The following is a 57,671-nucleotide window of genomic DNA, read 5'->3' on the forward strand; positions in this document are numbered from 1 at the left end:
ATATCAAATAAAATTAGATTGATAATTGAGGCGCTGGGGACAAAAAGGTTTGAAGAGTTGTTTAAAAATAAAAAGGTACTTCTAAAACCTAATATGTGTATTGATCATATACCTGAAAAGGGTGCAACAACATATCCAACCATAATGGATGCACTAATAACTATTGTAAAAGAATTTGGCGGAGAAGTTATTGTTGGAGATGCTCCAGCAATTGGAGTTAAAGGGAATGTTTTTGAGAAAGCTGGCTTATATGAAGTGTGTAAAAAGCATGGCGTAAAATTAATTGACTTTAATCGTGATGTAGGAAAAGTTGTTGTGATAGAAAATGCTATTGCACTAAAGGAAGTATTAATAGCAAAAACCTATTTTGAAGTAGATACTATAGTAAATATTCCTGTCTTTAAATCTAATTCATTATATTGGATTTCAGGAGCTTTAAAAAACATGAAAGGTCTTATTGTTGGAATGGACAAGCATAAACCACATTACCTTGGTGTTCCAGAATGTGTAGCTGATCTTAATGGAGTATTGGAACAAGATTTTATATTAATGGATGGGTATATTGGAATGATGGGGGATGGTCCTACAGCTGGTAAACCTGCTAATGCAAGATTATTAATTGGTGGGTTTGACCCTGTGTCAATTGATAGTTTAGCTGCAAGATTAATGGGATTTCCAGTAGAAAAAATTCCTATGATCAAGTGGGCTGAAAATGCCGGTATAGGGAACAGTGATTATGAAATAATTGGGGATTCATTAAATTCATTTCATCTAAAATTTGATAAACCAGCAATAGCTAAAAATAGACTTAAAGCAGCACTTATAAATTATGGAGGAAAATATTTTTTTAGAGAGGCGCAGAATAAATCAAAAATGGATATTGATGAAAATAAATGTATAATGTGTGGAAGGTGTAGAGATATGTGTCCTTTTAATGCAATAAGCATAGAAGATAAAAAAATCACTATAGATCAATCAAAATGTGATTTTTGTTTATGTTGTACAGAAGTATGTAAGAGTGAAGCTATTAAACTAAAAGGCATGTTATCTCGAAAGGATGCATTTTTGCGATGATTAAATAAGAAGTTATAGAGATAGTTAATTGTAAAAATAATAAATACGTTTACAACTATATTATGAAATGAAATAAAATAACAAACAAAGGATTAGTAGAAACGTCACATAACAAAGAATTGCAATTTGTGCTGGCAGGGGTCGAGCTCTGGGGTAACCCAGCACACATTTCAAAAACTAAGCCAGGTTTGGCTAAGTTTTTGAAACGTCTGCAATTCGAAACGTTATCTGAAAAGCCATGTTTTATTAAGATATGTTTCCGTTACATAAATAGAAATATGGGTCGGATTGATGGAACAATGTTGCTTGTAAAAAATGAAATACAATCCAGTAGATAGTAGCTTGTAGAGGAGATATTATGGTTGAAATATTATTATCATATGCTATTTTGTTATATGTGGGATTGGTGTCAGATGCAGAATATAAAGAAAATCTCAATGCACATTTCTTAAAACATCCTGATAATGCTTTACTATTAGAGTTGGAGTGGAGAACTTTAGATATACAAGGTACAATTAAAATTATTTTTGACTACTCTTTAGAAAATAATGTTGATTATGATATGTTTGGCTGTTTCTTAATTAGTAAGTTAGAAGAAGTTTATTATAAAGATAATATGGATATACGGTTCTTTGGCTCAAAAATGTACTCAATATGGAGTGTGTTGCCATCTGAAATTCAAAATAAAGAGCCATTTTGGACTTTGTGTTATGGCGATGATCCTTTGTCGTGGGGAGATGAAAGGCAAACAAGAGAACTTTATCAAAAGATGTTTCAGTATTATAAATAATGACAAATTCCAATTTGTAGAGTTGGAATAATATAATTTAAGATTGAGTTATATCGGAACTTTCTTTTATTGAGTCGCAACAGTAAAATACAATGAATTAAAGCGTTAAAGTATTCAGTAGGAAGATGTTATGAAATTAGTATCTGAAAAATGTTGGTCAATAGTTTCTAAAGATGATAGTTTTCTGTATTATGAGATTACTGATAGAGGTGAAGAAATAGGTTATTTCAGTTATTCATTTGATAATATAAGGATACTTATTCTAAGGGGAAATTTGGTCTAGGGTACAGAAATATATTAAAATATTTTAATGATCATCCGGAACTAGGAAGTTATGCAACATTGGAGGATGGTTCAATGGGTAAGTATGACAGTATATACAGTATCGCATATGACAAGGATTTTCTTTGGTGTGTATATCCTGTTTCAAATATGATAAAAAAATTTTCGCTAAATAATTTTGGAGAGGAAATATCAATAGGTGAACGAATAAACGGAATTTTTAATTATCCTGTATCTGCAATAGTATATGATAATAAATTATATGTATGCGACATGGGGAATTATAGAATTTGTACTGTAGATTTAGCCATAAACGAGGTAAAAGAGTATCTTAAATTTAATGAGCCTACATGGAAATATTTTAAGATTAACGGAAAAGAAATTGTTAGGCTACAATCAGGAATTTATATTTTAGAATAAGTTATTTCTATTTTAACTATAATGCAATATTCTTATGTTGTGTCTTTATAGTATTTCATATGGCGAAATATTGAATGGGGGGATTTTATTGAAAAAAAAGCAAATAGCTATTATAACTCTTTTTACAATAATAATTACATATCTTGCTGTATATTTTCAGTGGGCAGAATTTTATGAAGGTTACGGTTATTCTGAAAGCAATTTTTCATTCTCAATTATATTTTTATTTGTGTGGGGAACATTTAGTTATTATTGGGGAAAAACTCAAGAAAAAAAGTATCTAAGATTTATTATTGTATATTGGGGAATTGGTATCATTGCTTCTATACTTATTTGGATTTTCGCTAATAATCAATTGATACAATCATTTTTATTTCCGTTTTATATATGGTACGGTATACCATTATACGGATTTAGATATATACCTTTTTTGTTATGCAGATTAAGTATAGATATACCAAGTTTAATATTAATAACTTCACCATTAGGAATATTGTGTTCTTTACTAGGATATTGGCTTGGATGTCAGCTATCAAAGTTGATAAAATCGTAATCTTCTTTTATTCTGTACAACAGTAATTACCGTTTAGCAACTATTAGAATATGGAAGATATTCAATGAATTCAAAACAGTAAACTATCACGATTCAACCATTAATAGAGAAAGGCGGATTTTTAATGAGATATAATTTTCTTACTAGTATTGTTACCCTTATAAATCTAATAATTATTTTAGCTTCAGTTAGTATTGCCATTTATGGTTTTGTGTTATTTGTAAAGCTAGCTAAAAGAGGAATTAAGGCTCTTGATATTTACATAAATGAAAAGACTAATAATAAATTGTAGGGAAACATTTTTCTTTTATTGTATATACAAGAAAAATAGGACAAATTACATTATTACAAATCATTTGTATAGGAAGTGATAATATGAGTCAATGTTCTTTTATAGCCACAGATTATGAACTCTCTGAAATAGATAATTTAAAATTAAATTCAAAAGTTATCACTGTTGGAGATGCAATAAAGTTAGGTATAAAACCACATGAATTAATGCCTTGGGAAAAAATGAACCCAAACGACGAAGTATTAATTGTTAATGATGAATTTGATATGGGAGAATTAGTTATCAAAAAGGATTCAAGTTTTGAAAGAAATGTAAGCTGGTATACAAGTAAACCTTTTATTTATTCAATAGAATTTGCTTACACAGAATCAAGAGCAGAGCAGCTATTAGAATACCTAAAAGAAAATCTTCTAATGGGACATATTTTAGAATTATGGACTGTATGGCTTGATGAAAAGCAAAACATTAAACCAGATTTTTATAAATATGATGAACTCTCCATAGATTTGATAAAGAAAATCTATGATACTCGTAAGGTACACCATACAATTCGCAGTTGTACCATAATTGAAAGATGAATCTAGTACCGAAAAAGCCTCAGAAGTTTTAGAGTTTAATATTAATCCTAAAGATTATATTGAGTATAAGGCAATGAGAAGACTTCTAATGGGAAATTATTATTTTGCTATTAATCCAACCTCAAACAAAACTGATGGAATTATAGAATATGCAGCATATATTACAATTTCAAAGGATTTTAATACTGCTTATGGTTATACGCAAAACTTGATAAAAAACTATGGACAAGGTGCATATTTTAAATCCAGTAAGGATTTAAAAACACCACAAAATAAGAATTCAGCTATGATAAAGCTGTAATTGAACCATTATTTAGATGATTGAAGGTGTAATCAACATGCAATTGTGGTTTATATTTTACTCTATTTTCGCAATTGTTATAATTTGTATAATTTTAATATTACTCGCTTTAAAAAAGTTTACAAAGGCTTTTAAAAAATTATTAATTATTCTTACACTGATAACCTTTCTTCTACTATGCTATTTCACAAATCATAACTTTAATATTTTTATAAAAAGTAAGCTTTCTTCACAAAAGTGCCAATTGCTATAAAAAATATGCTTAGGTCACCGATTGTAATGCTAATTTTAAGTTTTATAATACTCGTACCTATATTTTTTTAAATTATTAACACTAAAGTATATTATCCATATTTTTCAATATTAAGTTGATGACATTGGCCTAACGGCTCCAAATTTTTTTGAGCCTTTTGAGCTAAATAATAAAACAAATCTTCAAAAACTCTATAATCTCTTGTGGCATTTTTCCTTGAAAATTATGATACACTTGGAGCATTAATTAGTCTTTTTAATTTTAAATTAGACCAAGTCTCACTATCAAGCTCTCTAAGACTTTTACAACCTCGAATATTAAAGTATAACATTGAAAATAAATGTGATTTAGTATCGAAATGTTGAGTTCTATATTCTGTTGCATGCTTCTTAATGATATTATTAAGAAAGCTACCTTTAATTTCCTCTATTAATTTATGAAAAACTAGCTTATTATTTTTATTAAGAAACATTTAAAAACCTCCTTGTGAATGGTTGCTTGTCACTTCCATTTAAACACAAAGAGGTTTCCTTTTTCATTATTAAATTGCTACCAATTTTTTTGTGTCAACAAGAAAGTTTTACTTTGATTCAACGCTAGGGTGACTCTATTTTATATATGTTTATCTTGGATTTTTAATTTGTACTTACCCTGTATTCAGTAAACTGATGTAGTTAAGGCATAGTTGTAACTTAGAGAGGGCCATTAATTTATTTTGCCCAGATAAGCTAATCTCTTTAATATAAATCTTTATTATTTTATTATAGAATTCTGCAAGTCAATTTTACTTTATTCGTTCTAGAATTGACTCAACTAAACCCGAAGTTATTGGATAAATATTATTTGGAGCATTCCCAGCCTCTGTCGCTTTTTGAGCAACCTCAGCTATATCTAATTCTGGTATTCCGCACTCTGAAAGTGTTGCTCTTAATCCTATCGCCTTTTTTATTCTATTCAGCTCTTCACTTAGCCCTCTAGCATCATTAAGTCCCAATTGTTTTGCGAAATTATTTAACTCAGGTCGTACTTCTGCATTAATCATATACCATTCATCTGCGGTTAATGCACAAGCTTCGCCATGCGGTATGTTATATTTAGCAGTTATGTGATACGAGCATGCATGAGAACCTGTAGTTCCTGTTTGAGAAAAAGCCATTCCTGCCAAGAGACTGGCAACAGCCATTTTATTTCGTGCCTCCGTGTCATTTTCATTGTTTACTAAATGTTCAAGTGTTTCAAAAACAATCTTTGATGCATAAAGCGCTACCGCATCTGTAGATGGATTGGCCTTTTTACTTGACATTGCATCCAAGGCATGCATCAAAGCATCAATTCCACTTGAAGCTGTTACCTTTTTAGGGCAAGTGTATGTAAGCACTGGATCTACAATAGCAAGTTTTGGGAAAAATCCCGGATTCGCCAATGACTTTTTAACGCCGTTTTTCTTATCACTAACAATTGAAACTGCTGTAACTTCACTTCCTGTTCCTGCAGTTGTTGGTACTGCAATAATTGGAATAACATTCTCTATAGTTTTCCCTTCAAGAATTTCTCTTGTATTTTTTGCACATCCTACAACTACTGCTGCTAATTTTGCACAATCGATGGCACTTCCTCCGCCAACAGCTATAATACAATCTGCATTTTGTTCCTTAGCCTGTTCAGCTAAATTATCTACATTTTCTATACTTGGATTAGGTTCAACTTCTGAAACAATCCTTATTGTTTTAATTCCGATATCTTGTTGAATAGTTGTTGATATATCCATTATTGACTGAAAAGGATCAGAAAGAATAATTGGGTTGTGTAGATTTAAACGTTTAAGATGATTTTTAATTCTTCTAATCTCCCCTTCCCCAAAGATGATATCTGTCGGTTGATAAAAATTCCACATGATTATTTCCTCCAATATAGTTTTCAAACCTTTATTTATTTATTTGGAATAAGAAACCCCACTAAATACGAAAATGGGGTTTCTTAATAAAGTTGAATATTTCTAGCTCAGTTACTAATTTGGAATTCCAGGACATAAATGAAATAAACTCTTATATTTACTTCCCATCTGCAATATTTGTCTTGAAATGCTGAACTGCCTTTACAGCCTGATTTGCAAGTTCTGTAGCATCAGACATAAAATATATTACACTATACCCTTTTTCATAAAATTTCTTTGCTACTTCAACATTAGGTGCTATAGTTCCAAGAAATTTTCCTGAAGCTTTAGTAGCTGTCTCTATTTTTTTAATTGCTTCTTGAACCTCCGCTACTGCTGGATTAGCTAAATATCCCATTGCTGTAGAAAGATCTGATGGTCCTATAAATATACCATCCACTCCTGGTACAGAAACAATATCCTCAATATTTTCTACCCCTTCTGGAGTTTCAATTGCCACCATTACAATGGTATCTTGATTAGCTCTTGAATAATAATCCAGTTTATTCATACTAAAATTAACTGCTCTCTGGCTTCCTGCAATACCGCGAAAGCCTTCCGGAGCATATTTGCAAGATTTTACCGCATATTCAGCTTCCTCTTTTGTTGAAACATAAGGTACATGTACACCATAAGCTCCTGCATCTAAAACTTGTTTACTCCAAACCATATCATTCCATGGTAATCGTACAAAAGGCGCACAATCAGTACCTTTTGTAGCCTGTATAATAGAAACCAAAGAAGGAAGGTCTAATGGAGCATGTTCCATGTCAATAACCAAAATATCAAACCCAGCTTCTGCAAGTATTTCTGCACTTATATTACTTCCCATTTGCGCCCATGCAGCAGAAACAGGTTCTCTGCGACGTAATTTATTCATAATATTTGAATCAAAAAAAGATTTTGCCATATCAAAAACTCCCTTCAGTAAACAAAATTTAATATACCAACAACTTAGTTATTATTAAATATACTTGTGTGACACTACTGGATATTTCGGCTCACAATTATTAAGTACATTATCAATTGCCATTGATGCTTCTAGTCCCATTGAATCCATAGTTTCAAACGTAAGAGCGGCATTATGCGGAGAAACAATAATATTGTCTAATGAAAACAAAGGATTTTCCTTTGATGCCGGTTCTTTCTGGAACACATCACATGCAGCACCGGCAATTATCTTGTTGCTTAGTGCCCAATAAAGTGAACCTTCATCTACAATTGAACCTCTTGCACAATTTATGAAATATGCTGTATTTTTCATTTTTGAAAAGAATGCTTTGTTTACCATGTTTTTAGTCTCATTTGTTGCCGGCAAATGGGTAGAAATAAAATCAGCCTGAGATAAAATTTCATCCATACTTTTTACAGTAGAAACATATTCTGGAACTTTGTTTAAATCAAGATATGGATCATAAACAATAACTTTCATACTAAGTCCAAGTGCTGCTTTTTGTGCAACCAGTGAACCAATTCTTCCCATGCCTATAAGTCCAAGAACTTTTCCCGAAACATCTCTTCCTTTGTTTGCGTTTCTCGCTTCCCAATTACCCATACGTGTCAATTTATCCATTTGAACAAACTGACGAGCAGTTGCCATAATTAAACCAATGGTATGCTCCGCTACTGCATTCGAATTTGCCTCAGGTGCAATTGCTACCCATATGCCATTTTGCCTGCAATACTCTAAATCCAGATTATCTGTCCCAACACCAAAACGCCCAATAACTTTTAACTTTTTAGCAGCAGACAAAACTTCTTTGGGATAATCCGCCGTTCTAGCCAAAAGGCCATCTGCATTTGCAAGTAATTGTTTTAATGTATCATAATCTGTTAATCCAGTTCCTTCAATAATTTCATAACCTCTTTCACGCAAGTATTCCATACCTAGTTCGGTTATTGGCTGCGGAATTGCAATTTTATATGTCATAAAAATATATCCTCCTATTTTTACCAACCATATACAGCGGGTATAATTATTATAGCTGCGATTGTCATAATCAAAGTAATTGGTAAACCGACAATCACATAATGTTTATACTTGTATCCTCCTACTAAGGTTTGAGTTACACAAGGTGTTCCAACAGGTGTTGCCAATGCAAGCTGGCATGCAATAATAACAGCAATACCAAAAGTTGCAGGATTAGCATTAATTCCTGTAGCAATATTAATTGCAATAGGGATTAGCATAGAGGCGATCGCTGCATTAGACATAAAGTTAGTAAGAATTACTGTTATTACAATCAGCGCACTCAAAATAATAATAGGATTTGAATCTACGCCGAAGAAATTAATACATCCCTCTGCTATCATTTCTCCTGCTCCAGATGTAACCATGCCTTTTGCAAAAGCCTGTGATGCACCTAAAATGATAATTGTGTTCCAGTCTACACCTGCAAGTGCTTCTTTGAATCCGATACACCTTGTAACTATTAATGCTGTAGCTCCTAATAATGCAACTGTTGTTATATCCCATACGCCTGCAACAAAGCCAATAACGCATCCCAATGTTATAATAGTAGTTAGATAAGTTTTATATTTTGGAATTTCAGTATTATTTGACTTGTTTTCCTCTGAAGACACATCAATAACAGATACATCTTCAAAGTTAAGGCTTTTTTTCATGATTGAGTATCCAAAAGTAGCAAAATATATAATCATTATTAAACATAATGGTAAACCAGCTTTACCTAAATCAAAAAAGCCCATTGCCGGAATCCCAGCATTTTGAAATATACCTTGACCAATCATCTGAGGTGTGGAACCAGCAAGTGTACAAACACCACCTGCGGCAGCCGCCATACCTGCGGCCATAATTGTATTTTTGTTAGTAATAACTCCTTTAGATTTAATTGCTATAGCGCCAATAAGAGGAATTACCATAGCTACAACCGCTGAATTACTGCAAATTGCAGATAATATAAAAGCAAATGTTGTAACAATAACAATGAAAACTCTTTCATTTTGGGCTACCTTCGTTTTAAAAATCTTCTCACCCATAGCACTTGTAACTCCATTTTCAAATAAGGCATTACCAACTATCATCATCGCAGCAACAAATATCGTTGCTGAAGCTCCAAATGATGAGTAAATATCTTTAATAGGTATAACACCAGTTATTCCCATCGCTAAAGCTGCAAGCATCGCTGTCATAGACAAGGGGATTTTTTCAAGTGCAAAAGAGATAACAGACAGAAAAATAATAATAATTGTTAGAGTACTTTGCGCCATACTTGACCTCCTTTTTAATAAAAAATATAAATAAAACTTTCATATCTCTAAAAATGCGGCCGCATATTTTCAATTTTAATTTCATTTTTATATATTGGCAAAGATGAAATCAAATTAAAAACATAGTTTTAGGTATATTTTCAGTTTTATATTAAATACCTTAGCAAATTGTATGCCAACAATATAACTTTGGAATAGTATAAAATAGCAATAGCAAAAAACCTCTGGCAATTGTCTAAAATAAAAGATTTTTTTAGTAAAAAACAAAAAAGAACCTACCTTTTTTTGGTAAGTTCATTAGATTTAATCAGAGGTTGGTTTTATTTTTGTTTTAAATTTGTATCAAATTCGTTTCATCATTTCAATCCATATTGTTTTAACTTCCGCCATAATGTAGAGCGACTAATTCCTAATTCTTCTGCTACTTTATTTCTATTATCAGAATATTTTTGCATTGCCCTACGAATCAGTTTTGCCTCCTCCGACTCTATTTCGGTATTTTTAAGTGTTGTAAACACCTCTGAATTCAACTCTTCAGGATTTAGAATTTGCTTTATTTGAGAAATATCAATCTTACCTTTAAAATCATTTGCCACAATACGTAAACAAAGATTATTTAGCTGTCGTATGTTTCCATACCATTTAATTTTCTTAAGCAGTTCTTTCGCATCGTCGGTTAGTAACATAGGTGTTTCTTCAAGATGATATTTCTTTCTCAGCTTTTGAAGCAAATGTTCTGCCAGTATGCCAACATCATCTCCTCTTTCATTAATCGGAGGCAATGTCAAGCGAAGTCCATCCAAACGATAATATAAATCCAGCCGAAACCGATTCTCCATTGCTTGCTGAAATAAATTCTTATTTGTTGCAGCTATTATTCGAATATCAACTGGTAGTATTCTATTATCTCCTAATCGCATGATTTCACGTTCTTGTATTACTCTTAATAGTTTAGATTGCAGGCTTAATGATATTTCACCTATTTCATCTAGAAAAATTGTACCAGTATGTGCCTGTTCAAATAAACCTACTTTCCCATTTGCCTGAGCTCCTGTAAAAGCACCTTTAACATATCCAAACAGTTCGCTCTCTATTAAGCTTTCACTGATGGCTGCACAGTTTATTGCAACAAATGGCCCCTTACATCTTTTACTAGAATTGTGAATGCTTTGCGAAAACAATTCCTTACCTGTACCTGATTGTCCAATAATAAGAATATCCGAGTCAATTTTTGAATATTTTTTTGCTTGTTTTATTACACTTTTAATAGCTGTACTTTCACCAATTATATCTTTAAAAGTATATTTTGCTACCCAACCCATGTTTTTTAATCTTTCACGAATATTCTTTTCTGTATTTTGAACTTGAGTGATATCCTGAAATGATACAATATGATAAATAGAACTATTTTTGATTCTTACCGGAACTTTATTAACTATTAGTTTTTTTCCAGAATAAGTAATGATATCATAAAAATAACTATTTTCATCTGCACAAATTTCAGTCAATCGATTATTTCCAAGTACTTCATATACACCCTTGCCGACTATTTCCTCTTTAATATTCAAGATTTTTTTAGCTGTATGATTACATAATAATATTTTTTGTTCTACATCTATTTGTATTATTCCTTCTAAAGAATAATCAACAACTGTTTTTAATAATTCAGTTTTTTGTTGTTGCTGTAGATGTAATCGAACCATTTTTTTCATTTCGCTAAATGCATACCATAAAGCTGTATTTCCAGTTCGAATAATCAATGTTTTCATACCAAGGCTAGATGCATAACTACAAGTTTCAACTCCACCTATTAAGACTTTACATCCGTCATTATATGCCATATCGACAGTTTCTTTAACATCCATAAGTGAATATCTATAATAAAGGCGAACATTTATATTCATTATTTTTGCCAAACGGTCTGTTCCCATGATCATAGAATGATTACCTACAACAGCTGTTAGTTGATTTCCAAAATTGTTTAATGCGTCTTTCAAACAATATATGATATCGTTACCAGAAACCGGTATATCAATTACAGGAATATTAGTCAATGCTTTGCGTAATAGCTCACATGTAATTCCTCGTGATATAATAGCATCATAATAATCAAAATCATGAGCTTCAATAGTAGTAAACTGGCTACTTGGCACAGCCCGTTCCTCTAATATATATTGACAATTTATATCCTTACTAATTTCATCAAAAGTTCGACAATGCTCTAAAAACGATTCTTGGACATTATCAAAAAAGCCTATAGTCGGAAAAACCAATGCAACCCTTATTTTCATATATTCACACCCTTAAAATTCTTTTACCTAATTTAATTATTCATAGATTATTTAAAATAGATAATAAATTCTTATATAGAAATAAAAATATACTAAGTATAGTGTATATGTTGATAGTATTAGTGTAAATACTGCTTTTTAAATAATTAAATTGTAATGGGTAGAATTGAAATTGGCTATATCATAACTATAAAATAATATTTTAGAGCTATTCTCCACTTTTATGATTATATAGAAGATTGCGGGTGCATCCAATATGAGATTGAAGTTAATTATTCTTACACTGATAACCTTTCTTCTATTATTCTATTTCACAAATCATCACTTCAATATATTTATAAAGAGTAAGCTTTTTTCTCAGCATACTCATAATGTCATTTATTCAGATAGCAAAAGAATGGATATACCATTGCCTCCTAATTCTGTATGGCTATTTAAAACCCCAACTGATGTTTATTATAGTAAATATAATGTTAAAATAGATCTTATTGGTGATAGTGATTCTAGAAGATATGGAATTTCTGATCCTAAATATTAATTTTCTAGGTGGGAAACTCAATCAGAGTATCCTGCCTTTTATTTTTTGTTAAAAATTTTATAACTAGGAAATACTTATTAGATAGATATAACTGAAGTTTTTAATTAAAATAAACTTTTCAATATAGTTAATAATCAGGAGAATACATATGAAAACTAAAGTTGCTAACAAAATTATTACTCCAATTATATATTTTTTCAAAAGTGAATCTGCCAGTGGTTTAATACTTTTAATTTGTGCTATTACTGCAATAATAATTGAAAATTCTAGTTTTGCTGTAACCTATGAACATATACTTCATACCTATATAACCATTGGATATAAGGAATTTTCTATATCTATGTCAGTTCTTCATTGGATCAATGACGGATTAATGGCTATATTCTTCTTTGTAGTTGGTATGGAAATAAAGCGTGAATTGGTGATTGGTGAACTTAAGTCCGTAAAAAAAACTATTCTTCCTATATCTGCTGCTATAGGAGGAATGATTGTACCAGCAATTATTTATGCAATATTTAATTATAATAAAGCAACCATTACGGGTTGGGGAATTCCAATGGCAACGGATATTGCATTCGCTTTAGGAACACTTTCTTTAGTGTCTAAAAAAGCACCAAAAGGGATAGTAGTCTTTCTTACTGCCTTAGCTATAGTTGATGATTTGGGAGCTATCATCATAATTGCTATATTTTATACCAGTCAGATTTCCTGGAATGCTTTTATTATAGGTTTAATTATTTTTATCGCTCTTATATTAGCTAATAAATTTAGAGTACAGTATACGTCTGTTTTTATTATTGGTGGAATATTACTATGGATTAGCTTTTTAAAGTCTGGTATACATTCAACAGTTGCTGGTGTACTACTTGGAATGGTTTTGCCTGTTGGGGAAAATACTTATGAATTTAAAAGATCAATATTACATAGACTTGAACACATTTTAACACCTTGGTCTGCTTATGTAATTATGCCAATATTTGCTCTAGCAAATTCAGGGATATCTATGAATTTAAAAAGTTTCTCTGCACTTATATTTACACCAATCAGTTTAGGAATTATATTTGGTCTATTTGTAGGTAAGCAGTTAGGTATATTTGTAACTTCCTACATTTTAGTAAAATTAAAAATCGCTAAACTTCCATCTCAAGTAACAATTAAACACTTATATGGTGCAAGTGTTCTTGGTGGTATTGGATTTACTATGTCATTGTTTATTTCATCTTTATCATTTTCAAGTGACACTATGTTATCCTCAGCAAAAATAAGTATTATGATCGCCTCAATTTTGGCTGCAATATTTGGCACGCTAATTTTTAAACTTATAAAATCTCAATAAATGTTAAGTTATGTTGACAATCTACCGCTTTCAATTGAACTTTAATAATTTCTGATATGGAATCTCTATCTTTAAATAGTGTATACTGAAACACGAGGTGAATTTAATTGTTAAGCTTTGTTGTTGCCGTATCTGAAAACAATGTTATAGGTAAAGATAATTCTCTTCTTTGGCATTTGCCTTCTGATTTAAAAAGGTTTAAAGAAATAACCTTATCAGAAAGTAAAACTATGATAATGGGAAGAAAAACCTTTGAAGCACTGCCTTATGTACTTCCTGGAAGAAAGCATATAATACTTACAAGAAACAAAAATTATAAGGTAGAAGATGAAGCTGTAATAATAATCAATGATATAGCTTTCCTAAAACCTATGATAGAATCTAAAGAAGAATTCTTTGTAATTGGCGGAGGGGAAATATATAAACTATTAATGCCCTATGCTAAAAAACTCTATCTGACTATAGTACATGAAAATTTTTGTGGCGATACTTTTTTCCCAGAATATAAAAATTTCCAATGGACCATTATAAAAAAACAAGAAGGCGTATACGATGAAAATAATCAGTATAAAAACACCTTCTTAATTCTTGAAAGAAAATAAAAATATTAAATTTTCTATAGCTTAATCTCGAGAACTTCTTCAGTTTTTTCTACAATTAAATCTGGGTCAAAGGGCTTTGTTAGGTATAAATCTGCTCCAACTTCAAGCCCTTTTTTTCTATCGAATTCTTGTCCCTTTGCAGTTAACAAAACTATATACAAATCATTTATTTTTAATTCATTCTTTACTATATTACATACATCAAATCCATTTATATGAGGCATCATTACATCTAAATAAACTAAATTAGGTCTTTCCGCTTTGATATATTCTAAGGCTTCTTTTCCGTTTTCAGCCACTAGAATTTGTACACCTTCCTCTTCAAAATCTTCAAGAGTTTGTTCTAGTAACATTCTAATGTGAGGTTCGTCGTCAACAATTAATATTTTTTTACACATAAAAACTCCCCCTTAACACTTAATCAACTAATTCTGTTATCACACTTTTACTCGCTTTAGAAATGCTTCCACTACAACAGGATCAAATTGCGTATTGATATTTTTATAAATTTCATTTAATGCCTGTTCTTTTTCTTTATTAGAGATATAAGGTCTATGTGAGGTCATTGCATCAAATGCATCTGCTACAGCAATTATTCTTGCTATTAAAGGAATTTCGGTCCCTTTTTTCCCATCAGGATAACCTTTACCATCATATCTTTCGTGATGCCCCCTAACAGATGGTACTACATCTTTTAGTTGATCAATGTTTTCTAGTATTTCTGCCCCAAAAACCGGATGTTTTTTTATTACTTCGTATTCTTCTCCAGTAAGCCTGCTATTTTTCAATAAAATTTTATCCTGTATTCCTATCTTTCCAATATCATGAAGTAGTGCTGCAAGTCTTACCTGAGTAATTTCCGACCTATTTAGTCCAAGCTCTTCCCCAATGGATATACTGTAAACGGCTACTCTTCTTGCATGTCCAGCTGTATATGAATCTTTTTTTTCTATTGTTTCGATTAAGGCTTCAATGGTTTGCAAAAATGTATCTCTTATGGAATCATAGAGGTTGGTATTATCTAGAGCTATCGCAGCCTGAGTGGCAATAGCATTTAAAAGCTTTAGGTCCTCCGAATCATAAATTATATTATTTGAGTTACTTATACTGATTACACCTAGAGTTTTATCTTTAACCTTTAAGGGAGTACAAACCATTGATTCACTGCCATCATCTAAATAGTTAATTATCTGCCCTACTCCCTCATCTAAAACTGTGTTTACATAATTATTCAAGCCTACCTCATTAATAGTTGAATTATGTTTATTAAGTTCTACTACTTTTTCTAAACGTTTTCTATCCTTACTGAAAACCGCTATTTCAGCTTTTGTTGAATTTATAAGTCTCGTGGCTTCTTCTAGAGCAATTTTAGATATCTCTTTAGCTTCAATTGTGCTGGCCATTTTTTCTGATAAATTATATAGTAGATTTATTTCTCTATATTTATTTAAGGTTTCTTTAATAAGCATCTTCTTATTGAACTCACTATTGCCTATATAGCTTAAAAGCTTTGCAATGATAGCTGCCTTACTTTCTCCCATTACAAAGCCTGCTACTTTTTCATTTATATTTATAGGAAATTCTATATCTTCATCCTTCTTTGAAGTTCCTAGAATTATATTTCCCTGCAAATCAAGTACGGAAATCTCTATATTAATTTCTCTTAATATATTATATACAATTTCTTTTACATCACTTTTGCCAACAAGTTTTTTTAAATTTACCTCGTTCACCACATTATCCTCCAAATAGATAAAACAATTTTTAAATCATTATTGGTGATCTAATATACTTTTTTCATACATTTCCTTATTGAAGCCTATTGGTAGTGAAAAAGAAAATCTGCTTCCTACATTTAATTCGCTTTTTACCCATATATTTCCACCATGTCTTTCAATAATTTTCTTACAAATTGTTAATCCTAAGCCTGTTCCCTTTGGTTTATTTGTTAAAGTATCCCCTACCTGTTTAAATTTTTCGAATACCTTAATAATATCTTTTTCATCAATTCCTATCCCTGAATCAATTACGCTTATAATAATTTCATCACCATTTCTTTTTGCTTCACATCTTACGTACCCTTTATCTGTAAACTTAATTGCATTAGATATTAAATTAATCACTACTTGCATTAACCTTTCCATGTCTCCATAAATTAATGGTAGATTTTCTTCAATAGTCTTGATTAATTTAATATTTTTCCCTTCAAAAAGGGCTGAAGTGGCTACAAGTGATTTCTCTAATATATCTTTAATAGCAACCTCTCCCATGTTCCACTGTATTTTTCCCTCTTCCATCTTAGATATATCTAAAACTTCATTAATTAAATGTGTAAGTCTCTCTCCTTCTGATACTATAATGTCTATGTTTTCAACTATCTGCTTAGAAGTTTTAGATACTTTTTTATCTTCAAGATTTACATAGGGTAAAATAGCTTTTTCATATTTCTTTTTTATGATTTTTGCAAAACCTAAAATTGATGTGAGTGGAGTTCTAAGTTCATGAGAAACTGTAGATAAAAAATCTGTTTTCATCTTATCTAGTTCTTTTAGCTGTTCATTTGTTTTAAGTAGAGTTTCTTCAATATGAATTCTCTCAAGAATTTCTTGTTTTAATTGACCTATTAGCCTTAAATCCTGTGCTACGATTATAGAACCAATTAAATCTCCAGACTTGTCCCTTATAACTTCACTGGACATACATACAGGAATTATGTCTCCTTCTTTAGTTTTAAATTCAACCTCAGTACCCTTACTAAAATTTATTCCGTGTCTTATATTTAGCAATTCTTTTTTTGCAGTATCCCTATCTCTAAATAAAAGGCTGATAGATTTTCCCATCATATCTTCATATTCATATTTTAGAATATCAAGAGTAAACTCATTTACCTTTAGTATTTTACCTGATGGGCTAACTAGTATTAAGAAGTCTCTTATTTTTGAGATGATTTCATCAATTGCTATCTCTGGAGTTAATACTAAAAATCTATACTTATTTATAGAATATAATATACCTAGGAGCCATATTAATGAAAATATCTGAGCTATAGCTGGAAATTGTATACCAAATACAGGAAATAAATTGTTAGTAATAAATCCACCTGTCAATGGAACAATGGCAGAATAGAATATTAACTTAGCTTGTCTTTTTTCTCTTTTACTTAAAGCTTTTTTGCCCCAATTCCATACCATTAAAAATCCAGTCATAGTATAGCTAGTCCAAAATAAAATAAATATTCTTGACCAAGGACTATGTATATCTTGCAACTCAGCTGTTCCATAAGGAGTAAAAATAAAATCATTAGCCATAAGGTTTCCTGAAGAATAAAGTCTAATTAAAAAAACTATAGGAGGTAAATAAATTAATACATAATACCACCATTTTTTTAGGATATTATTTTTACCTGTAAGTAAAGTGAAAAAGTGTACAAGAGTGCTAGAGAAAGTAACCCATCCAATAGCACTGATTTTATATAAAATTGAAATTACTTCTTTATTTGTTTCGCTATAAATAAATGAATAAGAAAGAGACCAAATAGCTAGAGTAATGCACTGAAAAAAGAAAACTCGCGTTATACTAGCTCTTTGCTCTTTCTGAAATACATATATTCCTATAACAAGATATACAGCAAAAGCAAGAAAGGACAGATTAGACAATAATACTGGTATTTTAATCATAAGAAAGTTCATAAAATCACCTTTATTCATACTCGATTATTCTTCATCGTAAAAATCTAAAAAGGAGTACTTTTTACCCTTCTTTTCCCATCCAACAATTGAATCCATATTTACATTATGTGCAGATTGGAAAATAGACTTTTCCACATCACTAAAGTTTTTCTTTAATTCTTTAATTAATTCCTTAACTTCACGACGTTTACTAGAAGTCTTTTGGGCAGCTACAATGCAACCGCAGTTCATAGGCGCTATACCAGCATTATTAATGAATCTTTTAATATCATCTTCATTAATATAATATAATGGTCTTATAAGCTCTAAGCCCTCAAAGTTGGTAGACTTTAGCTTTGGTCTCATGGTTTTAAAGTTACCTGCATATAAAATATTCAATAATGTTGTTTCTATTACATCATTATTATGGTGACCTAAAGAAAGCTTATTGCATCCAAGCTCCTTCGCCTTAGAATACAAGAAACCTCTTCTCATTCTAGCACACATATAACATGGATAGTCCTTTGCAATTCTATCTACAACTTCAAATATTCCTGATTCGAAAAGCTTAACAGGAATATTTAAATATTCACAATTACTTAATAGCAATTCCCTATTAGTCTCATGAAAACCAGGATCCATTGAAATGAATTCAAGCTCAAACTTGAATTTTCCATGTCTTTGAAGTTCTTGGAATAGTTTTGCCATTAAAAGGCTGTCCTTTCCTCCAGAAATAGCTACTGCAATTCTGTCTCCCTCTTTAATCAGCTCATAATCATTTATTGCCCTAGTGAATTTTGTCCATATCTTTTTTCTGTAAGATTTTATTATACTTCTCTCAATATCCTTTAATGGTTTCCTCTCTGTTAAAGGTATTATTATCTCGCAACCGCTTCCTGAAACACTGCTCATAATTCTCTCCCTATTTTTTCAATAATATTACATGCTTTATTTACATAATAGCATTCTTTATATATTTTATTTTATTGCAAAGATAATTTCAATTATTATTATACTTTTTAGCACCTTGTTTAATAATCCCAACCACAGCTGGCAGCATTGCAAAAATTGATACAAGCATTATGGCAAAAACAAGATTTCTTCTTACAAATTGAAAGCTTCCAAAGTAATATCCACCAAACAAATATACACTTACTCTAAGAATTCCTCCTATTGCTGAATATAAAATCAATCTGTAAAAGCTCATGGAACCTATTCCTGCAACAAATGCAACAAAGCTTCGTACTACAGGAATAAACCTTCCCATGATAATAGCCACTTTTCCATGCTTTTCATAAAATTCATGAGCTTCTTTAATATACTCTTTTTTAAAGAAGCGATTTTTCTCTTTTTTCATTATTCTCTTTCCAAAATATTTTCCTATTGAATAGCACACAGAATCCCCAAGAACTACTGCTGAACATAACATAATAAAAACTAATGGTAAATTTAATAATCCTAGGTAAGTTAAAGCACCAGTAACGAATATCAAGGAATCCCCTGGTAAAAAGGTCATTATTATTAACCCTACTTCACTAAAAACTATTAAAAATACTATTAAATATGCTAAAAAGGTATTTTGATTTACAATTGTGTATAAATACTTATCCAAGTTAACCATAAAAGACATTAGATGACCAAAGTCTAATAACATTTTTATTCCCCTTATTAAAACCAATTTTCTAATATAATTTATTATAAGTATATCCCTTATTTGGCTTTAATAAATATCAATTTATAAATTTGTACTAAAATAAATGGTAATATTGATAAACCGTATATAATCTTTAGATTATGAATTGTAAGAGGTTCTACCTGGAATATTCCTCCTAATGGTTTAACAAGCAGTACTATATTTAATAATGCTAATCCAAGACCAAAAGCTAACCATAAATATTTATTGGTAAATAATCCAATTTTAAATACTGATTCCTTTCCTCTACAGTTAAAACCATGTACTAATCTTGATAAACATAAAGTTGCAAAGGCCATAGTACTTGCAACCTTGTTTCCATCATAAAATAATCCGATTCTAAAGGCTATCATAGTACAAACAGCAATTATAAAGCCCTCAATAAAGATTTCAGTTCCTAGGCTCTTGCTCAATATTGGACTATTTATATCTCTTGGCTTTTCCTTCATAACACTAGCTTTATGAGGTTCTAACCCTAAGGCTATTGCTGGTAAGCTATCTGTCAAAAGATTTATAAATAATAAATGTACTGGTGCAAAGGGAATCGGCAAGGCTGCAAGAGAAGCATATAAAACTGCTATTATACCTGCAGTATTCCCTGAAAGTAAAAACCTAATAGAGTTTTTAATATTTTCATAAATGTTTCTTCCGTTAGAAACCGCCTTTACAATAGTTGCAAAATTATCGTCAGTAAGCACCATGGCAGCAGCATCCTTTGCCACCTCTGTACCTGTAATGCCCATTGCTATGCCAATGTCAGATTGTTTTAAAGCAGGAGCATCATTTACTCCATCCCCAGTCATGGCTACAACGTTTCCTTTATCCTGCCATGCTCTAACTATTCTAATCTTATTTTCAGGAGATACTCTAGCGTAAACAGATATTTTTTCAACCTTCTCCTTTAGTTCTTCATCACTGAGCATATCTAATTCATAGCCTTCCATAGCCTCTGATTCATCCTTTAAAATTCCTATTTCCTTTGCTATGGCAGAAGCTGTAATTTTATGATCTCCAGTTATCATTACTGGCTTAATTCCTGCACTTATACATGCCTCAACAGCTTTAGCTGATTCTTCTCTTGGAGGATCCATCATAGAAATTAATCCTACAAATGTTAATTCTTTTTCATCTTCTAAGGTTATTACTGTATTTTCATCTACTTCTTTATAGGCAAAAGCTAAAACTCTGAGACCAACTTTAGAAAATTCTTCATTGACCTTTTCAATCTTCTCCCTATCTTCCTGTGTAAACTCACGTATTCCTTCAGTAGACTCTATGCTGGTACATCTATCTATCAATACATCTAAAGCACCTTTAGTAATCATAGAAGCTTTGTCCCCAATTTTATTTAAAGTACTCATTAGCTTCCTATCTGAATCAAAAGGGATTTCATTTAATCTTGAATATTTTTCTCTTATACTTAGTTCCTTTAGTTCATAAATCCTTCCTAAGTTTATTAGAGCTACTTCTGTAGGATCTCCAATTTCCTTCTCTTCATCTGAAATAGCATCACTGCACAATAATCCCATTAGTACTAGCTTTTCTTGAAGCTTATTATTTATTTCAAGCTTATTAGAATCTATAATTTCATCTTCTACATATATATTTTTTACAGTCATTTTATTCTGGGTTAAGGTTCCAGTCTTGTCAGAACAAATAACTGAAACACTTCCAAGGCTTTCAACAGCTTGAAGCTTTCTTATAATTGCATTTTGCTTGGACATCTTTTGTGTACCTAGTGCTAGTACAATTGTAACAATAGAACTTAAAGCTTCTGGTATAGCGGCTACAGCTAATGCTACTGCAAACATAAAGGAATCTATAAGCACATAGCCTCTATATATATTTAAACTAAAGACAAGTATACAAATGGCTAAGATTACCATTGCAAGCTTCTTTCCAAAATCATCTAAGCTCACTTGCAGCGGAGTTTTCTTCTCCTTAGTAGTTTCTAAAAGTGTGGCAACCTTTCCTAATTCAGTACTCATTCCTATATCTGTAACAATCATTTCTGCTCTTCCATAGGTCACAAGACTTCCTGCGAAAATCATGTTTTTTCTATCTCCTATAGGAACATTACTAGCTTCTATAGTATATAATTCCTTAACAACGCTTTCTGATTCCCCAGTGAGTGAACTTTCATTTACCTGTATACTATAATTTTCAATTATTCTTCCATCAGCACTTACGTAATCTCCTGCTTCTAAAAATAATATATCTCCAACTACAACCTCTCTAGAAGGAATTTCTATCTTACTTCCATTTCTAAAAACCCTAGCTACTGGTGATGACAGTGCTTTTAAACTGTTTAAAGATTGCTCTGCCTTAATATGCTGAACTGTACCTAAAATCGCATTTAAAATTATTACAGCAAATATAACAATAGCACTTTCTACATTTCCTAAAAACATAGAGATAACTGCTGCTCCAACTAATATAATCACAAGAAGGTCTTTAAATTGTTCCATAAAAACTTGTAATACAGTTTTCTTTCCACTTTCTCGAAGTTCATTATACCCGTATTCTTCTCTTCTCTTTTGTACTTCAGCATCACTCAAGCCATCAGAACCTACCCCAAGAATTTCTTTGATATCTTCCACTGACTTTTTGTAAACCTCTTTCATTATAGTTCCCCTTTCAAAAATAGATTAAATAAAAAAGACCTTTAATATAATCCTAGCAGTATTAGAATTATATTAAAAGTCTTGTAACCAATTTTATTGGCGTATAATACCAGATTAGATGTTCTAATCGTAATGTTGGCATTATATCTTTAACTACTCCCTTTTAATAAAAACCATATGTTTTTATCTTGGTTATATTATATGGTATTAATAACCTCTTGTCAAGGGCTTGTTTCCAAATTTTACGAAGAAATTTTCATATCCTCTTCATATCTTATATTAGCTATATTAGCATTATGCTTCGATAAAATACCCTTACGAACTAACCTTAGTCCTTTAGCCCTTCTAAAATCTCCAGGTATTACAAGTCCTGAAGGTTTTTTTATAATTTTTATATCACTTCTTTCTAGCACAGTAGCTACAAATTGAGAGCAGAAGTACGCATTTCTTCTACTAATAGGTCGTTTCATCAAAATTCCTAAAAGACCGAGAAAATTGTACCCATACTTGTCCTTCATTTTATATAAGCTCTGGATTTCTCTTTTTAATTTATCGTATTGATTAATAGATATACTTAAAGAATACAATTCATAAGTAGTATTCTTAAACTTTGCATAGGTTCCTCCACTTATATCTTCTTTTATTAACCCTGCAATTATAGGATTATTTACAAACCTTCTCCCAAAACTATAAGTTTCATTTAAGCCTAAGTCAAATGAAATAGAAACATGAGAATAGGGTTCTCTTGTGTAAAATCTTATTATTTTTGAAGGAATTGTTCCCGTATGAGTTAATAATATAAATACCTCTCTCTTTTCTGCCATGTTTATACCTCACTAAAACCTTAATTAGCCCCATAATAAAAGCATTTACTTATTAAAATTTATATTCATAATACTTTGTACATTATACTTTAAGCTAGTTAGCGCATTATGTCAAATTATGTTCTTAATAAAAAAGTAACATTTATATATTAAATGACTTTAAAAATATATCAGATTAAGTTATACTTAAATTTAAATTGTATTTATAAATTACAAGATAGTTTTGGGGTAAATTATCTTATTATTACTAAAAAAGGGGGCAATTTGTGATGGAAAATGTTCTTATTAGAAAACTTGAAAAAGAGCATCAGGACTATTTAAGAGATGAGTCTCGTAGAACTGGTACTGGTGAATCTATTTCTTTTCCTAAAACTGAAAAAGAAATTATTGAAATATTAGAATCTTTAAAGACTAAGGGAACTTTAATAACTACTCAAGGTACTCGTACTGGAATAACTGGTGGTGCTGTACCTGAAGGTGGTCACGTATTAAGTTTAAGCAGAATGAATAAAGTAATGGGTCTTCGCTATGATGAAAAAGCACAAACTTTTTTTGTAAAAGTTCAACCTGGAGTTGTTTTATCACAGCTTAGACTTGCTTTAAAGAAAAAAGAATTTGATGATACAGAAAATTGGGATAGTGAATCTCTAAAAGCACTAGAAAAGTTTAAAAACTCCGAAGAATACTTCTTTTCACCTGATCCAACTGAAACTTCTGCATCAATAGGCGGTATGATAGCTTGTAATGCATCTGGAGCTTGCTCTTTCAAGTATGGTCCTACAAGAAATTACATTGAAGCTATGCGCATAGTTCTAGTTGATGGAGATGTAATTTCCCTAAGCCGTGGAGAAAATAAAGCAGAAAATGGTTCCTTTACAATAAGTACGCTTTCTGAAAAACTTATTAAAGGTTCCGTTCCTGACTATCTTATGCCAAAGGTTAAAAATGCTTCAGGATATTTTACATTAAAAGATATGGACTTACTAGATTTATTTATAGGTTCTGAAGGTACTTTAGGTATAGTAAGCGAAATAGAGCTAAAGCTTTTAAAAGCTCCTAAGGTACATTATGCAGTAACTGCCTTCTTTGATCAGGAAGAAAAAGCTTTAAAGTTTGTTCAAAGCATAAGAAAAAATGTTTCTCCAGTAGCTGTAGAGTATTTTAACTCTAATGTATTAAATCTACTTAGAAAAGCTAAAATAGAAAACCCTGCCTTTAACAAATTATTAGATTTGCCTTCTCATTATAATTCAGCAGTTTATACTGAATATGCTGGAAATAGTGATGAAGAGGTTGAAGATATGGTAATAAAAGCAGGAGAAATTATAGAGTCCTGCGGTGGAAATGAAGGAGACACTTGGGTTGCAACAAGCCCTCAAGCTAACGAACAGCTCCATTTCTTCAGACATGCAGCTCCTGAGTCTGTAAATCTTCTAATTGATAATAGACGTAAGACTCATCCAGCTATCACAAAGCTTGGAACTGACATGGCAGTACCTGATTCATGCCTTGAAGATGTCATGAAGCTTTACAACAAGAGCTTAGAGGAAGCAGGTTTGGAATCTGTTATATTTGGCCACATTGGAAATAACCATTTGCATGTAAATATAATCCCAAGGGATATGGATGAATATCATAAAGGAAAAGAATTGTACAATAGTTGGGCTGAAAAAGTAATAGCTATGGGTGGTACAGTATCTGCTGAACATGGTATTGGTAAACTTAAAATTCATCTATTAGGAAAGATGATGGGAGAAAAGGGAATTAAGGAAATGAAAGCCTTGAAAAACTTATTTGACCCTGAAAATAGACTAAATAGAGGAAACCTTTTTGAGGAGTAGGTGAAAAGAATGAATATAATCGTATGTGTAAAGCAAGTTCCTGGAACTAATGAAGTTAAAATGAATAAAGAAACCAATACTATAATAAGAGAAGGAATTGAATCAATCATAAATCCTTTTGATACTTTTGCCATTGAAGAAGCTTTAAGATTAAAGGATGCCCATAAAGGCAAGGTAACTGCTTTAAGTATGGGAATCCCACAAACAGCTCAACTTTTAAAGCAAACCATGGCTCTTGGAGTAGACGAAGCTTTCCTTTTAAGTGACAGAGCCTTTGCAGGAGCAGATTCTCTTGCAACCTCCTATGCACTTTCCATGGGAGTAAAGAAAATTAAAGACTATGACCTTATAATATGCGGTAGACAAGCAACAGATGGCGACACTGCTCAAGTAGGCCCTAGCCTTGCTGAGAAGCTAGGTATACCTCATATTACTTATGTTAATAAAATCGAAGAAATTGGGGATGGATTTATTCGCTGCACTAGACTTACCTCTGAAGGATATGAAGTAATAGAGTCCTCACTTCCAGCTCTTATAACTGTTATGGAAGACTTAAATGTACCAAGACTTCCTTCTATTAAAAACCTAAGAGATGCTAAAAATAGGGAGGTTGCTATCTTAAACATTTCTGATATAAATGCCGATAGCAAATTCACCGGATTATCTGGTTCTCCAACTCAGGTTGTAAAGACCTTCATACCAGAATACAATATCAGCAGTGAAATGATAGAAGGAACACCAGAAGAGCAAGCTGAAAAACTAGTAGATAATTTATTATCACTTGGCTTGTCATTTCAATAGGGAGGTATATTATGAGCAGTATTAAAATATTAAAGGATAAGTGTGTGGGCTGCAAGCTGTGTGTGAACTCATGCCCTTTTGGAGCCATCAAAATTGAAGATAAAAAAGCTGTAATCTTAGATAATTGTACCTTATGCGGTTCTTGTGTAAGTACATGTAAATTTAAGGCTATAGATTTAATAAAAGATGAAGTTAAAGGAGTAGACACTTCTGAATATAAAGGTATATGGGTTTTTGCTGAACAAAAGGATGGAGTTTTAGAGTCTGTTTCTCTTGAACTTTTAGGCCAAGCTTCAAGACTTGCTAAAGACTTAGATACTGATGTATCTGCTGTATTACTTGGAAGTTCTTTAGAAAACACTGTAAAAGAACTTATTGCCTATGGTGCAGATAATGTTTATTGCATAGATGATCCGTCACTTTCAAGATATAACGATGAAAGTTATGCAAATATAATTTGCGATTTAATAAAACAATATAAGCCAGATATAGTCCTTTTAGGAGCAACAGCTTACGGTCGTTCATTAGCTCCTAGAATATCCTCAAGATTAAATACTGGTCTTACAGCTGATTGCACAATTCTAGAAATAGATAAAGAAAAGAAAATTTTGCTTCAAACAAGACCAGCTTTTGGTGGTAATTTAATGGCTACAATTGTGTGCCCTAACCACAGACCACAAATGTCAACAGTTCGTCCTAAAGTTATGAAAGCTATAGAGCCAGATTATAATAGAAAGGGTACCATAATTAACCCTGAAGTAATAATACCAGCTTCTACAAAAGTTAAAGTTTTAGATGTATGCACTTTCCCTAAGGAAGAATTAAACTTAGAAGATGCTGAAATAATAGTTGCAGCTGGAAGAGGTATTGGTGACTCTAAAAATCTGCAGCTAGTAGAAGAATTAGCAAAGGTGCTTAATGCTACAGTAGGGGCATCTCGTGCTGCAGTAGATGAAGGCTATATTGAGTATGCACACCAAATAGGTCAAACTGGTAAAACTGTATCTCCAAAATTATATATTGCCTGTGGAATATCAGGAGCAATACAACATTTAGCTGGAATATCTTCTTCAGAGATTATTGTGGCAATTAATAAAGATCCAGATGCTCCAATCTTTAAAGTTGCTCATTACGGAATTGTAGGAGATATAGAAAAAATTCTTCCACAATTAATTGAAAAATTCAAAAATAAATTAGTAAAATAAATTATTATTTATTATTAACCTAATTCAGCCATATTACATATCATGTATTGTAGTACTTAAAAGGAGTGTATTTTCTTGTATCCATACGACGAAACTTTTTACTATAGTGATGATATGTATCGCCAATTCCCACCAGGAGGCGGTCCTCCATTTGGACCACCTACAGGATTCCCAGGTGGAGGAATGGGTCCTTCTGGTGCTCAACCTATGGGTCCACCACCATCCTTTACGCCTTCTCAAACTCAGGCTCAAAGCTTTGGCGGCATCGGAGTACAGGCAGTAGATCCAGGTGCTATTAGAAGATGTCTTTATAGGTTTACCTATGTATGGCTGGATAATGGCAGAAGCTTTTGGATTTTCCCTGTTTTCGTAGGAAGAAGATCCCTTGCTGGTTATAGATGGAATGGCAGAAGATGGGTTTACTTCGGAATTGATTTAAGAAGAATAGACAGTTTTGTTTGTTACTAAACTAAGAAAGTTTCAATAGGAAGCTATTTTATTACTTTAAGTAATAAGGTAGCTTCCTTTTATTAGTAATATTTAACAACTCCTTAAACTATACATAAACTTCTCATAACTTACGTGTAATAGTATTATAAATAGAAATTGTTTATTCTATTTATAATTTAGGAGGAATTTTTTATGCTTAAAGCTAAGAAAAAGATTGCTGCTATAATTTGCTCTGCAATAGTGGCAGGACAATTATCAACAGGTTTAGTTCAACCTCTACTTGGAATTTCTAATACTGTTTATGCAGCAGAAACAAAAGTGATAAAGAAAGCTAAAAATGTTATTTTCTTAATTCCTGACGGAATGAGTGTAGAATCAGTTACTCTTGCTAGATTATATTACGATCTAAAAAAGGACGGTATTGGAGGAAATGATCAATTGACTATGGATTCCATATTGACAGGTTTAGTAAAAACCTATTGGCAAGATGGACCTATAACTGATTCTGCTCCAGGTGGTACAGCTTTTTCAACTGGTTTTAAGACAGAAGATAAACATATAGGAGTTTTAAGTAATAAAGATGGAAATATACCTAAGGCTACTTTAATTGAAGCTGCAAGACAAGCTGGAAAAGCTACAGGCCTTATAGCAACTTCTGAGGTTACTCATGCAACTCCTGCTGATTTTTCTGCTCATGCAGCCTCAAGAAGCCAATATAATTCAATTATGAAGCAAATGGTATATGGAGACTTCGACTTAGTTTTAGGCGGAGGAGATAGAATATTATCTTCTGAAGCAAAATCAGATAACGGAAAAACTCAATATAGAAAAGATGGAATAGATTTAAGAGAAGTATTAAAATCTATGGGATATACTTATTTAACTACTAAGGATGAGCTTAATTCCACAAAAGCTACTAAGATGTGGGGATTATTTGCACCTCAAGCCTTTGCAGCAGATATTGACAGAGAAAAGGTAGCTCCTACAGAACCCACTATAGAGGAAATGACAAATAAAGCATTAGAAATATTGTCTAAAGATAAAGAGGGTTTCTTCTTAATGGTTGAGGGAAGCCAAATTGACTGGGCAGGTCACGCTAATGATCCATCAAAAATTGCTTCTGAAATAGTTGCTTATGATAAGGCAGTAAAAGCTGCTCTTGATTTTGCTAAAAAGGATGGAAATACTGTTGTTATTTCTGTATCTGATCACAGTACAGGTGGCGGAACCTTGGGTATGGTTGATTTAGGTAAGGATATTGGAAAAGATTACGCTTCTGTTACTTTTGAAGATACCATAGTGAGGCTAACAAAGGCAAAGGCATCTACTGGATTAATTTCAGAACAGCTAAAGCAAAAAGATGTTGATACTATAAAATCAAGTGTTAAAGAAAATTTTGACTTTGATAATTTGACAGAAGAAGAAATAAAAACTATACAAGATGGAAATTTAACTAGCGTGGTTAATAAAAGAGTTGGTATAGCTTGGTCTAGTAACAACCACACAGCTGGTGATGTAGGTTTATACTGTTATTCTCCCGCTGGAGTAGAAAAATTATCTGGTTTAGTTGACAACACAGAAGTTGCAAAATACCTAGAAAGAGTTACAGGCTTAAACTTAGCTACTGCCACTAGCCAATTGTTCCAAAAGGCAAGTGTAGGCTTTGAAAAGCTAGGTGGAGAAATCTCTATAGATTCATCTGATATAGATAATCCAGTTATTATAGTAACTAAGGACAGTAACACCTTAAAACTATATGGTTTTACTAATCAAGGTGAATTTAATGGAACAAAGGTTAAATTTGATGGAGTAATTGTTCCTATTACAAAAGACGGAAAAACCTACAAAGTACAAGATGTTTATGTTCCTCAAGATGTTTTAACAAAATTTTATGCTTACACTACTGCTGGAAAGGTAGTAGAAATAAAGAAGCCTGAAGTTAAAGTAACTGAATCAAAAACTTCTAGCCTTATAACTGGTATTGTTAATGCCTCTGCTCTAAACGTAAGAGCTTCAGCAAGTTCTAAAGGTAAAAAAATTGGAGTATTAAAAAGTGGAACATCTGTTACAATAGTTGGTGAATCAGGCAACTGGTATAAAATAAACTACGGCACTTCCAATGGATATATTTATAAAACTTATATTACCCTAAAATAAATCGGTTTCCCTTAATATTTCATTATAAATAAATCCTGTACTCAATTGTTATGTTGGACTTTTGGGTACAGGATTTAATTTTTTATTGTGTTTTTAGTGCTCTCATGGAATTTAAAATAGCGATTACTGCCACACCTACATCTGCAAATACAGCCTCCCACATGTTTGCAAAGCCTAAAGCTCCAAGAAGTAATACAACTAGCTTAACCCCTAATGCAAAAATAATATTTTGAAGTACAATGCTTTTTGTTCTTTTAGATATTTTTACTGCCGTAGCTATTTTAGATGGTTCATCTGTCATGATTACTACGTCGGCAGCTTCAATTGCTGCATCAGAACCTACTCCTCCCATGGCAATGCCTATATCAGCTCTAGCCAGTACAGGTGCATCATTAATTCCATCTCCGACAAAAATTATCTTTCCTTTGTTATTCTTATCTGTATCCATCATTTCAAGTTTTTCAACTTTTTCTCCTGGTAATAACTCAGAGTATATTTTCTCTATTCCTAATCTTTTTCCTACTGCTTCTGCAGCTAGCTTTGAGTCTCCTGTAAGCATTATAATTTTCTTAATTCCCATTTCTTTAAGAATATCAATTGCAGCTTTTGAATCCTCCTTTATTTCGTCGGAAATCACTATATAACCACAATATACTTTATCTACAGCTACATAAACAATAGTACCTATTGCATCAACTTCATTAAAACTAATATTATCCTCTTTCATTAGCTTTGCATTACCTACTGCAACTTCATTTTCTTTTAGTTTTATCCTTATTCCTTTGCCTGGAATTTCATTATACCCTTTTATTTCGCTTCTATTAATGTCTTTTCCATAAGCCTCCAAAATAGATAACCCTATTGGGTGATTAGAGTAAGCCTCAGCAAAAGCAGCATATTCTAATAAATCATCCTTTGAGATTGCTCCTGTGGTTTTTATTTCTGTAACCTTAAATACACCTTTAGTTAGAGTTCCTGTCTTGTCAAATACAACTGTATCTACCTGGTTAAGAGCCTCTAGATAATTTCCTCCCTTTACAAGTATGCCATTTTTTGATGCTCCTCCTATACCACCAAAGAAACCTAAAGGAATTGATACTACTAAGGCACATGGGCAAGACACAACTAAAAATACCAGTGCCCTGTATATCCATTGTTGGAAAGTAGCTCCCTGAATTAATAGTGGAGGTATAATCGATAAAATTAAAGCCGTAATTACTACTGCTGGTGTATAATATCTTGCAAATTTAGTAATAAAGTTTTCAGTTGGTGCCTTTCTGCTGCTAGCATTCTCCACTAAATCTAATATCTTAGCTACAGTAGAATCTTTAAAGACTTTCTCAACTTGTATACTTAATACCCCATTTTTATTGATAAATCCACTTAATACCGAAGCTCCAGCTTCCACCTCTCTTGGCACAGACTCACCAGTTAAAGCTGATGTATCTAACATGGATTTACCTTCTAATACTCTTCCATCAAGAGGAATTTTTTCTCCTGGTTTTACAACTATTATATCTCCAACTTTTATTTCTTCTGGACTTACCCTTTTTATATCGTTATCTATTTTTAAATTAGCATAATCAGGTCTAATATCCATAAGCTCACTAATGGACTTTCTAGACTTTTTAACAGCCATGTCTTGAAATAGCTCCCCTATTTGGTAGAACAGCATAACTGCCACTCCCTCTGGAAATTCTCCAATTGCAAAAGCCCCCACAGTAGCAATACTCATTAAAAAGTTTTCATCAAATACTTGTCCTCTTAAAATGTTCTTAATAGCCCTAAGTAATATTTCTCCACCAACTATCAAATAGCTTACTAAAAATAGAGTAAATTCAATTTTTTCAGGAAACTTGAAATAAAGTGCACTGAAAAATAGTACTAAACCTACAGCTATTTTAAATATTTCTTCTTTATAACCTTCATCGCTGTCTTCATGAGAATGATGCTTTTCTGCTTTAGTATCTTCTCTATTTATAACCTTCACTTCGGGCTCTATCATTTTTACTATATTCGCAGCTTCATTTAATATTCTATTAAAATCACTATTGTGATCTAAATTTACTATAAGCTTTTTAGATACAAAATCTACAGTGGCCTTGTCTACTCCTGAAATTTTATTGGCTTCTCTTTCGATTTTAGCAGCACAATTTGCACAACATAAGCCTTCTAGAAATAGCTCTTTCTTGTTTTTATCACCCATTCTATGTCCCCCTTAGTTATTTTTCATTGACATGAGCGTAACCATAATCAAAAATCTTTTTTATATGATCATCATCTAATGAATAGTATACTACCTTTCCTTCTCTTCTATGCTTAACCAATCTAGTATGCTTTAGTACTTTAAGCTGATGTGATATAGCTGATTGACTCATTCCAAGCAACGCTGCCATATCGCAAACACACATTTCAGCTTGAAAAAGAGCATACAGTATCTTCGTTCTTGTAGTATCTCCAAAGACCTTAAAAAGCTCTGCTAAATCATACAAGATTTCGTCCTTTGGCATACCTTTTCTAACCGAATTTATAATATCCTCGTGAATAACGCTACAGTTACAGCTTTCTATACAGTTTTCGTTTTTATTCAATAAACTCCCCTCCATTCATATGAATGTATATTCATATGTTCAATAATAGTATATTACTATGTTCTTATTTAGTCAATACATTATTGAGATAAAATAAAAAACTGTGTTATTCACACAGCTATAATTATATTTCTAATCATTTATTTTTAATTTACATGCATAGCAGACCTTATTCCTTCCTGCTTCCTTCGCACAGTATAGTGCCTGGTCAGCTTTAAGTAATAATTCTTTTAAATTCTGTGCATTATGAGGAAATGCAGCTATGCCAATAGAGATGGTAATTTTAATTTTTTTATTATCTAGCAAAAAGAATTTATTATCTTCGATACTCTTTCTTATATTTTCTCCTATTTTAAAGGCTTCTGAAGGAGTTCTTCTTGGAAGTAACACTGTAAACTCTTCTCCCCCATTTCGTGAAACTATATCTCCTTGTTTGCAGTTCAACTTTAAAATATAAGCTAATTGCTGCAGTACAGCATCACCTGAACTATGTCCATAGGTATCATTTACTAGTTTAAAATGGTCTATATCAATCATAAGTATACATAAGTCTTCGTGGTTTTTCTTAGCATCCTCTAACAAGGAGGTTGCCAATTTCTCAAATCTGCGTACATTATTTAAACCAGTTAGAAAGTCTACTGAAGCTTCAGCCTTATATTTCGAATACTTGTGATTAGATAAGTCTATGCTTTCTCGGAAAAAATAAATTATAATTGCTGCGGAAAAGTTCATCAAGAAATAATACATTAGAACTATATTTTTATTAGGAACATTCCAAAGTAAGTATGAAATAGTAACTAGTAATGCTAATATAGCGCCTCCAGCTTTAAATACCCAGGTTTTAAAAGAAGAAAGCTTTCTCCTCTCTATATAACTACATACTAATACAGTGGCTGTTATATTACATAAGGCTAATAAAGCAGACAAATTAACTCCATAATATAGTGCTCTAAATATTATTGTAATAAGTGCTGTTATCAAACAAACAGTAAATCCGTAATAGGAAGCTAAAACAATGGAAAAATTTCTCAAATCTAAAATAGTACTTGTCCCAACTATTTTTATAGTTGACAACATAAGAATTATAGAAAGGATTCCAAACATTACACCAATGAAAATTCTTCTTTCTAACTTACTTAGGTCAAAATCTATATGCCTTATAATGCTGCCCATAATAAATAGAAATGTAATCATGGTAAGAAGATTTATATAAAAATCATATAGCATAAATTCTCTCCTTAATCAAATTTAGTATACCTCTATATAAATATCGGTCAAAAAACTATGTTAATTTACATAATTCTACACCTTTTCAATAACTGTTTCAATTTATTATAATAAAAATAAACTCACACCTATTCTCTTGTAAGTGTGAGTTTTCTATTTTAGCTTAATCCCATTTTCTTTCTCTTATTTACTATATGTGCTTCTATATTTTTTGCAACTTCTACAGGATCATCTCCAAGAGCCACCTTACCACCAGTAATATCTTCTACTTCTTCAGTTAGTAGCTTTACAAGCTTAGGGGCACCAGTCATAAATGGAGTTGGAGATAAATGAGTATATGCACCATATGCTATTGCAAATATTCCATCTATAGTAGCCTTTTGTTCCATCCATTCTGGGGCAGTAACTGCTATTGGCAAATCAGATACATCTACATCTAAGTGATCTGCAAGAGCAGTTACAAGCATTGATATTCTTCCTGTATCTGTACAAGTTCCAAAGCTTAATACTGGAGGAATCTTCAATAAATTACAAACTTCTTTTAAACCTTCCCCAGCTATTTCATTTGCCGCTTCTAAAGTGCACAGTCCAGCTACCTCTAGTGCATGGTTTCCGCAGCCTCCTGCAACAACTAATATATCTTTTTTAATTAATTCCTTTGTAAGATTTACTGTATTCCAGTCTTGTGGACCGTTTCTTAGTGTTGAGCAGTTTGCAAGTGCTACTACACCTTTAATCTTTCCTGCTGCTATTACATCTACTAATGGATCAAGTTTATTTCCAAGTGCTCCTAAAACTGCTTCAGTTGAAAAGCCTGCTATTGCCTTTTGAATTTTCTTTGGAACCATTGGTTGAACTTTGCCTTTGCGCTTTTTAAAGTTTTCTATGGCTAAATCAATTAAGGTATCTGCCATTTCATTTACTTTTTCAGGATAGTATGGAATCTTATGATTGAGTCCAGGCAAGTCTATAATAGTACTTATACTCACTAAAGTTGCTTGATATCTTTCTGCATAGTGATCTATGGCTGGTGGTGAACAGTTTTCTTCCATTGCTAAAACGTCTACTGTCCCTGTAGCTAAAAGAGGTTCTATAGACAACCAATTACCCATTAAGCCTACAAAAACATCATCTACTTGGAATCTTTGTAACAATTCTTGACCTGTTTCAATGGAGCCTACTACACGAAGTCCCTTTGCTCCGGCTGCTTTTGCTTTTTCTTGAACTTCAGCTAATCTTGCCTTCTCTATTGTAGCAGCTCCACCCCAAGGTTGGTGTCCATTAAATACTACATTTACGTAGTCCGGATCCATGATACCTAAGTCTACGTTTACTTCATGAGGGGTAGGTGTTCCAAATAAAATATCTTGAACCATTTCAAGTCCAATTTGAGAATTATATATAGTAGCTATTCCTAATCGAAGTGCCTTTGCAGCTAAAGATTTATAGCTTCCATCTACATTTGTTAAGCAGCTAGCTACACAGTTTTGCTCTTCATGAATTGTTCCTTTAGGGTAAACATTTATCTTCTTCCAAAGTTCTTTTCTTTTTCTTGGTGCAAAAGCTTCTACCATAAGGTTCTCATCATCTTCAGCAATTTCTTGTTGTCTTTGCAACAATTCTGCTAATTGTATAGCCATTTGGTTTGTATCTTGATTTGTATTAATTCCTAGCTTTTCACACATCCATTTTAGCTTATTTACATCTTTAATTGTAAATGGGGTTTTTCCTTCTCCTGTTGCTTTCAATGTACGGAAGGCTTCATATGCATGATGGCTGTATGTACCTGCCCCCATTATATTTTTTAATAGGAAATTTCTCATGGCCATTGCATCTGGTCCAATTCCACATACACCTTTTTCTGGTTCACCTTTATCATTTATTCTACATGGTCCTTGAGAGCATAATTGACAGCTTAATCCTTGAAGACAGAATTTACAACGTATCTTTTCCTGCTTAGTCCATCTGTCAAATACATTAGACATTCCATCTTCTCTAATTTTTTTTAGCATCTCTTCAACGGAATCGTGGTAGCTTACACGTCCTTCAGCTTTTTCTAATATAGTTTCACTCATAGAAATACTCACCTCGTTTTAAATTTTACTAATAGTAAGATTTCCATATAGGAGTAAAACTATGTATTAATTATGAATATATTCTACTCTATTTCTTCCATTCTTTTTAGCTTCATATAATAGCATATCTGCTCTTTTGATTACAGCTTTTGAATCATCATCATTTATATATTCTGTAAGCCCTATGCTTACTGTAATTCTCAAAGTTTCTATGTCAAAAATATAATCCTCAACTTTTTTTCTTATCGATTCTGAAATAGCTAAAGCATCCTCCTTATTTAAATCTGGTAATACAACTACAAATTCTTCTCCACCATATCTTCCTAATAGGTCTTTTTCTCTAGTGCACTTATCAATTATTCTGCAAAGTGTTACTATAACCCAATCACCTACTTGATGACCATAGGTATCATTTACCCTTTTAAAGAAATCGATATCTATCATCATAACCCATAAACCATGGTTAAAAAATTTAGCCTTACTTATCTCATCTTCAAGTCTCTCATTAATATATTGATGATTATATAAGTTTGTAAGACTATCTCTTTTAGATATATCTTGGAGTTCTAAATTTGCCTTGATAAGTTGAGAATTTCTTTCACTCAATTCACTATTCATTATCTCTATTTCTTCTTTTGCCTTCCTAAGCTTGTCCTCCACTTCTTTCCTTTTTGTAATATCTCTTCCAACGAAAATCATCCCATAGGGCTCATTTTTTTCATTTCTCAGAATATCAGCATTTACTTCTGTTCTATATGATGTACCATCTTTTTTTACCATGGTATATTCTACAGGTTCTTGTGTTCCTAGGAGCATATCAATAAATTTACCTTTTGCCTTTTCTATATCACTTTTATGTATCATAGAAAATATATTTTTCCCAACAATTTCATCTGACTTTTCATAGCCACCTACTTTGGGAGCCGCATCATTAGCATAAGTAATTCTTCCTTCTAAATCTGTGATTACCACAGGATCTGGTAAAGACATAATCAATTTATTAAATAATTCTTGGGATTTAGCAATACTTTGCTGCATAAGCTTTTTTTCATTTATATCATTAATACAGTTGAGCAAAACTTCTTCTCCCTTATATTTTGCTGAAACTGCAGATATATTGCACCAAAAGTGTTCCCCATTTGCTTTTTTAAGTAGTGTTTCTTTATCTTTTATAAAGCCCATTTCTTTAACTTTATAAAAGATTTCTTCTCTATCTTTAGTATCAAAATAATACGATGCACTAGGTCTACCTACTACATCCTTTAATCTAACGCCAAACATTTTTTCTGTATTTTCATTTATATAAATAACCTTTTCATCAACCTTTCTTGTTAGTACCAATCCTAGGGGCATGATTTCTACCATAAGCTTAAAGATTTCCTCTGAATTTTCCAGCTTTTTAGCAGTCTCTTGATGTCCTCTTATTTCATTATTAAGTTGTTTTAAAAGCCTTATATCTTGTCCAACAATTAATATTCCTAGTAATCTTTCTGAACTTTCATCTACTATAGGAGTACAAGAAATACTAACAGGTATTAGCTCTCCTTTTTTATTAGCACATTGCAATTCCTGAAATCTAGATACATCCTTTCCCCAATTTCTATTTACATGCATCTCATGAACAACCTTGTCCTTTAATACATATGTAATAGGACGGTTTATAAGTTCCTCTAAGCTATATCCTAATAACTCAAATGTATGCTTGCTTATTTTAATTATATTCCCCTCTGGATCAAGTAAAAAAGTTAGGTCCATAACCTCAGTAAGCATTTCCTCAGCAAGTATAGAATTAGGAATCTGCATGAATCCGTATTTTGTTATTATATAATAAACCCCTAGAATGCTTATCATCATATAAATTTGACCCATTAAAGGAATCTGTTTAAATCCTAAAGCCCCCAAAAAATCTTGTGTAATTAGATTTAAAACAAAAGGGATGCTTGAAGTAATGACTATAATTCTGGCTTGTCTTTTTACTATCTTTTGTTCCGATAGCCTTCCCCATCTGTATATTATCAAAATGCTGCATAATAAATATCCGAAATTATACCAGAAATTTCCTTTATAAAAAAGTTGTTCTACTAGATAAGTGGTTTTAATATCTGGTGAAAATAGGAAAATAACCATATATAAAAATATAAATGCTGGAATATAAATGATTATTGTGACAATCTTATTTTGTACATATTTATTTTTAGTGATATTTAATACTAAATCTAAAGCTATGGCACTAAAGGTACACCATCCAAAGGCTGATACTTTATTCCAAAAAGAAAAAGAGTAAACATCGCTTGCAAGATAAGCAAAGGCATAGGCAAAAGACCACAGTGCTATACTTACACATAGCAATAGAAATACTCTATTAACTTTACATTTACTATTTAATCCATAAGCATATAATCCTATATGCAGATAAATTAAAGATGCTAGAAAAGATATAATCGAGTATACAATCATAATACTTACCACCTATACTATAATTTTATTTTTAATTAAATTAAATATTCAAAAATAAATATTATTTGATAATGATTGTTTATTATTATCATTCTAGCATATTATTCTATTATTTGCTAATTTTATTAAAAACTTTTTACAATAAGTTTCTCTATAGCTGTATTTATTAGATATTCTAATAAAAGCTTACCTAAACCTTTTCCTCTATTTTCTCTTTCTTATAATTGTAATATAAAACTATTGTATATTGCAACCGTTTTTCAAATTTCGTAACACTTACTTTTAGAAAATCATAGTATATAAAAGACAAGGTTAGTCTAGGTTAACATTTGTAGCCTATGCAATTTTAAATAAATGAGGTGTATGCAATGAATCAATTATCTGAGATACAAGCTGGCGAAACAGTAATAGTGGAAAGTTTATATGCTAAAGATTTATTAAAAGAGAGGATGCTAGCTTTAGGTATGACAAAAGGGGCTAAAATTGAAGTAATTAGAAAAGGTCCTGCAAATAATCTTACAGTTTATAAAATAAGAGGGAGCATGATTGCTTTAAGAAGAGAAGAGGCATCTTTAGTCCATGTTTCTATTAACTAATTATTACTTTTAGGAGAGTGCATTTAATGGGATTAACTTATAAGACTTCTCAAAAAAGTTCATTAAAAGATATGTTTAATATAGATAAAAATGAAAAGGAACATGTTATTACATTAGCAGGAAACCCTAATACAGGCAAAAGCACAGTTTTTAATTCTCTAACTGGTCTAAGGCAACATACAGGCAATTGGCCTGGAAAAACTGTTGTAAATGCTATGGGCAACTTTAATTATAAAAATGATAACTATATCTTAGTTGATTTACCTGGTACTTACTCAATATTTGCCTCCTCTGTTGAGGAGGTAGTTGCTAGGGATTTTATATGCTTTGGGAATCCAGAAGCAGTCATAGTAGTTGCTGATGCTACTTGTCTTGAGAGAAACTTAAATTTATTATTTCAAATCATGGAACTAACAAGAAATGTAATTCTCTGCATAAACCTTATTGATGAAGCTAAAAAAAAGAATATTACTGTAGATGGAAGAGGTATAGAAAAAGAGCTTGGAATACCTGTAATTTTAACAGCTGCAAGAAGTGGATTCGGCATAAATGAACTACTTGAATGTATTAAAACTGCAACAAAAAAAGAATATAGCTTCTCAAATCTAAGAATTACTTATTCTGATGAAATCGAAACTTTAGTTAGGCAATTAGAACCTTTGGTTACTGAAATAATCCCTTCCATAAATTCAAGATGGCTTTCACTCAGATTAATTGATGGAGATAAAGGCATTTTAAACTCAATGGAGCAGTACTTATCAGATGAAGAAATACTAAATTTAAAAGCTATTAGTGAAAATTTAAAACTGCAAAGTTCTAGAGAAAAAATAAGAGAGTATATAAACGAAGAAAATTATAAGACCGCAAAATTAATTAAGGATAGATATGTTAAAGAAGATGCAGAAAGATTTAAAAGAGATGAAAAAATAGACAATATTATAACCTCAAAAAGATTTGGAATTCCTTTAATGCTTTTATTGTTAGGCGCTATATTTTGGATTACAATCAAGGGAGCAAATTTACCTTCTCAGGTACTATCTGATATTCTTTTTTCCTTTGAAAAAAAGCTTACAGCTTGGTTTACTTACTTAAATGCTCCTACCTGGCTTCATGGTGTATTGGTACTAGGTCTATATAGAACTTTGGCTTGGGTTGTTTCCGTTATGCTTCCTCCAATGGCTATTTTTTTCCCAATTTTTACTCTATTAGAGGATTTGGGTTACTTACCTCGCATAGCCTTTAACATGGATCATCTTTTCAAAAGAGCCTGCGCTCACGGGAAACAATGCCTTACCATGTGCATGGGTTTTGGATGTAATGCAGCTGGAGTAATTGGCTGCAGAATAATAGAATCCCCTAGAGAAAGGATTATAGCAATTTTAACTAATAACTTTGTTCCCTGTAATGGAAGATTCCCAACACTTATTGCGATATCAACTATTTTTTTTACAATGAGTTCTGATAAGAAAGTGTCTTCGCTTATTCCTGCTTTTTCTGTAACTCTACTAGTAATAATCGGTATAGCGGTAACACTTTTTGTATCCTATCTTTTATCTAAAACAGTTTTAAAGGGGGTACCCTCTTCTTTTACCTTAGAGCTTCCTCCTTACAGAAGACCTCAACTATTACGATTAATATATACTTCAGTAATTGATAGAACCATATTTGTATTACTAAGAGCTGTATTGATAGCTGCACCAGCAGGAGCCATTATATGGGTGCTTGGAAATGCTTTTATCGGAAACATGAACATTTTAGATCATATAGCTAGTTTTTTAGACCCAATAGGAAAATTCATTGGACTAGATGGCTTTATTCTAATGGCATTTATTTTAGGACTTCCTGCAAATGAAATAGTTCTTCCTATTTTACTTATGGCTTATTTATCAACAGGATCAATAATAGAATTTGATAGTATTGAAGCATTAAATAATATATTACAAAGTCATGGTTGGACACCATTAACTGCCCTTAATACTATGCTCTTTAGCTTACTCCATTGGCCATGTTCTACAACGATATGGACAATAAAGAAAGAAACTCAAAGCATAAAATGGACAGTATTCTCTATTGTTATACCTACTTTAATCGCATTTTTAGTATGCTTTATTACAACTTGTATTTATAGATTCATAACATAAGAAAAATGCATCGCATTTTTCTTTTAGGTACTAGGTGCTGGGTACTAGGTTCTAGTGAATGATGTTTTGCTTAGGCAAAACTACTATCGCATATTGTAGCTTGCTACAATGGCGGATTTCATAATTAAGCTCTGCTTAATTATTTCAATTTCTAGTACCTAGCACCTAGAACCTCAAGAATTTTACGTCGTAAAATTCTTATAATCTAATTAAAATCTAAGCGCTCCATGAGGACAAGCTGCTATACATTTTCCACAGCCTATACACTTTTCTGCATTAACATTTATTTCTCCTGAGAAAAATCCAGTTTTTTTGAATTCAATAGCTCCAACAGGGCATGCTCTTTTTGCTCTACAAAATGGTGATTTATCACATCTATCTTTTGCTAATTTTACTTTTTTCATCATAACCCTCTCCTTTCAAATATACCCCCTATGGGTATATTTGAATTATATATATTTTCTTCTATTTAGTCAATATGCTTTGACAAAATTTTAGGATTTTAGCTACAGGTACATACTGGTAAGATACTCTGTACCAGTATTTGTCTTAAAACACTTTTCCTTTACTATGGCTACATTTTTCCTTTCTATATTATCTTCATAAATATTTACAAGAAAGTCTGCTTCCACAAGTATTTGAAAATCTAATAAATCAATTTTAGAATAGGTATGATGATTACCAATTAAAAAGCAAATCCTGTCTAATATTTTTTCTTCTAATTCAAAAGAATATAATAATTCTCTAGCAACTCCGGGACCTTCTATTTCTTGATAATTTCCAGCAGAAGAGTTGTATTTTTCTTCACTGACTTTTATACCTATATCATGTAAAATAGAAGCTACCTCTAGAATATATAGCTCTTCCCCATGCAAACCTTCCTTCTCACCTATGCTTTTGGCAAAGGTATGAACTTTAAGTGCATGATTTATTCTCCTAACATCATTTCCAAAATACTTAATCATAGTTATTAAAATGTCATTTATATTATCTTTCATTTCAACTCTTCCTCTCCCCTAAATAGAATTTATATTTTTGAAACAATTACGGCCTTCCGCTTTAGCAATATACAAGGCCTTATCTGCTGTTTCTATACACTTAAATATGTCATCTTTATTTTTTACCCTTGATGTAGAAATGCCTAGGCTTATACTAATATATTTTTCAACCTTAGAGCTATCATGTGAAATTTTTAAGTTTAGAACACTCCTTCTTATTATTTCTGCAATATTTAAAATCTCCTGCTCCATTGTATCAATAGCTGCAAGAATAAATTCTTCTCCTCCAAAACGTGCTACAAAATTATTGTAATCTTTTGCAATTGAGTTTATCTCCTGCGCTACTGAGACTAATACCTTATCACCAGCACTATGCCCATAATTGTCATTGTACTGTTTAAAATAGTCTATATCCATCATTATAATTGACACTGTAGAGTCTTCCTTCAAGTTAAATTCATAAGCAAAATCTATGAAGTTTTTAAAGCTTCTCCTATTTGGTATCCCAGTAAGTTCATCTATTAAAGTAAGCTCTTTAAGCTTCTCATTTGCTTTTTTAAGCAATTCCTTGCTTTTAAAATCATTATAATAATTTAAGTATAGTACTCGTGAAACAATAAAAGCCTCAATAGAAAACACCGCTAGATTTACATAATGGCCAATAAGTATATCTGTAGATTTTTGGAAGAATGGTAGTCCTAAAAATAGAACTAACAATGAAATAGTAAATGGTATTAGCAACTTTTTAATATCTAGATAAAATATTACACAAACTGTTATCATATTCATCATAAATGCCATTAGTTGCCCATACAGTTCTTGATCCATTAAAGATATATAGCTTCCCCATACCATTATTAGAGTTACATATATTATTAATCCTAGCTCACCTTTTTTGATATTGCATTCTGTTTTTGTGCATATACATTGATTTTTTTCTATAAATCTGAGGAAGATGATATTTATAAAAATCATAAATAGATACATAAATAAATATTCATTAAAAAGAAATTTATCATGAACCTTCATTACAGAAGAAACAATATCAATAAGGCTTAAAATAATCTCTAATATAATTACTACCTTACCAAATACCTTCCCTCGACGCAGATTGTCTATTAATATATTCTTTCTTAAGTTTTCTTTTTCATTTTCTTCAATATTGTTTAAAAATAATTTTGATAAGTCCATTTTATCTCCTATACTGTGCCCAATTATTCTACATTAAACAAAAACCTGCATAACACACTATAGTATTTTGCAGGTTATATTCTACGTATATATAATATATAAATATGCATAAACAGTAAAAATGTTGTAAACATTTACTATTTAATTGAAGCTAATGCTTTTTCTACAAGAACTTTAGAAATAGTATTAAGCTCCTGTGTACTAGCCGAAAGCTCTTCTAATACTGCTGATTGGTTTTGAAATTCTGTATTTTCATCTGAATAAATTTTACTTATATTATCAATAGATTCAACAAGCTCTTTTATAATATTGTTTACTGATTTTACAGAATCATTTGTAGTTTCTGATAGCTTCTGAATTTCTTTTGCTACCACGTTAAAGCCTCTTCCATACTCACCAGCTCTTGCAGATTCAATTAGTGAATTTAGCCCTAGTAACTTTGTTTTATTAGATACTTCTCTAATAATATTCAAAACCTGATTAGTATTATCTGCTTTTAATTTAACAGAGTTAATTTCTTTTAAAATATTATCTCCCTGTACCGCCACATGTTGAACTGAAGTAGCTACATTGTTTATTGCTATAGTTATTTGTTCTAAATTTTGAAACAATTGTTCAGATAATGCATGATACTCATCCTGATTTTTAAGACTCCTGCAGATAGCTAAACATCCTATTATAACATTATCCTTTTTAATAGGAATAGAAGTAGTTTTCATTAAAAACCCAAAAATTTCTCTTGGTGTTAAATTTGTTAACACTTTGTCTTGCTTCATACTAGCAAAAGCAACTGTTTTTTCGCTTATTCTATCTCCTTCTTTTAAATTAATAGAAAATTCATCTAAATTTCTTATATACAAGCAGTACTCCCTGTCGTATAAAATAATAATTAATGGCTCTTGCACAATATCATCAATCAATGGTATCAAATTCTTGTAATACATAAATATATCCCTATACTCTTCATTATAAGTATCTAGCAACATACATAACTCACTCCTTCTCTATTATAAAATTTTCTAAATCCGTTCTTCTAATACTTTTACTAACTTAAGTAAATTATACACCATTCCTATATAATCTTCCATAGAATAGGTAAATTTAAATATCATAAATTTACAAATTTCGATTTACCCTTTAATAATAAAAAATTACCCCACATGAATTTTCCTGGGGTAATTTCTTTTATCTATATAAAATGCACAAATATCTATAGCTCTTTAATATTATTTAAAAACAACTTTTCAACTTCTTCTTTAGTAATAGGTTTACTAAATAAATATCCTTGTCCGTAATCACAGTTGCTTTGCTTTAGGAATAATTCTTGTTCCTTAGTTTCTATTCCTTCTGCTACTATTTCTAAATTTAAGTCATGAACTAACTTAATAATTGACTGAATAATAAGATTGTCTTGTCCTTTATTTGATATGCCTTTAATAAAATCTCTATCCAGCTTAACTACATCAATTGGTAACTTTTGAATATATGTCAAGGAGGAATAGCCTGTCCCAAAATCATCAAGGGCAATCTTCATACCCATGTCCTTTATTTCTTTTAAAATCTTCATTGATACTTCTAAATCTTGAATAACAGCTGTTTCCGTTACTTCCAATTGAATTTCGTCACATCTAACTCCTGCACCTAGTACGCACTGGTTAATATCCTCTAAAAATTTTTCATGTGTAATTCGTTTTCCCGAAATATTAATTGACATCTTAATATGTTTATAACCTTGCTGCTCCCAAGATATTTTTTGCATTAGAGCAGTATTAAAAACCCATTTACATATATCGTAAATTAATCCTGTTTCTTCTGCTAAAGGAATAAATTCAATTGGTGGAATCATTCCCTTAGTAGGATGAATCCATCTTATTAGTGCTTCCACACCTACCAATTTACCATCTTTCAAATCTATTATTGGTTGATAATAAAGAATAAATTCCTTATTGTCTATAGCATGGTAAAGATCACTTATGGTTTTTATCTGTTTTAAGTTTTTCTCCTGCATTTCATCAAAGTAAAAGGAATAATTATCCTTCAAGTCTTTCTTAACAAAATACATTGCTATATCTGCATTCCTAAGTAACATGGCTAGGTTATCCCCATGCTCAGGATACATAGCAATTCCTAAACTAAAAGAAATAAAGAATTCTTGCTTATCAATGACCCAATGTCGTCTTAAGTGTTTCAACAAATCTTGAACTCTATTTGTTACCTCCATCCTATCCTCTACATTTTCAAAAATAAGAGCAAATTCATCTCCACTTAATCTTGCTACAAAATCTGGGCTTTTTATATTTCCTTTTAATATGTTAGAAATATCCTTTAGAAATAAATCTCCAGAAGCATGTCCTAAAGTGTCATTTATATTTTTAAAATTATCTATGTCCATGTAAATTAGAGCAAATTTGCTGCTAGTATTACATTTTTTATTTATTAAATCATTCACTTTTATTTCAAAAGATACTCTATTGGGAAGCTTTGTTAAAATATCAAAATAGGCTAAAGAATTCAGTTTATTTTCAATTAATTTTTGCTGAGAAATGTCTGTATGAGAACCTGCTACTCTAATTACCTTACCTTCTACATTCCATATTGCTTTTCCCTTACTTAATATCCACTTATAACTTCCATCTTTACATTTCATTCTGAATACATCTTCGTATGAACCTATTTGAGATAAAATATACTTATTTAGCTTCTTAATTACCTGTTCCTTTTCACTAGAATGAATCAAATTTATAAATGCATGGAAGGTATTATTAATTTCATTTTCTTCATAGCCAAGGTAATTTTTCCACTTTTCAGAAAAGTAATATATCTGTTTTTCCACATCCCAATCCCAAATACCACAATCAGCACCTTCAACTGCCAATTCATACCTTTGCTCACTAATCATTAGTGCATTTCGGCTAATTTCTAATTCATCAAATTGTTCTTTTAATTCCTCTTGTAGGGCTATTAATTCTTCATTAGAAGCATTTAACTCTTCATAATTACTGAAAATTTTTTTAATTGCTTTTTCAAAGAGCAGAAGTCTTTTTAGTACAAGTGAATATATTAATATGGTTGTTATGACTACATACATCCATCCTTTATATGTAGCAAGTTTTTTAAAGGTTTCTATATTAGGAACAATTCTACTCAATAACTCATCCGATAGTAAAATCCACAACGCTCCTACAATTCCATATACAACTGCAATCTTAATGGATTCAGAATAAGACTTAATATTATAATCATCATCTAAGTAATAGTTGATATCTTTATCATTTTCAACGTTTCTACCAAAATATTTTATAAACTTTTTAAATATATTTAACAATACTATCATCACTCTTATATCTATTAACTAATGATTTTACATTTAATTAGTTAATGTGTCAACGACTTGAAATAGTACTAAAATTATAAAAAACTCAACCATCCTATAATGGTTGAGTTTTCAATTAATTCAAGTATAACTTTTCTTTAATAAACAATTCAACTAGCTGTGGATCAAATTGTGTACCGCTACAATTAATTAATTCTTCTAGTGCTTCACTTTGCCCCATTGCTTCTCTATATGGGCGATGATGAGTCATAGCATCGTAAGCATCAATAATTGAAACAATTCTAGATATTAGTGGAATTTTATCCTCTTTAAGCCCGTTGGGATAACCTTTACCATCCCATCTCTCCCTTAGAGCATGAATGCCTTGGGCTAAGTTCGGTTCGTCTATTGATAGAGCTATTCTATATCCAATTTCAGTATAACTTTTTATAATCTCTCTTTCAATTTCTGATAAGGGTTGTTTTTTTCCCAAAACTTCACTTGGAATTGATATCTTTCCCACATCATGTAAATATGCAAGAAGCGAAAGATCAGCCATCTCATTAGAACTTTCCTTAATATTTAGTGCCTTTGCAAAATTCATAGCCATGCTTGTAACTCTAGCTGTATGTCCATCATCTTCAAAACACTTTTCTATAAGTGCCTTCTCAATATTAAGAATTATTTTTCTTCTTATTTTCTTGCCTTCAATAATTTTATTATTGTACATTTTGTTCTCAGCCATACTAAAAAGTTCAAGAATGCTAGTATTATGATCTCTTATAGTTGCAGAACCCAAGGAAATACTTACTTCAATTGGACTTGGATCAAAATTGCTGCATGTTGATTCTATTTTACTTATTACTCTATTAACTTCCTGTTCACTAGTGTTTGGAAGCAGAACAAGGAACTCGTCTCCTCCCCATCTTGAAATTATATCAGTACTTCGACAGGAAGATAAAAGTATTTTAGATGCATTTACTAAAAGCTCATCCCCATATGCGTGTCCAAAAACATCATTCGTAAGTTTAAGTCCATTCATGTCACCAACAATGATGCTCAACGGCATACAAGCTTCGGTTTGAAGTTGTGATATAATGCTGTTAATATATGCTCTATTGAAAAGAGATGTTAGCTTATCATGATAACTTAAAAATAAAATTTGTTCTTCTGATTTCTTTTTTTCTGTTACATCTGTAATAATAAGCATTATTAATTCTTCGTCTCTTATATCATCTTTATTAATTAATTTATAAGATATATTGACATATACATTGTTTATCTTAAGTAAACTTGGAAGTTCCATTAACAAATTAAATTTACGTTCAATATCTTGTGTATCAAATATTTCTTCAAATACCCTTTGGTAGAGAACATTTTGATTAATATTATCACTCTTTAGTAATTCAAAGATATTAACATTAGAAATTTTCCTACCAAATATTCTCACACATTCTGAGCTGTATTCCTTATTAACTATCATATTTCTTCCAAAGGTAAGAAAGCCTTGATTAGAATTGTCTAGAATATTTCTAATTTCAAATTCCCTTCTTCTTAGCTCGCTTCCTTGAGAATCACTTATTTTTACTGACTTATTTGCAAATTTAAGCAGCTTTTCATAGTTTAGAGCAAGATTTCTATAAGCCTCAATAAGCTCATTTTCTTTATACTTTAGATTTTTTAAATTATCCATTGCTGTTTTTAACACAGCAAGTTCCTGATTAAAAATTTCATTATTAAAGTTATATGACGACATAGTATCAAATCCTTTTTCATTTTTAGCTAATGATTTATTTAAGGCTTAAAACCAACCATCGTTATATCATCTCGTTGTGCTTCACCATTCATATAATTATTAAGGCTATTTTCAAAAATACTCTTTTGTTCCTCCAAAGAATTCTCTCCATTGCTTAAAATTAATTGTTTAAGCCTATTTTTCCCATAAGGCAAGTCCTTCTCTCCGCCATTTTGATCTATATATCCGTCAGTAGTTATATAGAATATGTCCTCATCTTTAAAAGTAATTTCAACATTGGTAAATTGGAAGTCATCACTAGTATTCCTATATCCTATTCCTTTTGTATCTGCCTTAAAAAATGTTATATCATTTTCATGTTTTTTATAAAGCGGAATCTTAGCACCAGCATATATTAGCTTATTGTCTTTTGAAACATATATGATAGCTGCATCTAACCCATCATCAATACCATTTACATTATTTTTATTATGCAGTGTTTCTTTTAAATTCTTGTTCATTTTACTTAATATTAATGCCGGATTATTGGCATTTGATTCGTTAATTATATGATTTAATATTGAGTTTATTGACATTGTCATAAGAGCACCAGGTACCCCATGTCCAGTGCAATCTCCAAGTATTAGAATATATCCATCTGTGAACTTTTTAATAAAATAAAAATCTCCTCCAACAATATCCCTAGGTCTCCATAATACAAAATATTCTCTAAAAAGTGAATTTAGTTCATCACTTGTAGGGAGAGTAGATTCTTGAATAATCTTTGCATATTCAATGCTATCTAATATCTTGTCATTTTTTTCTTTTAATTCTTTAGTTCGTTCTTCAACCTTCTTTTCTAATTCCTGACTTAAAAGTACAGCTCTTTTATATGGATTAGAAATTCTATTGGAGATAATATAAAATATAAATACTATTAAGATGATAATTACAAATGAAGCCGCTGATGTATTTAGCTTTATACCATTTACCATAGAAATGCTCTCACTTCTAGGCATTTGAAAAACAAGCTCCCAATTTGCAGATTTAATAGACATGCATACTACGTCAAAGGTCTCTCCAGCACTGTTATTATAATCAAATATTTCTTCATCAAGGTTATTACTTATATTGTTATTTACTATCTTATTTGTAACAGAAGTTGGAAGAAATTCATTAATGTTTTTCCCACTATGTTCTATATCTTCTGATAAATAGATTCGTCCACTTTTATCTATAAGCCACATATTGCTATAATCTCCAAATTTGTAGCCTTCAAATTCTTTTGAAATATCTTTTAAGCTCAATCCAACACCTGTTATTCCTAAGGGATCATTTTCATTTCCAACTAATGCATTAATAAAAACAAAAGTATCCTTACGTTCCTTATTATAATCAATTGAAATATCAATAGCACCTTTAGATTTTATTGTGCTGAAAAACCAGCTATCATCTGGGTCTTTTTCAGAAAGAGTATCAATAAGCTTCCCACCCTCTGCCCAGTAATGCTTAGTCAGATTACTTACTATAAATGAATTATCATAATCATATTTTTTTGCTATATCTGTTATTTTCTCCTTAGCGTATATACCTAATGCTTCATTTTCCTCTTTACCTACTAACCATTCTCTTATCACAGGATCCTTAGCTAGTATAAAAGAGGTTTCTTTTGCTCTAGATATTCTTCCGTCTATTTTTGATGTTATAGATTGTGCTATATATTTCAGATCTCTAGATTTTAGTTTTTCTACAATAGAATATTTAGCAATTCTATAACTTATAAGTCCCATTAGACATACAGCTATTACTATTATGGTATTCGCAAAAAAAATCAATTTAATTGTACTATCATCTATAATCTTTTCTTTTATTTTTTCTTCCTTTGCAATTTTATTAAAAAACATAACTATTTTACCTTCTACAATCTAATAAGTTAAATGGCAGCGTTAAATCTTCTTTAAATTCCTCCGCACATTCTATAGTACTTTCATTTTCTTCATCATAATACCAATTAATAATAATATCCTTACCTGAATCAAAAGCCTCTTGAAATTTATCTAATAGCATAATTATGCATTTTGAACTACTAGAATTGATATATGGCATTTTAAATTCTATCTCTATTAGAAGCTCTCCTTGAATTTCTTTAATATAATCATCAACCCATTGAAAAATAGGCTCATAAAATTTAAAAGCATTTTCAGGATAAGATTGACCACTTATTTTTAAAATATTATTACTAGGATCAAAGTCTATTTCAGGTGTAGACTTTGTTCTCTCAATATATAATCTCTCCATTTAAGTTCCTCCTAAACTATTGCTTGCAATTGAAAAAAGGATAAGTTATCATCAATTTCTCTAAAAGAATATTCTAATGGCTTGCTTGCTTTTCTTGCTATATCAATAAGTCCAACTCCAGCACCTAAACTACCCTTTGGAGGTTCTTTTTTCAATTCAGCTCTATAAAATTTTTTTAATTCATCCTTGTTCATGACTTTTATTACATCTAATTTTTCTATAAGAGCTTTAATATCACTATTTTCAATTATGTTTCCAGAAGTAATGCAGTATTTAGAATCTACCTTACTAATACTTACAATTCCTGAATTCTCTATTTTACTATATTTATCAGAATTATTCTTGCAAACAATATAATTTCTTATATTTTGACTTTGCTCAATAAATATAGAAAACACATTATACATATCATTTTTAGGTATTTCCTCATCTTCCATTCTGTTTTTTATTGCTTCTCCTAATTCTTCAATAATTCCTTGATAAAACTTTCCTGAAAAACTAATTATAATATTGTTTTCTTTTAGTATATTCTGAAGTTCTAGAAGATTGTTATTCATAAATTCAGCTCCTCCAAATATATGTTTTTATTTATTTTATTATAACAGTTAACCTTTGTCTAAGAAATATTATATAAAAAATTAATTAAACAAAGTTAACCACATTAATAACATAAATTCAAAAATAAAAATACATTTGATTAATACTAGTCAAAGGTACTTTTATTTGTTTATACTTTGTTTATAATTAGTTTATATAAAATAAAGAGTTGCCCCTTATAATAAAATTATGAAGGACCTTCATAAATAATAAATTAATACCAAAAGGAGTTATTAAAATGAAATTCAAGAAAAAATCTGCTATGCTTTTAAGCTTTGTTCTTGGCACAACAATGCTCGCTACAACTGCCATAGCTGAAATATCATCAAAAAGCGGATATGTTCAGCTAAAAGACTCATTAAAATATACAGCTGATGCTGCTACAAGCAAGCTTTCTAGCTATACCATGGACATGTCATTTGTTGCAAAGGCTGACGGAAAAGTAATCTCATCTGAAAAATCTCTTAATAAATATGATCTTGGAAAACAAGCTACAGAAACTACAACATCAAGAGTTGATGGTAATAATAAGAGTGAATATTATTATTACTCTGATAAAAATGTTAGAATAAATAAAAGTGCAGATGAATCTATCTACTTCCTAACTGAATTCACAAGCCCAAAAGAATCAAAATCAATTACAAATCCTTTTAATGAAAAAGGTGCTGAAGATATAGAAATAATTGCTGACATTCTTGTAGGCAACTTAAAAGATGCTGTTATAGTAACTGAACAATCTGATGGAGGCAAGGAACTATCCGGTTCTATAAGCGAATCACAAATCCCAGCCTTAATTAATGCAATAGTATCTTTTCAGTGCAAAAACGAATTTAGTTATAGACAAAATAACGATAGCCTTATACCTAGAATCACAAAAGACATCTTCGTCAAGGAAATTACCGGAAAAATGATTGTTGACAAAGATGGTTTAATTCAAAGCATAAATGGAACAGGAGCACTTTACGGTAAAGATGAAAATGGTAAAGAACACACTATTACCTTTGAACTTTCTGGAAAATTATACGATGTAAATTCAACAACTGTTACTAAACCTGATCTTTCAGGCAAAAAAGTAGAAAAGAATGTAGAAAAAGATTTTGATAAACTAACTAACCCTTCAAAATATATAGGAAAATATAAAACTGATATTATAATAGAGAAAGACGGCAAGTTTGCAAAGATAGGTGAAAAAGTCATTGATATTACTCAAATAGATGAAACTACAATCACTGGTAAATATTATGAAGAGTATACAAAAGGTTATGAAGAGTACTCAAAAAATAAAAAGGACTTTAACTTTAGTGCAAAATTCCAAGAAAAGAGTTTAAATGCAGAATTCACAGCTACTACATCTTCAGGTAATACTGTTAAAGGTAACATATATGTAGATCAATTCTCTGGAAAGGTACATTTTAATATAAACGAAAATAGAAGCTCTAACCTACTATTTGACGGTGAATTTAGCAGAGTATTTGAATAATCTAAGAAAAATGCAAGGCATTTTTCTTAAGTAACCAGTTACCAGTAACCAGTAGAGTTAATAAAAACTGGTTACTGGGAATTGGTTACTGGTCACTAAGAATTTTACTTTGTAAAATTCTTAAATTAATTTCTGGAGGTATATGCATGGAAAAAGTAATTGAAATTAAAAATCTCTCCAAGGTATATAAAAATGGGAGAGGCATAAGAGATATAAACCTTGATATTCATAGAGGTGAAATTTTCGGATTTTTAGGTCCCAATGGGGCTGGCAAAACAACTGCTATGAAAATTATGACTGGTCTTGTCACTCCAGACAGTGGAGATGTAAAAATCTTAGGACACAGCATTTTAGAAAACTTTGAGGGAGCTATGGAGAAGGTTGGCTGCATAATAGAGACTGCTGAATCCTACCCTTACCTGACGGCTTTTGAAAATCTGCGACAATTTGCAAGATATTATAAAAATGTTGATTCCGAAAGAATCGAAGAGGTTTTAGAAATCACTGGACTTTTAAAATATAAAAATGAAAAGCCTAAGAAATTCTCCCTTGGAATGAAACAAAGACTTGGAATTGCTGCTGCAATTTTATCAAAACCTGAGGTAGTTATTTTAGACGAGCCTTTAAATGGACTTGATGTTGAAGGAATGATTCATATGAGAAACATAATAAAAGACTTAGCCGAAAGAGAGAAAACCACATTTTTCATATCCAGCCACCTTATTCATGATGTAGAGCTTACCTGTACAAGCATTGGTATATTGTATGATGGAAAAATGCTTAATGTGGATACTACTGATAATATTCTTAAAAATTATGTTTCTCTTGAAAATTATTTTATTAGTGAGGTAGAAAGAAATGGCAGGATTTAAAGCAGCTTTGATTAATGAGCTTGAAAAGTTATATAGAAAGAAGAAGGTTATAGTTGCAGCTTTAGTATCACTTATGTTTATAATTTTAGGTCAATTATCTATTACTGTAATTAGAAGCGGCTTCGGAATAAGAGGAGTTTCCAGCACAGAATTCCCTCTTTTAGTGCTTTCTGTAGTAGTAAATACAATTCTTCCTTTGTTTACTGCTCTGATTACCATCGATAGTTTTTCTGGGGAATTTTCTCACAACACAATGAAAATTACAATTACTAGACCAGTAACAAGATTGAAATTCTTTGCTGCAAAAATAAGCTCAATATTTATATTCGTTTTAATAAACCTTATGTTTGTAATGATCTTTTCTACTATAGTAGGTATTATTTTTAATTCAAATTCCTTTACACTTCAAGGTATTATTAGAATATTAGGTTCTTACCTTGTAACCCTAATCCCTATGACAGTATTAGCATTAATTATCGTGCTTCTTACAAATATACTTCATAGTGGAATAAGTGTATTTTTTGTTACTATTTTAATTTTTCTTCTTTTTAAGGGCCTCGGAATTATTTTTTCAAGCTATTCCAGTTTACTTTTTACAAGTATGTTAGACTGGTATAAAATATGGATTACAAGTAACATCTCTATTCTTAAGATTTTTCGTCAGTTTATGATAATGTTAAGCTATGATATACTACTATTTACAGGAGCATACTATTTATTTGATAAAAAAGGTTTTTAACTTCTATAAATAGGGCAGGTGAATAAATGAATATTAAGAAACGCCTAATTATTTCTAATACCATAACTATGGTAGTGCCTTTTATTTTTGTTAGCTTAACCATTTTTATATTTATGATTCTACATTCTAGAGTTTTTAACTCAGATATAAATTATAATAACTTAAAAGATTTATCAGCTTTAAAAGAAGAATTTATTGCTATTACTATGGTATTCTTTATTTCTTACATAGTAACTAACCTTATTATGTCATACCTTTTTTCAAAGCGAATATTAGAACCTATAGCTCATTTAAAAAGAGCAACTACTGAAATCAGTAGAGGAGATTTAAGTATTGAAATTACCGAAAGCGGTGACGAGGAAATTAAGGAACTCTGTGCAGATTTTGAAAAAATGAGAATACAGTTAAAAAATTCTGTACGCCTTAAAATAAAGTATGATGACAATAGAAAAATGTTGGTTTCTAGTATATCTCATGATTTAAAAACCCCTATAACCTCAATAAAGGGCTATGTTGAAGGAATTTTAGATGGAGTAGCTAATAGCCCGGAAAAAGTTGAACAGTATTTAAAAACCATTTATTCCAAGGCTGAACTTATGGATGTAATGATTGATGATTTACTTTTATATTCTAAGTTAGATTTAAATCAACTTCCCTTTAATTTTGAGAAAACTGATATTGTTAACTTTTTTGAATACTGTGTACAGGAAAATGATTTTGAACTTCAAAAGCATAACATAAAAATTCATCTTGAAAGTGAATTTAATGGACCAAAATATGTAATGCTAGATAGAGAAAGAATGAGAAGAGTCATAATTAATATTATAGATAATTCAAGAAAATACATGGATAAAGATAAAGGTAAAATAATCATAAGTCTTCGTGAAACTAATTCTAGTGTGATTATTGAAATAAGAGATAATGGTTCTGGAATTAATAAAGAAGATTTAAGTAGAATATTTGATAGATTCTATAGGGCAGATTTAGCGAGAACTGAAACAAAAGGCAGTGGTCTTGGACTTGCTATTTCAAAGCAGATTGTAGAAAGCCATAAAGGTAAAATATGGGCCATATCTCATGAAAATATGGGTGCAAGTATAATAATATCCTTAGCAAAGCTGCCATAAGAATGGAGATGATATTATGAAAAAGATTTTAATAGTCGAAGATGACTTAAGTATTGCCGAACTTCAAAAAGATTACTTGGAACTAGCAGGCTTTCAAGTGACTATATGTACAGATGGTGTGCAAGGTTTAAATGCTATAAAAGAAAAAGAGTTTAATCTAATAATTCTCGATATTATGCTTCCAAAGCTAGATGGCTTCAGTATATTACGCAGCATTCAAGAGGACAAGGATATTCCTGTTTTAATGGTTTCTGCAAAAAAAGAAGAAATTGATAAAATTAAAGGCTTTACTTTAGGAGCTGATGATTATATTACAAAACCTTTTAGTCCTGGAGAATTGGTAGCCCGTGTTAAATCTCATATCCAAAATTATGAAAGAATAAAAAGTAAATTTAGTGAAATGCCTAAAAACAAAGTAATACAAATAAGAGGCCTTGAAATAAACAAAGACTCAAGACAGGTATTTATAAACAACAAGGAAATAAACTTAGCTCAAAAAGAGTTTGATCTGCTGCTCTATTTAGCGGAAAGTCCTAATAGGGTTTTTAGTAAGGAAGATTTATTCGAGAAAGTTTGGGGGCTTGATTCACTTGGAGATACAGCTACCATCACAGTACATATTGCAAGAATAAGAGAAAAAATAGAATCCTCTCCTTCTAATCCTCAATACATTGAAACAGTTTGGGGAGCCGGATACAAGCTTAAGGTGTGATTTTACTTAGTTATCACACCTGTTCTATTTTTTCTAAGGTCTTTACAGCATATACCTTATAAAAACTTTGTTTATTAATAAATTTAACTGCCGCCTTTAATTTCTCTTCATCTTCATATATTATTCCTAGCGCATTGCCGCTATGTGCTCCAGTAATCCCCAGTCCTGAAGTACACTTTTTTATATTTTCAATATTTTTTATCCATGAATAACTTAGTCTATTCTGGTTTCTCTTTATACTCTCTTCTGAAACATAAGAAAGCTTTTCTAAGTTCTTTTCTGATAATCCTTCTTTTAATACAGTAAACAAGTCAGTTGCATCACTTAATTCAGGCAATTTTTTATTATTAAACTCTATAGTATTTATGCTCTTTTCCCCTTCAAAGGCAAGTATATTATATGAAATATAATTCCCGATTTTTTCTCTATAAGTACCTTTTTTATAATCAAATAGAGTCATTTCTCTGAAGATTATACTATCTGTAGGCTCTATACTTATGCACAGCTTGATTAGCTCCTCTTCACTAAAATTTTTCTTGAACATTTTCAAAAGAGCATAATATGTTGCACAAAGATCTGCGGTACTGCTGGCCATGCCTTTACCTGATGGAATATTAGAATAAATTTCTAAATCTAGACTTTCATAATACTCTTCATAATTCCAACTTCTTAATAGGTTGTATAAAAATTTATCAGTTTTTATACATTTGCTTTTTTTGTTGGGTTCTCTACATTCAAATAATCTCACAGTTGTATAAATATTTATAGGACAAGATAAAAGCATATCTTTATTATTGACCTTTCCTTGAAGCACTTCTCCAAAGCTTCCTGGATACCTTGTTATAACCTCCATAATTTCACCTTTTAATATTCAATCCCTTTTCTCACATAAACTCCCTTTGCCATGTAATGCTTTATTTCCTTCATTTCTGTTACTAAATCAGCCTTATTTTTTATTGAATCTGGAACATTTCTACCCGTTAAAATTAATTCCATGTTAATTGGTTTCTTATCTATGAGTTTCATAACTTGCTCTTCTGTTAATAACTTGTTTGACAGAACCCCCATAATCTCATCTAATATAAACACATCACAGCTACTATTTTTAATTACATCCATTGCAAAGCTATAGGCTTCATCTATTTCACTTTTTAAAATTTTCTTTTCTTCTTCATTAAGAGTCCAAAAGAAACCTTTCTTACTTTCAAATCTAAAGACTTGAAATTTATCTCCAATTAGTTTTGCTATCTCAAGTTCTCCTGTAGGTTCTGTCTTAAGAAACTGCAGCATATACACTTTAAGTCCATTTCCTACAGCCCTAATGGCTTGCCCTACTGCTGCTGTAGTCTTTCCTTTTCCGTTTCCTGTATACACCTGAACATATCCTCTTTCTAATCTATCCATTAATTGCACCTCTTTATTAAACTAATTTGGATTGTTTAACCTGACTAGTTTTATGTACTAACCTTAATAAATTATTAAAAAATTCCATATTGCTATAAAAATGAATATGTGCATAAGCTGCAATTACATTATTTTTAACATATCCACACTTCCATTGTTTTTCTTCCTCATAATGATTTTTGCTTAAACAAAATACTGTAGGCTCCTTAGTCTCTATATAACTCTTATGAAACTCATGACAGTGTATCTTTAAGCCCTTATGAAAAATATGATTTTCATTTTCTACTTGCAGTTCAGCATATCCAAAATTCACAAGGCTATTGCTGATTTTATATATTCCATCAAAGAACCCAACTAAACTATTTTTCTCTGAGCCTTCTG

51 protein-coding genes and 1 pseudogene (2 of these 52 running past the window's edge) are annotated in these 57,671 nt (G+C 31.0%); 22 read left to right on the plus strand and 30 right to left on the minus strand.

Annotation, left to right across the window (positions count from 1 at the left end; translation table 11 throughout):
* The 7 genes from CLHOM_RS08875 to CLHOM_RS08900 form a co-directional block, all read left to right on the plus strand.
* Window positions 1–1,074: the 3' portion of a DUF362 domain-containing protein gene (locus CLHOM_RS08875; RefSeq protein WP_052221343.1), read on the plus strand. Its footprint begins 48 nt before the window's first position; 1,074 of the gene's 1,122 nt are visible here — the last part of the coding sequence; its start codon lies beyond the left edge, outside the window; the stop codon is at window positions 1,072–1,074.
* Window positions 1,075–1,432: 358 nt separating this feature from the next.
* Window positions 1,433–1,864 carry a hypothetical protein gene (locus CLHOM_RS08880; protein WP_052221344.1) on the plus strand — a complete coding sequence of 144 codons (432 nt, stop codon included), beginning with the start codon at window positions 1,433–1,435 and terminating at the stop codon, window positions 1,862–1,864.
* 357 nt (window positions 1,865–2,221) lie between these two features.
* The gene (locus CLHOM_RS08885; RefSeq protein WP_052221345.1) at window positions 2,222–2,566 is read left to right on the plus strand and encodes a hypothetical protein; all 345 of its coding nucleotides are present in this window, start codon (window positions 2,222–2,224) and stop codon (window positions 2,564–2,566) included.
* Between the two features lie 88 nt (window positions 2,567–2,654).
* Complete coding sequence (locus CLHOM_RS08890) at window positions 2,655–3,119, plus strand: hypothetical protein (RefSeq protein ID WP_052221346.1); 465 nt, start codon at window positions 2,655–2,657, stop codon at window positions 3,117–3,119.
* A gap of 124 nt (window positions 3,120–3,243) precedes the next feature.
* Window positions 3,244–3,411, plus strand: coding sequence for a hypothetical protein (locus CLHOM_RS18520; protein WP_175478642.1), 168 nt, complete (start codon window positions 3,244–3,246; stop codon window positions 3,409–3,411).
* A gap of 83 nt (window positions 3,412–3,494) precedes the next feature.
* Entirely contained in the window at window positions 3,495–3,989 is a 495-nt protein-coding gene (locus CLHOM_RS08895) for a hypothetical protein (protein ID WP_052221347.1), read from the plus strand.
* On the plus strand, window positions 3,979–4,290 hold the full coding sequence (locus CLHOM_RS08900; RefSeq protein WP_052221348.1) for a hypothetical protein: 312 nt from the start codon (window positions 3,979–3,981) through the stop codon (window positions 4,288–4,290). The genes CLHOM_RS08895 and CLHOM_RS08900 overlap by 11 nt, the downstream gene beginning before the upstream one ends.
* A gap of 476 nt (window positions 4,291–4,766) precedes the next feature.
* On the opposite strand, the gene CLHOM_RS08905 is transcribed toward CLHOM_RS08900, so the two are convergent.
* The 6 genes from CLHOM_RS08905 to CLHOM_RS08930 all read right to left on the minus strand — a co-directional run bounded on the left by CLHOM_RS08905 (window position 4,767) and on the right by CLHOM_RS08930 (window position 11,998).
* Window positions 4,767–5,015 (minus strand): DUF4372 domain-containing protein, encoded by a 249-nt coding sequence (locus CLHOM_RS08905; RefSeq protein WP_052221349.1) that lies wholly within the window; start codon window positions 5,013–5,015, stop codon window positions 4,767–4,769.
* Window positions 5,016–5,327: 312 nt separating this feature from the next.
* Window positions 5,328–6,437: an iron-containing alcohol dehydrogenase family protein gene (locus tag CLHOM_RS08910; protein WP_052221350.1), complete on the minus strand. Its 1,110-nt coding sequence runs from the start codon at window positions 6,435–6,437 to the stop codon at window positions 5,328–5,330.
* 157 nt (window positions 6,438–6,594) lie between these two features.
* Window positions 6,595–7,386, minus strand: coding sequence for an HpcH/HpaI aldolase family protein (locus CLHOM_RS08915; protein WP_052221351.1), 792 nt, complete (start codon window positions 7,384–7,386; stop codon window positions 6,595–6,597).
* 54 nt (window positions 7,387–7,440) lie between these two features.
* A complete protein-coding gene (locus CLHOM_RS08920; RefSeq protein ID WP_052221352.1) occupies window positions 7,441–8,406 on the minus strand; it encodes a hydroxyacid dehydrogenase in 966 nt (321 codons plus the stop codon).
* Window positions 8,407–8,426: 20 nt separating this feature from the next.
* Window positions 8,427–9,707: an SLC13 family permease gene (locus tag CLHOM_RS08925; protein ID WP_052221353.1), complete on the minus strand. Its 1,281-nt coding sequence runs from the start codon at window positions 9,705–9,707 to the stop codon at window positions 8,427–8,429.
* Window positions 9,708–10,063: 356 nt separating this feature from the next.
* Window positions 10,064–11,998 carry a sigma 54-interacting transcriptional regulator gene (locus CLHOM_RS08930; protein ID WP_242846755.1) on the minus strand — a complete coding sequence of 645 codons (1,935 nt, stop codon included), beginning with the start codon at window positions 11,996–11,998 and terminating at the stop codon, window positions 10,064–10,066.
* Between the two features lie 256 nt (window positions 11,999–12,254).
* Between CLHOM_RS08930 and CLHOM_RS08935 the strand changes: the two genes are divergently transcribed.
* The 3 genes from CLHOM_RS08935 (at window position 12,255) to CLHOM_RS08945 (ending at window position 14,474) form a co-directional block, all read left to right on the plus strand.
* Window positions 12,255–12,536, plus strand: a complete 282-nt coding sequence (locus CLHOM_RS08935) for a hypothetical protein (protein WP_052221354.1) — start codon at window positions 12,255–12,257, stop codon at window positions 12,534–12,536.
* Window positions 12,537–12,684: 148 nt separating this feature from the next.
* Window positions 12,685–13,872, plus strand: coding sequence for a Na+/H+ antiporter NhaA (gene nhaA, locus CLHOM_RS08940; RefSeq protein ID WP_052221355.1), 1,188 nt, complete (start codon window positions 12,685–12,687; stop codon window positions 13,870–13,872).
* A 107-nt stretch (window positions 13,873–13,979) separates the two neighbouring features.
* Entirely contained in the window at window positions 13,980–14,474 is a 495-nt protein-coding gene (locus tag CLHOM_RS08945; protein WP_052221356.1) for a dihydrofolate reductase, read from the plus strand.
* Window positions 14,475–14,488: 14 nt separating this feature from the next.
* On the opposite strand, the gene CLHOM_RS08950 is transcribed toward CLHOM_RS08945, so the two are convergent.
* From CLHOM_RS08950 to CLHOM_RS08980, 7 genes are all read right to left on the minus strand, one after another.
* The gene (locus CLHOM_RS08950) at window positions 14,489–14,872 is read right to left on the minus strand and encodes a response regulator transcription factor (RefSeq protein WP_052221357.1); all 384 of its coding nucleotides are present in this window, start codon (window positions 14,870–14,872) and stop codon (window positions 14,489–14,491) included.
* 39 nt (window positions 14,873–14,911) lie between these two features.
* Window positions 14,912–16,207, minus strand: a complete 1,296-nt coding sequence (locus CLHOM_RS08955; RefSeq protein WP_052221358.1) for an HD domain-containing phosphohydrolase — start codon at window positions 16,205–16,207, stop codon at window positions 14,912–14,914.
* A 39-nt stretch (window positions 16,208–16,246) separates the two neighbouring features.
* On the minus strand, window positions 16,247–18,181 hold the full coding sequence (locus tag CLHOM_RS08960; RefSeq protein ID WP_074782707.1) for a sensor histidine kinase: 1,935 nt from the start codon (window positions 18,179–18,181) through the stop codon (window positions 16,247–16,249).
* A gap of 6 nt (window positions 18,182–18,187) precedes the next feature.
* Window positions 18,188–19,054: a tRNA 2-thiocytidine biosynthesis TtcA family protein gene (locus tag CLHOM_RS08965; RefSeq protein ID WP_052221360.1), complete on the minus strand. Its 867-nt coding sequence runs from the start codon at window positions 19,052–19,054 to the stop codon at window positions 18,188–18,190.
* Between the two features lie 88 nt (window positions 19,055–19,142).
* Complete coding sequence (locus tag CLHOM_RS08970) at window positions 19,143–19,796, minus strand: VTT domain-containing protein (protein ID WP_242846756.1); 654 nt, start codon at window positions 19,794–19,796, stop codon at window positions 19,143–19,145.
* 56 nt (window positions 19,797–19,852) lie between these two features.
* Window positions 19,853–22,459 (minus strand): cation-translocating P-type ATPase, encoded by a 2,607-nt coding sequence (locus CLHOM_RS08975; RefSeq protein ID WP_052221361.1) that lies wholly within the window; start codon window positions 22,457–22,459, stop codon window positions 19,853–19,855.
* Between the two features lie 242 nt (window positions 22,460–22,701).
* Window positions 22,702–23,283, minus strand: coding sequence for a hypothetical protein (locus CLHOM_RS08980; RefSeq protein WP_052221362.1), 582 nt, complete (start codon window positions 23,281–23,283; stop codon window positions 22,702–22,704).
* Between the two features lie 269 nt (window positions 23,284–23,552).
* Between CLHOM_RS08980 and CLHOM_RS08985 the strand changes: the two genes are divergently transcribed.
* The 5 genes from CLHOM_RS08985 to CLHOM_RS09005 all read left to right on the plus strand — a co-directional run bounded on the left by CLHOM_RS08985 (window position 23,553) and on the right by CLHOM_RS09005 (window position 29,737).
* The gene (locus CLHOM_RS08985) at window positions 23,553–25,124 is read left to right on the plus strand and encodes an FAD-binding oxidoreductase (protein WP_052221363.1); all 1,572 of its coding nucleotides are present in this window, start codon (window positions 23,553–23,555) and stop codon (window positions 25,122–25,124) included.
* A 9-nt stretch (window positions 25,125–25,133) separates the two neighbouring features.
* Window positions 25,134–25,925, plus strand: coding sequence for an electron transfer flavoprotein subunit beta/FixA family protein (locus tag CLHOM_RS08990; protein ID WP_052221364.1), 792 nt, complete (start codon window positions 25,134–25,136; stop codon window positions 25,923–25,925).
* Between the two features lie 11 nt (window positions 25,926–25,936).
* Complete coding sequence (locus CLHOM_RS08995; protein ID WP_052221365.1) at window positions 25,937–27,130, plus strand: electron transfer flavoprotein subunit alpha; 1,194 nt, start codon at window positions 25,937–25,939, stop codon at window positions 27,128–27,130.
* Between the two features lie 75 nt (window positions 27,131–27,205).
* Entirely contained in the window at window positions 27,206–27,598 is a 393-nt protein-coding gene (locus tag CLHOM_RS09000) for a hypothetical protein (RefSeq protein ID WP_341376972.1), read from the plus strand.
* A gap of 174 nt (window positions 27,599–27,772) precedes the next feature.
* Window positions 27,773–29,737, plus strand: a complete 1,965-nt coding sequence (locus CLHOM_RS09005; protein ID WP_052221366.1) for an alkaline phosphatase — start codon at window positions 27,773–27,775, stop codon at window positions 29,735–29,737.
* An 82-nt stretch (window positions 29,738–29,819) separates the two neighbouring features.
* Here the strand turns inward: CLHOM_RS09005 and CLHOM_RS09010 are convergent, their stop codons facing one another.
* The 5 genes from CLHOM_RS09010 to CLHOM_RS09030 all read right to left on the minus strand — a co-directional run bounded on the left by CLHOM_RS09010 (window position 29,820) and on the right by CLHOM_RS09030 (window position 38,087).
* The gene (locus tag CLHOM_RS09010) at window positions 29,820–31,943 is read right to left on the minus strand and encodes a heavy metal translocating P-type ATPase (protein ID WP_052221367.1); all 2,124 of its coding nucleotides are present in this window, start codon (window positions 31,941–31,943) and stop codon (window positions 29,820–29,822) included.
* Between the two features lie 16 nt (window positions 31,944–31,959).
* Window positions 31,960–32,328, minus strand: coding sequence for an ArsR/SmtB family transcription factor (locus CLHOM_RS09015; protein WP_242846757.1), 369 nt, complete (start codon window positions 32,326–32,328; stop codon window positions 31,960–31,962).
* A 132-nt stretch (window positions 32,329–32,460) separates the two neighbouring features.
* Window positions 32,461–33,555, minus strand: coding sequence for a GGDEF domain-containing protein (locus CLHOM_RS09020; protein ID WP_052221369.1), 1,095 nt, complete (start codon window positions 33,553–33,555; stop codon window positions 32,461–32,463).
* Window positions 33,556–33,713: 158 nt separating this feature from the next.
* A complete protein-coding gene (gene cooS / locus CLHOM_RS09025; protein ID WP_052221370.1) occupies window positions 33,714–35,630 on the minus strand; it encodes an anaerobic carbon-monoxide dehydrogenase catalytic subunit in 1,917 nt (638 codons plus the stop codon).
* Window positions 35,631–35,696: 66 nt separating this feature from the next.
* On the minus strand, window positions 35,697–38,087 hold the full coding sequence (locus tag CLHOM_RS09030) for a diguanylate cyclase (RefSeq protein ID WP_052221371.1): 2,391 nt from the start codon (window positions 38,085–38,087) through the stop codon (window positions 35,697–35,699).
* A 368-nt stretch (window positions 38,088–38,455) separates the two neighbouring features.
* Between CLHOM_RS09030 and CLHOM_RS09035 the strand changes: the two genes are divergently transcribed.
* Together CLHOM_RS09035 and feoB are read left to right on the plus strand one after the other, a co-directional pair.
* Window positions 38,456–38,683, plus strand: a complete 228-nt coding sequence (locus CLHOM_RS09035) for a FeoA family protein (protein ID WP_052221372.1) — start codon at window positions 38,456–38,458, stop codon at window positions 38,681–38,683.
* Between the two features lie 26 nt (window positions 38,684–38,709).
* The gene (feoB, locus tag CLHOM_RS09040; protein ID WP_052221373.1) at window positions 38,710–40,824 is read left to right on the plus strand and encodes a ferrous iron transport protein B; all 2,115 of its coding nucleotides are present in this window, start codon (window positions 38,710–38,712) and stop codon (window positions 40,822–40,824) included.
* Between the two features lie 209 nt (window positions 40,825–41,033).
* Here feoB and CLHOM_RS09045 read toward each other — a convergent pair whose 3' ends face one another.
* The 9 genes from CLHOM_RS09045 to CLHOM_RS09085 all read right to left on the minus strand — a co-directional run bounded on the left by CLHOM_RS09045 (window position 41,034) and on the right by CLHOM_RS09085 (window position 50,916).
* A complete protein-coding gene (locus CLHOM_RS09045) occupies window positions 41,034–41,228 on the minus strand; it encodes a 4Fe-4S binding protein (protein WP_052221374.1) in 195 nt (64 codons plus the stop codon).
* Between the two features lie 102 nt (window positions 41,229–41,330).
* Complete coding sequence (locus CLHOM_RS09050) at window positions 41,331–41,822, minus strand: HD domain-containing protein (protein ID WP_052221375.1); 492 nt, start codon at window positions 41,820–41,822, stop codon at window positions 41,331–41,333.
* 18 nt (window positions 41,823–41,840) lie between these two features.
* Entirely contained in the window at window positions 41,841–43,013 is a 1,173-nt protein-coding gene (locus CLHOM_RS09055; protein ID WP_052221376.1) for a GGDEF domain-containing protein, read from the minus strand.
* Between the two features lie 137 nt (window positions 43,014–43,150).
* On the minus strand, window positions 43,151–43,999 hold the full coding sequence (locus CLHOM_RS09060) for a methyl-accepting chemotaxis protein (RefSeq protein ID WP_052221377.1): 849 nt from the start codon (window positions 43,997–43,999) through the stop codon (window positions 43,151–43,153).
* A 224-nt stretch (window positions 44,000–44,223) separates the two neighbouring features.
* The gene (locus tag CLHOM_RS09065) at window positions 44,224–46,347 is read right to left on the minus strand and encodes a sensor domain-containing protein (protein WP_082204390.1); all 2,124 of its coding nucleotides are present in this window, start codon (window positions 46,345–46,347) and stop codon (window positions 44,224–44,226) included.
* A gap of 115 nt (window positions 46,348–46,462) precedes the next feature.
* Window positions 46,463–48,082, minus strand: a complete 1,620-nt coding sequence (locus CLHOM_RS09070; protein WP_052221379.1) for a sensor domain-containing diguanylate cyclase/phosphohydrolase — start codon at window positions 48,080–48,082, stop codon at window positions 46,463–46,465.
* 38 nt (window positions 48,083–48,120) lie between these two features.
* On the minus strand, window positions 48,121–49,965 hold the full coding sequence (locus tag CLHOM_RS09075) for a SpoIIE family protein phosphatase (protein ID WP_052221380.1): 1,845 nt from the start codon (window positions 49,963–49,965) through the stop codon (window positions 48,121–48,123).
* A gap of 7 nt (window positions 49,966–49,972) precedes the next feature.
* Window positions 49,973–50,359 (minus strand): DUF1987 domain-containing protein, encoded by a 387-nt coding sequence (locus CLHOM_RS09080; RefSeq protein WP_052221381.1) that lies wholly within the window; start codon window positions 50,357–50,359, stop codon window positions 49,973–49,975.
* Window positions 50,360–50,370: 11 nt separating this feature from the next.
* Complete coding sequence (locus CLHOM_RS09085) at window positions 50,371–50,916, minus strand: SiaB family protein kinase (RefSeq protein ID WP_052221382.1); 546 nt, start codon at window positions 50,914–50,916, stop codon at window positions 50,371–50,373.
* 278 nt (window positions 50,917–51,194) lie between these two features.
* Between CLHOM_RS09085 and CLHOM_RS09090 the strand changes: the two genes are divergently transcribed.
* From CLHOM_RS09090 to CLHOM_RS09110, 5 genes and pseudogenes are all read left to right on the plus strand, one after another.
* On the plus strand, window positions 51,195–52,436 hold the full coding sequence (locus CLHOM_RS09090) for a hypothetical protein (protein WP_074782705.1): 1,242 nt from the start codon (window positions 51,195–51,197) through the stop codon (window positions 52,434–52,436).
* Between the two features lie 146 nt (window positions 52,437–52,582).
* Window positions 52,583–53,308 (plus strand): ABC transporter ATP-binding protein, encoded by a 726-nt coding sequence (locus CLHOM_RS09095; RefSeq protein WP_052221383.1) that lies wholly within the window; start codon window positions 52,583–52,585, stop codon window positions 53,306–53,308.
* The gene (locus CLHOM_RS09100; RefSeq protein WP_052221384.1) at window positions 53,295–54,047 is read left to right on the plus strand and encodes an ABC transporter permease; all 753 of its coding nucleotides are present in this window, start codon (window positions 53,295–53,297) and stop codon (window positions 54,045–54,047) included. Before CLHOM_RS09095 ends, CLHOM_RS09100 begins: the two co-directional genes overlap by 14 nt.
* Before the next feature lie 200 nt (window positions 54,048–54,247).
* Window positions 54,248–55,174 (plus strand): annotated as a pseudogene (locus CLHOM_RS09105) (sensor histidine kinase); the annotation flags it as partial.
* Window positions 55,175–55,190: 16 nt separating this feature from the next.
* The gene (locus CLHOM_RS09110; protein WP_052221386.1) at window positions 55,191–55,886 is read left to right on the plus strand and encodes a response regulator transcription factor; all 696 of its coding nucleotides are present in this window, start codon (window positions 55,191–55,193) and stop codon (window positions 55,884–55,886) included.
* Between the two features lie 13 nt (window positions 55,887–55,899).
* Here the strand turns inward: CLHOM_RS09110 and CLHOM_RS09115 are convergent, their stop codons facing one another.
* The 3 genes in view from CLHOM_RS09115 to CLHOM_RS09125 are tightly spaced (at most 16 nt apart) and all read right to left on the minus strand, a layout consistent with a single transcriptional unit that may run on beyond the window.
* A complete protein-coding gene (locus CLHOM_RS09115) occupies window positions 55,900–56,739 on the minus strand; it encodes a GHMP family kinase ATP-binding protein (protein WP_052221387.1) in 840 nt (279 codons plus the stop codon).
* 11 nt (window positions 56,740–56,750) lie between these two features.
* Window positions 56,751–57,290 carry a cob(I)yrinic acid a,c-diamide adenosyltransferase gene (locus CLHOM_RS09120; RefSeq protein ID WP_052221388.1) on the minus strand — a complete coding sequence of 180 codons (540 nt, stop codon included), beginning with the start codon at window positions 57,288–57,290 and terminating at the stop codon, window positions 56,751–56,753.
* A 16-nt stretch (window positions 57,291–57,306) separates the two neighbouring features.
* Window positions 57,307–57,671 carry the end of a cobyrinic acid a,c-diamide synthase CobB gene (locus CLHOM_RS09125; RefSeq protein ID WP_052221389.1) on the minus strand. The gene runs 1,009 nt beyond the window's last position, so only the last 365 of its 1,374 coding nucleotides appear in the window; its start codon lies beyond the right edge, outside the window; it ends in the stop codon at window positions 57,307–57,309.

This window comes from Clostridium homopropionicum DSM 5847, assembly GCF_001263795.1.
GTDB classification, from domain to species: Bacteria; Bacillota; Clostridia; order Clostridiales; family Clostridiaceae; genus Clostridium_H; species Clostridium_H homopropionicum.

Coding starts and splice junctions, on each gene's coding strand:
- CLHOM_RS08880 (WP_052221344.1), top strand. CDS start 1,433: ATGGTTGAAATATTATTATCATATGCTATTTTGTTATATGTGGGATTG.
- CLHOM_RS08885 (WP_052221345.1), top strand. CDS start 2,222: ATGGGTAAGTATGACAGTATATACAGTATCGCATATGACAAGGATTTT.
- CLHOM_RS18520 (WP_175478642.1), top strand. CDS start 3,244: ATGAGATATAATTTTCTTACTAGTATTGTTACCCTTATAAATCTAATA.
- CLHOM_RS08895 (WP_052221347.1), top strand. CDS start 3,495: ATGAGTCAATGTTCTTTTATAGCCACAGATTATGAACTCTCTGAAATA.
- CLHOM_RS08905 (WP_052221349.1), bottom strand. CDS start 5,015: ATGTTTCTTAATAAAAATAATAAGCTAGTTTTTCATAAATTAATAGAG.
- CLHOM_RS08910 (WP_052221350.1), bottom strand. CDS start 6,437: ATGTGGAATTTTTATCAACCGACAGATATCATCTTTGGGGAAGGGGAG.
- CLHOM_RS08915 (WP_052221351.1), bottom strand. CDS start 7,386: ATGGCAAAATCTTTTTTTGATTCAAATATTATGAATAAATTACGTCGC.
- CLHOM_RS08920 (WP_052221352.1), bottom strand. CDS start 8,406: ATGACATATAAAATTGCAATTCCGCAGCCAATAACCGAACTAGGTATG.
- CLHOM_RS08925 (WP_052221353.1), bottom strand. CDS start 9,707: ATGGCGCAAAGTACTCTAACAATTATTATTATTTTTCTGTCTGTTATC.
- CLHOM_RS08930 (WP_242846755.1), bottom strand. CDS start 11,998: ATGAAAATAAGGGTTGCATTGGTTTTTCCGACTATAGGCTTTTTTGAT.
- CLHOM_RS08935 (WP_052221354.1), top strand. CDS start 12,255: ATGAGATTGAAGTTAATTATTCTTACACTGATAACCTTTCTTCTATTA.
- nhaA (WP_052221355.1), top strand. CDS start 12,685: ATGAAAACTAAAGTTGCTAACAAAATTATTACTCCAATTATATATTTT.
- CLHOM_RS08950 (WP_052221357.1), bottom strand. CDS start 14,872: ATGTGTAAAAAAATATTAATTGTTGACGACGAACCTCACATTAGAATG.
- CLHOM_RS08960 (WP_074782707.1), bottom strand. CDS start 18,181: ATGAATAAAGGTGATTTTATGAACTTTCTTATGATTAAAATACCAGTA.
- CLHOM_RS08965 (WP_052221360.1), bottom strand. CDS start 19,054: ATGAGCAGTGTTTCAGGAAGCGGTTGCGAGATAATAATACCTTTAACA.
- CLHOM_RS08970 (WP_242846756.1), bottom strand. CDS start 19,796: ATGTTATTAGACTTTGGTCATCTAATGTCTTTTATGGTTAACTTGGAT.
- CLHOM_RS08975 (WP_052221361.1), bottom strand. CDS start 22,459: ATGAAAGAGGTTTACAAAAAGTCAGTGGAAGATATCAAAGAAATTCTT.
- CLHOM_RS08980 (WP_052221362.1), bottom strand. CDS start 23,283: ATGGCAGAAAAGAGAGAGGTATTTATATTATTAACTCATACGGGAACA.
- CLHOM_RS08985 (WP_052221363.1), top strand. CDS start 23,553: ATGGAAAATGTTCTTATTAGAAAACTTGAAAAAGAGCATCAGGACTAT.
- CLHOM_RS08990 (WP_052221364.1), top strand. CDS start 25,134: ATGAATATAATCGTATGTGTAAAGCAAGTTCCTGGAACTAATGAAGTT.
- CLHOM_RS08995 (WP_052221365.1), top strand. CDS start 25,937: ATGAGCAGTATTAAAATATTAAAGGATAAGTGTGTGGGCTGCAAGCTG.
- CLHOM_RS09005 (WP_052221366.1), top strand. CDS start 27,773: ATGCTTAAAGCTAAGAAAAAGATTGCTGCTATAATTTGCTCTGCAATA.
- CLHOM_RS09010 (WP_052221367.1), bottom strand. CDS start 31,943: ATGGGTGATAAAAACAAGAAAGAGCTATTTCTAGAAGGCTTATGTTGT.
- CLHOM_RS09020 (WP_052221369.1), bottom strand. CDS start 33,555: ATGCTATATGATTTTTATATAAATCTTCTTACCATGATTACATTTCTA.
- cooS (WP_052221370.1), bottom strand. CDS start 35,630: ATGAGTGAAACTATATTAGAAAAAGCTGAAGGACGTGTAAGCTACCAC.
- CLHOM_RS09030 (WP_052221371.1), bottom strand. CDS start 38,087: ATGATTGTATACTCGATTATATCTTTTCTAGCATCTTTAATTTATCTG.
- CLHOM_RS09035 (WP_052221372.1), top strand. CDS start 38,456: ATGAATCAATTATCTGAGATACAAGCTGGCGAAACAGTAATAGTGGAA.
- feoB (WP_052221373.1), top strand. CDS start 38,710: ATGGGATTAACTTATAAGACTTCTCAAAAAAGTTCATTAAAAGATATG.
- CLHOM_RS09045 (WP_052221374.1), bottom strand. CDS start 41,228: ATGAAAAAAGTAAAATTAGCAAAAGATAGATGTGATAAATCACCATTT.
- CLHOM_RS09050 (WP_052221375.1), bottom strand. CDS start 41,822: ATGAAAGATAATATAAATGACATTTTAATAACTATGATTAAGTATTTT.
- CLHOM_RS09055 (WP_052221376.1), bottom strand. CDS start 43,013: ATGGACTTATCAAAATTATTTTTAAACAATATTGAAGAAAATGAAAAA.
- CLHOM_RS09060 (WP_052221377.1), bottom strand. CDS start 43,999: ATGTTGCTAGATACTTATAATGAAGAGTATAGGGATATATTTATGTAT.
- CLHOM_RS09065 (WP_082204390.1), bottom strand. CDS start 46,347: ATGATAGTATTGTTAAATATATTTAAAAAGTTTATAAAATATTTTGGT.
- CLHOM_RS09070 (WP_052221379.1), bottom strand. CDS start 48,082: ATGTCGTCATATAACTTTAATAATGAAATTTTTAATCAGGAACTTGCT.
- CLHOM_RS09075 (WP_052221380.1), bottom strand. CDS start 49,965: ATGTTTTTTAATAAAATTGCAAAGGAAGAAAAAATAAAAGAAAAGATT.
- CLHOM_RS09080 (WP_052221381.1), bottom strand. CDS start 50,359: ATGGAGAGATTATATATTGAGAGAACAAAGTCTACACCTGAAATAGAC.
- CLHOM_RS09085 (WP_052221382.1), bottom strand. CDS start 50,916: ATGAATAACAATCTTCTAGAACTTCAGAATATACTAAAAGAAAACAAT.
- CLHOM_RS09090 (WP_074782705.1), top strand. CDS start 51,195: ATGAAATTCAAGAAAAAATCTGCTATGCTTTTAAGCTTTGTTCTTGGC.
- CLHOM_RS09095 (WP_052221383.1), top strand. CDS start 52,583: ATGGAAAAAGTAATTGAAATTAAAAATCTCTCCAAGGTATATAAAAAT.
- CLHOM_RS09100 (WP_052221384.1), top strand. CDS start 53,295: ATGGCAGGATTTAAAGCAGCTTTGATTAATGAGCTTGAAAAGTTATAT.
- CLHOM_RS09110 (WP_052221386.1), top strand. CDS start 55,191: ATGAAAAAGATTTTAATAGTCGAAGATGACTTAAGTATTGCCGAACTT.
- CLHOM_RS09115 (WP_052221387.1), bottom strand. CDS start 56,739: ATGGAGGTTATAACAAGGTATCCAGGAAGCTTTGGAGAAGTGCTTCAA.
- CLHOM_RS09120 (WP_052221388.1), bottom strand. CDS start 57,290: ATGGATAGATTAGAAAGAGGATATGTTCAGGTGTATACAGGAAACGGA.